This window comes from Deefgea sp. CFH1-16, assembly GCF_016881365.1.
Taxonomy (GTDB): Bacteria; Pseudomonadota; Gammaproteobacteria; order Burkholderiales; family Chitinibacteraceae; genus Deefgea.
Genome location: NZ_WLYT01000001.1, coordinates 2,277,736 through 2,335,406 on the forward strand (window position 1 = coordinate 2,277,736; position 57,671 = coordinate 2,335,406).

Consider the following 57,671-nt stretch of genomic DNA (forward strand, 5'->3'; position numbering starts at 1 on the left):
GTCAAAATTTCGAATCCTTTGGCAGTAATATTGTTGGTCGAGATCTGGAGCGAACCGCCTATATTGCGGCGAATTGGCTGCTGACTGAGCAGTCGACGTTGGGGGCTCGCTATAACTATCGTCAATTGGAAACGCTATTATCGTTAGGTGTACTTACACAAGACTCTGTATTTGACACTTTTCAACTGTCTTACGATTACAAAATACTGCGTAGCATGGTGATTATGTCGTATATACAGTATGAACAACGCAATGAAAAAATTAACCAATTTGACTATAAAGATCAACAGGTTGGTGTGTCACTAAAATATAATTTCTAACAGGAAAACACCGTTTTGCACCAAGATTTTTCCGAAAAAAAATGGTCTAAAATCGGTTGCTGATAATGATCACAACTTGCAACAACTCAGCCTATTTGGCGATCGATTTCGCGAGTTTAGTCATGCATCACCTGTGATTGGATTCTTTAAATTATTTTTAGATCCATTTATTGTGGTGGCGACATTTTATGCTTTGGCAATACCATTTGAAATCGCAATTGATGGTGTCGAATTGATTTTTGCAGTTTTAGCTTTTTTGTTAACTGCAATATTTTTGGATGGGGTTTTTTTATTTGTGCCTGGGTATTCTAGGCCTTGGCTAGGCCTAGGCCGATTTGTTCTGGAGTGGTCACTCGTATTATTTGCTTTATATTTAATTGGAGAAGTTTCAGGTTTTGATGCCTATATGTACCCTTGGTATGTTGTTACATGGGCAATTATGGCGCCGCTTGCTTTAGTATTCATTCATTTATTATTTCGGCTGTTTGTTCTACATCCAGGTCGACATAATATTAAAAAAGTAATCATTATAGGGACCAATAAGCCAGGACAGCTTCTTGCAAAAAATATCCAAAATAATAATTTTTTGAAAATGGAATTTTTGGGTTTTTTTGAAGATAGAGATGCATCAAGAATGGGTGGAGTTGATCCTGATCAGGTTATTGGAGATTTACATTCATTTCCTGAATTCGTCAGTAAAAATAATGTTCACCAAATTTATATTACATTACCGATGACTGCTCAACCACGAGTTATGGCTATATTAGATTATTTAAAAGACAGCACGATATCAATTTATTTTGTCCCAGATTTGTTTGTCTTTGATTTAATTAATGCGCGATTTGATAATATAGCTGGATTACCTATTGTCGCTATTTGTGAAAGTCCATTCTTAGGACTGAATGGTGTCGTCAAGCGCATCAGTGATATTGTATTGTCACTTATCATTTTGGCATTGATTTGGCCCGTTCTACTGGCAGTAGCGATTGCCGTCAAGCTTACTTCATACGGCCCTGTTTTTTTTATGCAAAAACGCTATGGTGAAGATGGACAAAGTGTTTTGGTGTATAAATTTCGCTCGATGACGGTGATGGAGAATGGCGATCAAATCGTTCAGGCAACAAAAAATGATAGTCGACTCACTCCGATCGGCGGTTTTATACGTAGAACATCTTTAGATGAATTACCGCAATTCATTAATGTTTTACAAGGGAAAATGAGTATTGTTGGTCCAAGGCCACATGCAAATGCACACAATGAGCAGTACAGAAAACTCATTAAAGGCTACATGATTCGACATATGGTTAAACCTGGCATTACCGGTTGGGCGCAAGTCAATGGGTTTCGTGGTGAGACCGATACATTAGAAAAAATGGAAGGTCGAATTGCCTATGATTTAGATTATTTAAGAAACTGGTCAGTATGGCTCGATTTAAAAATAATTTGGCGTACTGTGTTAAGCATGTTTAGAGATAAAAATGCATTTTAATTTTGCTTTGATCTATTTCTGGAGTCCAATAATGAAAAAAATTTCACCCACAGTACTTGCACTAACTGTCATTGTTTTTCTTGCTGGATGTAATGATAAAGATGAAAAAAAATCGCCGAGTCAAGTTCTTGCCAAAGTAAATGATGCTGAAATTACCGTACACCAATTAAATTTTGTATTAGCAAAAGCTCCCAATGCGAGCCCAGAACAAAAGCAACAGATATTAGATCAATTGATTGATCAGGAATTATTGGTAGAAAAAGCAACTGAATTAAAATTGGACCGTGAGCCGAATATAGTTCAAGCAATTGAAGCATCAAAAAGACAAATTTTAGCTCAAGCTGCCGCTGAACGAGTGATAGGAAAACCAGCCGAGCCGATAAAAACCGCAATAGATGATTTCTATGCAAAAAATCCAGATTTATTTGCAAATAGAAAGACATACGAGTTTGTCATGTTTGCCTTACCTAAAGCTAATTACAGCGATGCGATCGCAAAAAAATTAGATAATGCAACAACGGCCCTGCAAGTGAAAACAATATTAGATAATGAAAAAATTCCATATGAAATAAAAGAATCAAAACGAACCGCTGAACAATTACCAATGCAATTATTGCCTAAACTTGCAGCAATGAATCAGGGTGATATTTTGTTAATGAATGAAGGCGATAGTATAGGGCTGCTGCAATTAAAATCGAGCAATGCTATACCAGTTACACCTGCAGAAGCTGAGCCAATGATTAAACGCTATTTGGCGACAAAAGACGCGCAAGAAAATGCAAAATCTAAATTAAAAGCATTGCAAACTGCAGCAAAAATTGAATACTTACAAAAATTTGCTTCAGCGCCTGCAAGTGCCGCTAATGATGCGAGTAATGTATCCACTGCAGATGATAGTTTGAAAGCAGGATTAAAAGGATTGAAATAATGACCAAAAGATCGGCCATGCTGTTTTTTTTTAGTTTATTGAGTTTACTTGCCGCTGTTTCTTGGGCAAAAAATCAAAATGAATATGTATTGGGTGCTGGTGATGTGATAAAAATACAAGTCTATGACCATCCCGATCTTATGACAGAAGTTGAACTTAATAATAAGGGAGAATTAGCATTTCCATTAGTTGGCGAAGTAAAATTGGAAGGGTTGAATTACAGTCAAGCAGAGGCATTGATCGCGAAAAAATTAAGTGAAGGCAATTTTATCAAAAATCCAAATGTGAATGTATTAATTGTTCAATACAGGAGCCAGCGGGTGGCGGTATTGGGAGAGGTTAATAAGCCTGGACGTTATGCTTTAGATAGCGCAACCAACATTATTGATTTGCTAGCCATCGCAGGAGGAATTAATGCTTCCGGTGGAGATACGATAGTAATTTTGAGAGAAAAAGGACGTTTTGAATATCAATTAAGCAAACTAACTCAGTTATCTGATTCAGAAAAGCGTCGTATTCAGGTCGTAAATGGCGATACCCTGTATGTACCAAGAGCGCAGCAATTTTATGTTTATGGCGAAGTTAATCGCCCTGGTGTTTTTCGTTTAGAACCTAAAATGACGATGATGCAAGCTCTATCAGTTGCTGGCGGTTTTAATGCTCGTGCTTCACATAGCAATATTCAAATTCATCGTGTTGTTGCAGATGGAAAAGTTGAAAAAATTGCTGCAAAGCTAACTGACTTAATTCGAGAAAATGATACTGTTTTCGTTCAAGAAAGTTGGTTCTAAATGCATCTTAAATTGCTGAGTGAATTCGATGACTTTTGAACAGTTTTTAACTATCCTTCGCGCAAGAAAATGGATTGTAATATCCGTTTTTTTTAGTGTAATAATCACTACGCTGATTGTCACACTATTGCTACCCAAGCAATACACCGCAGAGGCAACTTTAGCGCTAGATGTTAAAGCTGCAGACCCAGTGACAGGGCAGCAAATTGCTGGATATATGGCGCCCAGCTATATGGCAACACAGGTTGAGATGATTTCTAGCCAAAATACCGCCTTGAATGTTGTTGATACGCTTGGCTTGGCGCAATTACCTGAGGCGCAAGCTCAGTTTGAAGAGGCTACCAATGGTAAAGGCGATATCCGTAATTGGTTTGCCGAAACGTTGCTAAAAAAAATTAACAGTAAAACCTAGCCGTGAAAGTAATATAATTAATTTAGAATTCACTGCCGCTGATCCAAAATTTGCCGCTGCATTGGCCAATAGTTTTGCCCAAGCCTATATAAGAACAACTATTGATATCAAAACTGCGGCGGCACAGCAGAATAATGTATTTTTTCAAGAACAATTAAAATCGCTGCAAACTAATTTAGAAAAATCTCAAAATAAACTTTCTGAATATCAGCAAGAAAATGGTATTGTTGGAGTCGATGAACGCCTTGATGTTGAAAATCAACGGCTCAATGAATTATCTAGCCAAGTAGTCGGAGTACAATCACTTACCTTTGATGCACAATCACGTGCACGGGGTGGCACGATTGCTCCTGATGTATTAAATAACCCTTTAGTTCAGCAACTCAAAGGCCAATTGGCAGTTCAAGAAGCGAAGTATAAGCAATTGGCGGAAAAAAATGGTCCTAATCACCCGCATAATCAGCAAGCGATGGTTGAGTTAAATGCCACGCGGAGTCAATTAGAGCAAATAATGGCGCAGTATGCTGGCGGACTAAATAGTGCCGCAGGCAATTCAGCATCACGACAAGCTGCGTTAAATGCTGCGCTACAGGCGCAAAAAGAAAAAGTACTCGATTTAAAATCACAGCGTGCCGCAATTGATGTCTTACTTCGAAATGTAGATAGTGCGCAACGTAGTTATGACCTAGCATTGCAGCGTTTTAGTCAAACAATGCTAGAAAGTCGTTCTGATCAAAGTAATATATCTATCATCAAATCAGCTCCAGAGCCAATTAAGCATTCCAGCCCCAAAACCCTGCTAAATTTAGTCTTATCAATTTTTGTCGGAAGCTTACTCGCAATTAGTCTTGCAATGCTGGCAGAACTGATTGATCGTCGAATTCGTTCGAAAGATGATATCGAGAATATGTTGGGAATAATGGTATTAGCTGATTTATTACCGCCAAAAAACAAGCGTCGAATTGGTCGTAAAGTAGGGGCCTCAGTATGAATGCAACAATAGGAATGCCGATATCGCCAATAATTGGGATTCCGATGGCACAAATAGGCAAAAGCAATATTGGCCAACAATTATTGGATAATGGAAAGCTGAATCCTCAACAAGCTGAAAAAGTACTTCGACTGCAAAAAGAAACAGGAATGCGTTTTGGTGAAGCGGCGATAAAGTTGGGATTTATAACGGAAGAAGATATTCAAGATGTATTGGCTCAGCAATTTGAATACGCTTACCTAGTATCGGGTCAAAGCGCAGTGAATGAAAGGCTTGTCGCCGCATACTCCCCGTTTGACTCTAGGGTGGAAGCATTACGCAGTTTGCGCAGCAAGATATTATTAAGTTGGGTTGAGAGCGGTAATAAATCAGTGGCATTAGCATCATATGATGCAGATACCACTAGCGCATTACTTGCGGCAAATCTAGCTATTGTATTTTCTCAATTGGGTGAACATACATTACTCGTCGATGCTAATTTGCGTAATTCAATGCAACATGAATTATTTGCATTAGAAAATCGTAAAGGTTTAAGTGACATATTAGCAGGGCGTAGTGGCTTGGATGCGGTACAGCGAATTTCAGAATTTAGAGACTTGTCGGTATTAACCGCGGGTACTACAGTGCCAAATCCACAAGAATTACTGTCGCGTGAATCATTGAGTAATACAGTCACTGAATTAGCTCAGGCTTATGATGTTGTTATTTATTGCACTACGGCCTTAGAAAATGCCGCCGATGCACAACTAGTCGCATCACGAGTAAAGGGTACTATTTTAGTAGCTAGTCGGAATAAAACACCGGTTAAAGGCTTAGAGTCCGCTAAATTACAATTACAATCAGCAAATGCAATTTTGCTTGGTTGTGTTTTATCGCAAGAAGAGTGATATATGACAAAGATAAATGATGAAATTAGAAACGGCCAATTTAATTTGGCCGTTTTTTTTAAACATAATTTACTAATATTGATCGGTTTTCTTGCATTAGCAATCCCATCAGTTTTTAGTTTGTCGCAAGGTCTATGGCAAAGCGATGATCAAGCACATGGGCCAATAATTTTGGCCTGTCATTTGGTTATTTTGGCTGATAAAAGACAAGTTAGCAGAAATGACAGTAAATCCACAGCCTAAAATTGGATTTGTAATTGTTGTTTTAGCTTTATTATTATATATCTTAGGACGATCACAAGGAATATTGATTTTTGAAATTGGTGCATTTATACCTTTAATGTGTGGTTTATTAATAATTAGCAAAGGCTGGCGATCTATTTCGATTGCCTGGTTTGCAATTGTATTTATGTTGTTTCTCGTTCCTATACCTGGTCCTATCGTTGATGCTTTGACTGGCGCATTAAAAGGGCAAGTCTCTCATATTGCAGAAGTATTACTATATTCCGCAGGCTACCCTGTGGCACGAAGTGGCGTTTTGATTACGGTAGGGCAATATCAATTACTTGTGGCAGATGCTTGTTCAGGTATGAATTCAATGTTTAGTTTATTAGCAGTTGGGTCTTTGTATGTATATGTCACTAACCACAGCAGTAAAATACGCAATATATTGTTAATTTTAGCAATTCTACCAATTGCTTTTGTTGCAAATATTGTTCGAGTAATGATATTAATTTTAGTTACTTACCATTTTGGTGATGCTGCTGGACAAGGATTTATTCATGATTTTGCTGGAATGATTTTATTTATGATTGCGTTGATCGGGATGTTTATTTTAGATGTTATTCTTGGCGTAGTTTTTAAAAATAGGAAAAATAACATATGATAAAAATAAAAATGATAGATGTTATTTTATTATTTTTAATGTGCGCAGCCGCGATTATGGCTGAAAAATTAATACCTACAGAAAAAATTGCATTATTTCGGAATCAAAAACTTGAAACCGTGATGCCGGATTCGTTTTCAAATTGGCGACTTGAGCAAAATCATGCGGTAGTAGAATTGCCAGCTGAAATGAAGGCAACAATTGATAAGATTTATTCGGAAACAATTAGCAAGACATACGTAAACAATAAAAATCAGCGGGTAATGTTAGTTATTGCATATGGTAAAAATCAAAGTGACCAAAATTCAGTTCACAGACCTGAAGTTTGTTATCCAGCACAAGGTTTTACTGTTGGTAACAGTGTAATAGAAACTGTCAGTATTGCAGATCGAAACATGAGTATTGTTCGTTTAGTTGCAAAATATGACATAAGAAATGAACCCATTTCTTATTGGATAACGGTAGGTGATTATCAGGTAGCAACAGGTACAAAAGGTAAAATAGCTCAATTAAAATATGGCTTGCAAGGGAAAATTCCAGATGGCATGTTGTTTCGCGTATCTACAATTGGTATTAATGAAATGGATGAATATAAATTACAAAATCAGTTTATTAAAGATTTATATTTGGCGCTAGATGCACAATCTAGAGAATGGTTATACGGTAAATTTACATTAAATTGATTGAGTGATTGTGATTAAAAATACAACACAACGTGTTAAAAGTAGTATGTTATCTTTGCTTGTTGGCAGACCAATATCAGCACTCGCAGGAATGCTGGTTTTGGTTTTGTTATCACGACTTTTGCCGAGTGAACAATATGCCGTTTATTTTACAATTTGGGCTGTTGTTGAGATTTTAATTATAGTTAGTAATTTTGGTTTGATGCTTGCAGTGTATCGTTATGTGAGTGCTAGCATTGTGGATGGTGGAAAAATAATTATACATGGTCCAGTTTTTCAATTGATTTTATTAAGAACAATAAGTTTGTTATTGGTCGGGTTTTTGTTAACTAAGGTTTCATCTGTATTAGATGGTTATATTCATTTTGATGTCGTCCCTAGGGGTTTTATTTTTTTCTTAGCGGTTATAAATTTTTTTTGAAGGATTTGCAAGGTATATCGATTCAATATTTGAATCCATGTTATGCCAAGGGCGAAGTCAATTTTCAATGATATTGAGGACTCTATTACGAGTAATAGGTATTATTTATTTTTATATAACAGCTCAAATCAATATTGAAAACATAATTTATATAGAAATTTTTGTTACTTTAGTTGGCGCTGGCGTGGTGTTAACGATGTTGCTCATCGTTTATTTTCGTCATTCATGCCATAAAGTAAGCTCAGAAAGTTTAAATTTAATGAGAGTTAGCCAATATATTCTTCCTGGATTTGCTGCTCAGTTGTTGGCGATTTGTTATGGACCCGATGCATTCAAAATTACATTAGCAGGAAATGTAACAGCATATGCACTAGCCATTTTCGGTTTTTCATACTCTCTTGCTGCTGTCATACAGCGCTATATGCCTATTAATATTTTGTCAGGTATTTTTCGGCCTGTATTTGTTGCAGCCTCAACAAAAAATGACGCGGATATAATTTTACCTCAGCTTGTTTCTTTAATTATTAAAATTAATTGGTTTTATATTATTCCATTTGTATGCGTATTGTTTTTTTCTGGAGATATGATTGCTAGTGTTATTTCAGGTGGAAAATATCCAGAGGCTGGTAATGTATTAACGGTGATCGTGCTTGGTTTACTACCACTTGCAATGTGCGGTTCAATTTCGATGTATTGTTTAGCAAAAGAAATAGCATTCGCTCCATTGGTAGCAACAGCAGTCAGCGTGATTGGTTTACCAATCGCTATGTTACTAGGAAAATATTTCAATGATCTTGGTGTCGCAATTGCTTTCGGTCTAAGCCAGTTAATCTGGTCCGTAGTTTGCTGGGCGATGGTATCTAGAAATAAAGATTTAAATGTTGAATTAGATGTTAGATCTTTTATTTATATGTTAATCATAATGGGTGTTGCTATTTATGTGTCATATATGTTCATCTTGTTATTTAATATTCCTTCATGGGTTGGATCTTTTTTTAGTCTAAGTATTTGCTGCACTTTTTTTATTTTTACTCTTTCATGTCTTCTTTAGAAAAGAAATGGTTACTTTCGGTTGTTCCAGAAAAAATGCTTCGTTTTTTTATTTAATTAATTTGTTTTGTATAATCATTTAACGTGCGTAATAGTTTGTTGATAAAAATTTTATTATTAATTAGTTATTGGTTTGTTAGTTATGATTGATTTGTATTGTTGGGATGGCTTTGCTAATTTTGGCCGTCAACTATCAGCTGGCGTAACAAATTGAGTGACTGAGTGTGGGGAAGTGGTGTACATCCAAGTAAGTATGAGTCTTACGTTTTAAAATATGAATTTTTTTAAAAAATCTGATTTGAATGCATCATTAAAAAATATTTTTCACGAATAACTGTTAAGCCTGTTTGGATAATTGAATCGACTGTTGCGAATGATGAGCTAGTCAATACCGAGGATATTTGTTAATGCAATTTTCGTGTTTTTCATGTTTTATTAATCCTATAAGATTGCATGCACCTTTGCATTTATGTGCTTGAATTATATTTTGGACAAATTGATGAAATTAAATTCTAATAGCTTTGTGCGATTGTTTAATTTAGACTTTTTTTTAAAGTTGATATTGTTTTTTTTGTTTATTGCTTTTTCATCTTTTGTAGCATTATTGGCTATGGTTAGAATTGAGTATGTGCTGTTATTTTTGCTATCTGCTTTAATGTTAGTGTTTTTTTTGATGCATAAAGAAAATGGGCGTGAGTTTTTTTTAGTTTTATATTTTATATTTTATTTGTTTTTGTTTTGCTCCAGGGTATTTCAGTTGTATATCTTTTCCCTTCGATGCAGGTTTTTCAGGTAATCGCTTTGTTGTTTAGTTTTTTAGGTTTTCCAAGGTTATGGGTATATATTAAAAATAGCAAAATATTAACTTCAGCTTTTATTTTGTATGTTATTTATGTTTTTTTTGGTGTGGTTTCATTGTTTTTTAGTCCATATGGGAAAGTGCTCGCTGGTTTAGTTCAAGTGCTAGCAAACTTCAAAATTTATTTTATGCTAGCTGCTTTCTTGTATCTGTTTAAATTTGTTTCACCGTCTAAATTGTTATCTAATATTCAATTGCCTTATATATTGATTTCAATTGTATTTTTGTTTGTTCAATGGGTTTTTCCATCGGCTTATATTTTAATTACTGGATACTATAAAGTTCCCGTTGAATTAACTGGTTATATTAAATACCCTGGAATGTCTATTTTTAATCATCCATCTGTTTTTGCTGCTGTTTCGGTATTTATGGCTTTGTATAACTATAGCCGCTGGTGTTCTGGAGAGGGGCGTAGAACATTTTTTTTATTTATATTTAATGTTTTTTTACTTATTAGTTCTAATCAACGTCAAGAAATATTTTGTTTTATTATTTCTATATACCTACTAACGCTCTATAAAACTCCAGTTAATTTAAGGGCACGCAGTGCAGTACTTGGACTGTTTTTTATTCTGTCTCTAGTGGGTGTTTTTGTGGTTCTTTTTTTTGATTCTTTTATTCGTGAATTTTACTTATGGGGCGGTGGTATGCACGCTTCAAACATACCGAGATATTTGCATTATTCAGGAGCATTAGAGTTTGCCGAACGATTTTTTCCATTAGGTACTGGGTTTGGTACTTGGGGAGGATTGGGTTCATTACAGTACAATCTTGATGCTTATTATTCGTTGGGAATGAATAAGCATTGGTGGTGGTCGACGCGAGAAGCTTATATTTTTGATGCATTTTTACCCAATATATTGGCTGAAACAGGATGGTTTGGCAGCCTAATTTTTCTTGCAAACTATTTTTTGATTATCTTTTTTTTGTCTTAAATTAGACCAGCAACAATCAAGTAAAGATGGGCTTGATGGTGGTTTGGCTGCTGCTTCACTGCTCTTTGTGTTACTTATCTCGCCAACATCTCCAGCTTTTCAAGAGGTACTGTTGATTTATTTTCCTGCAATGTTTTTTTCCGCTGCATTAATGAGTAGATGCCATGCTAAATAAATTAATTATTTATATGTTTTGTATGCTTATTGCTCGTCTATCTTTGGCTGCTGATCGTTCAGCGTGTGATGGTTTGCTAAAACCAATGTCAGAAGTTTTAATTAATTCAAGTGTTGTTTTAAGTACCCCACCGAAATCAATTTTTGGTTTTACCGTGGATTGGTATCTTTTTCAAAAAGGTCACTTTCGTAAGGGGAAGGTGAGAGACGAAACTATTTCTTATTTAAAACCATTTGAAGGTGCAATTTATAGGTATTCTGGCGGTAATGATTTCCCATGGGAAAATGCAGTCGGACCTATTGCAAAAAGAAAAAGAATTTTGACTAATTATGAAGGACTTAAATATCCAGAGTTTGGACCAAAAGAATTTATTGATTTTCTTGATTCGGTCAATGGTGATGCGACGATTTTAATCGACTTAGCTAGAAAATATAATAAGTCATTCACTAAAGATCAAATTTTAGATAGTAATTTGGATTATATTGATTTTTACAAAAAAAATGCATCAAATTGCAGCGAATTCTCAGCCGGTTGCAGAATAAAATATTTTGAATTGGGGAATGAGGTTGATTGGGAGGAGGGCTTGAAGTGGTCGCCCATTGAGTATCAATCTAGAATTGATGGTTTGATTAAAAAATCAAAATTAATTACGCCGAAGATAAATTTTTGCAATAACTGGTCAAACGGCACCATGGGGAGAGAAACCGTCAGGCCAATATTTTGATTCTTATCTTGCTGATAAAATGGCCTTTCAAATTGATGCTGTTACATTCCACCCCTATTATGATGGTCTGCCAATTAATCAAATGACAAAATGGGGGGCTGAAGTAGTTAACAAATATAAGAAAATCAATCCAAAAATCAAACTTTTAGTCACTGAACATGGTCGCTGGCCTGCTGATAGTCCAACTGGAGATTGGAAAGATAATTGGTATCAAGCTTCAGGATCGGGTGGTGCAATCTCAACTGCAGATTATGTATTGTCATTAATTAATGATAGATCCGTAGCAGGTGCGATGTGGCATTCAATCGCTGTCGAAAGCCCATGGCAGTTATTTCATTTGGATAGAGCTAAGGATTCTATATATCCAAGTGGTGTATATTTTGGTTTGCTGGTGTTACGTAATGGTTTTTTAGATACCAGCGTTTTAATTAAACCTTCTAAAATTACGACTTACGCTTATTCGCCTCAGCAAGATCTAAATATGGCTGCGATGAAGAACTCTGCAGGTTTAAATTCTATTCTTGGTGTTAATAGAGGCGCAGCACGATTAGTTAAATTTAAAGATTTAACAGGTAATATTGTCCTTAGAAATCCTGTGATCGAATATATGAGCGCAGATTCTTCTTATTCAGATAATACCGACGAGAATAAATCAAGGGTTTCAATTACTTCTTCTGCAATTAAGGCTGTGGGGCAAGAGTATGTTTGTATTCCTTCACGTAGTGTTTTTAATATAAAGTATAAATGAAACTAAATGAAAATTATAAATGAGATGCATCACTTAAAAAAGTTGCAGATGCTAAGGTTTATAGCTGCATTTATGGTGCTTATTGTGCACGTTAATTTTTATACGCATGAGCGGGTTGATCAACTAGGTTACGTATGGGCTCCTGGTTCTCAAGGCGTTCAAATTTTTTTCTTGATTAGCGGCTTTGTGATGCTACTGTCTGCTGATAAATTAAAATATGGCTTGTCTTCTTCTGTGTTTTTTTTAAAAAGAAGAATAGTTAGAATTGTTCCGATGTATTGGATTTTTACCACGGCTAAGTTAATTCTGGCTTTGGTGCTTGTTGATGTCGCAATGCATAATCGTCCTAGGCTTTTATACACACTAGGCTCGTATCTCTTATTTCCTGTTAGTAGTGCTGATGGCGGTATTGCCCCATTGCATGGTGTTGGTTGGACACTGCTTCATGAGATGTTTTTTTATTATCTAATTTCTATTTCTATTTTATTAGGCTGGTCTGCATTTCGGTTTACATCAATTGCTATTGTGGTTTTATTTTCTTGTCGTTTTTTCTTTGATTTTGATTCTGCTTTTTTTCGTGTTGTAACCAGTGAGAATAACCTTCATTTTGTTTTTGGTATGCTCTTAGCTAAAATATATCTGTCTGGTTTTCGACTTAATGCAGGTGTTTCTGTGATTTTAACGGTTTGTATCTTTATTTTTATTATGCACACCGATGGTATATTTTTGGCAGCTAAATTTTTTTGGTAAATTTAACATAATTGCGATTGTTTTTGTGTATTCTTTTGTTCTTAACTCTAATCAATACTTGCCATTTTTTAGTGATTTTTTATCTCGCCTAGGCGATAGTTCATTCTCATTATATTTATCTCACCCTCTCATTGCCCCTGCTTTTTGTATTGGATTGTCATATCTTTTTCCAAATTCCATTTTGGTGGTGAATCTACTTGCAATTATTATGTGTGTTTTAGTGTCTCATTTTATTTATTTGTATCTAGAAAAACCGATGACAAAAAAACTAAATAGTTATGTTAAATAATTCATGGTTGATTGTATGCGAATTTTATTAAGCGCTTTTGCTTGTGATCCTGACTTTGGTTCCGATGAAGAGGTGGGCTGGCAGTGGGCTAGGCAATTATCAGGTCGTGGTTTGAACGTAACCGTTATTACGCGACGCGCTCATCAGTTGGCCATTGAGGCTCGGCAGAGCAGTCATGGTGAGTGCGGCAATGTGGCATTTGAATATGTTGATTTACCCAAGATACATACTTGCTTAGCCAAATTTAATCGTCGAAATCACTTGTATTACTATTTGTGGCAGTGGGCTGCGTATAAGCACGCTTTGTTGTGTCATCGGCAGCAATCGTTTGATTTGGTTCATCACGTCACTTGGGTTAGCTTTCGCCAGCCTAGTTTCATGGGTCTATTGGGTATACCGCTGTATTTTGGACCTGTTGCGGGGGGCGATGAAATACCCCCTGGATATGCCAGAGTTTTTTCGATTAAGCAGCGCTTGGTTGAGTATTTGCGTTGCAGTTTAAATCAATTTGTTGCATTTGATCCGCTGATGCGGATGACCTTTCGATCGGCAAAGCGCGTCTATTTTACTTCTAATGGGCATTTGGCTCGCGTTCCAAAGTTTGTTGCTGATAAGGCTCAAATTGAATTGGCGATTGGCTGTGATGCTTCTGAGCTTGCTCTGCTAAAGCCATTGCCTGCGCGAACTCGGCCTGATGCGACTCGCTTGCTTTTTGTCGGTCGTTGTATTGGATTAAAAGGTATGGATTTGGGCTTGCGCAGCTTAGCTTTGATTTTGCAGCATAGGCCTGAGGTGCGTTTAACCATGATTGGCGATGGTGTTGATCGACTGCGTTGGGAGCAAACTGCGCAAAAATTAGGCATTTCGCATGCCATAGAATGGCTTGGCTGGCTTCCTAAGGATAATGTCATCGATTTGTATACACAATTTGATGCGTTGTTTTATCCAAGCTTGCGTGACTCTGGTGGTTTTGTTGTTTTAGAGGCATTGCAAGCCGGTTTACCGGTGATTTGTTATCGCTTGGGCGGTCCTGGCGTGGTGGTCAACGCGGCGTGTGGCGCTGCTGTCGTGGCCGATAATCATCAAGAGACCGCAGTTAAAAATTTTGCCGATGCGGCGTTATCGACTCTTTCTCGGTTGGAACAAGACGCTGGGTTTTCACAGCAATGTCGTGATCGCGTCAATCAATTTAGCTGGGACGCGCTGATTGATCGTATTTATGGCCCGATTATGAATGAAATTGGATAAATTGAATGAAAATTGAAGTGGTAAGTTTTACCGGTGACTCTGGCCTTGCTGATTATTCGGTTTCACTGGCTCGTGCTTTATCTGTTCACCATACAACAACGGTTGTTACTGCTAAGTCATTACCAAAACGATTTGATGCTTTAGGTTTTACGGTCGAACGCATTTTTCGCCGTTCGCGGCATTATCCTATCGATTTAATCCGCTTTATTTTTGGTGTTATTAAACGAAAACCCAATTGGATTATATTGCAAGGGCCACTTAAGTTGGCATTGATTGATGCAATTGTAATTCGGCTTATTCAAATTTTTGGTATTCATTGTGCAATTACTGTACATGACGTATTGCCGCACTATCCTAAATTATGGAGTAAGTTTACTTTTGGTTTTTATTATCGTTCTTTTTGAAAAAGTAATTTGCCATTCTTTGGCGGCAAAGCAGGGAATTTTAGCTCTTTCAGTTAAGGCGCCAATTTTAGTTGTGCCACATGGTATTTATGATATTTTTGATTTGACGAATATTTCACAAGACGATGCACGCAATAAAATAGCCGGGATAGTTAGGGATGATTTTGTTATTTTGTTTTTTGGTCATCTAGAGCCACGCAAAGGTTTGCTTGAATTTTTAGCCTGTGCCAAACAGATGGAAAATCGGCCTCATTTCAAATTTTTACTGGCGGGATCAAATAGCGTAGCAGGTCATGCTTCACGTTATGCAATGGCTTTAGAAGAATCTAGAAATGCACCTAATGTTATTTTGCATGATCGACGCATTCCTTTTGAAGAGGTAGAAAATTATATAGCAGCAAGCAATGTAATCGCTTTGCCATATTTAGAAGGCACTACCAGTGGTGTGCTGAAGATTGCTTTAGCATTTTCCAAGCCAGTCATTGCGACTCGTGTCGGCGATTTTCCTGAGCAGATCCCTGCTGGTGCCGGTGTAATTATCGAGAATGACTCATGCTTGGTTGACTCATTAATGTCTGCATTACTAGAGGTTGAAAATAATTATGCCTCTTATAAACAAGCCATGAGTGAGGCTGGACAAGATGCTCAATGGTCAATTGTTGCAGATAAAATAATCAAATTTATTGGGTTTAAATCATAATGCCTAGGTTGTTAAGTGTTAATAACTACCATTATCGTCGTGGTGGATCTGATGTCGTGTATTTTGAACATGCCGCTTTAATGGAAGAGCTGGGTTGGGAAAATGCTTTTTTTTCTATGTGTCATCCAAAAAACTTTGATTCTATTTGGTCTAAGTATTTTGTTGATGAGATTGAATTTGGGCATAGCTATTCTATTTTTGATAAATTTAAAATGGCAAGTAAAGTTATTTATTCTTTTGAAGCTAAAAATAATATAAGTAGTTTAGTTGATGACTTTAAACCCGATATCGCTCATTTACACTGTATTTACCATCATTTGTCTCCTGCAATTATACCTGCATTAAAAAAATCAGGTATTCCTGTGGTTATGACTGCGCATGACTTAAAAATTGCCTGCCCTGCTTATAAAATGCTTAACGAAACTGGGATTTGTGAAAAGTGCAATGGTGGAAGCTTGCTTAATGTGGTGAAACATAAATGTGTACGGGGTTCTTTTGCTGCTAGTGCCATTGTGGCTATTGAATCAGAACTGCATAATTATTTAGACACGTATAAGAAATATATTGATCGAGTGATCGTTCCAAGTCTTTTTTTTATGGAAAAATTTGTTGAATGGGGATGGCCTAGAGATAAATTTGTTTATATACCAAATTATGTCGATTTGAAGTATTTTGAACCTGATTTTAGTGCCGGTGATTATTTAATCTATTTTGGTCGACTGGCACCTGAAAAAGGTGTTGCTACGTTAATGAAGGCGGCGAATCTAGCCAAGACCCCTTTAAAAATTGTTGGAACTGGGCCGATTGAGGCAGAGCTCAAGGTATTGGCGAATGAATTATCGGCTGATATTGAATTTTTAGGTTATCAATCCGGTGAATCACTGCACAATTTGATTCGTGGTGCCCGCGCAGTCGCTTTACCTTCTGAGTGGTATGAGAATGCTCCGATGAGTATTTTAGAAAGTTTTGCACTAGGTAAACCTGTAATTGGGGCAGAGATAGGTGGTATTCCTGAAATGGTAATTAACAAGCAAACGGGCTACTTATTTCAAAGTGGTCATGTTACGGATTTATCTCGTGTGCTTAAAAATTTTTGGCAATTATCAGATTTGGAAGTTTCCGCAATGGGACAGTCGGCTCGAGATTTTTGTTGCCACCACATTTAGTCGAGATAAGTATGTCACTGCGATAAAAAAATTGTATTCCGAATTGGGTGTTGAATAACGAATGAAAAAAACAATCCGTATTTTGGGTATTCGTGGTGTTCCTGCTGCACATGGTGGCTTTGAAACCTTTGCCCAAGCATTGACGCCCTATTTACTGGCGCGTGGTTGGGAGGTGATTGTTTATTGTCAGGAGGAGGGCGATGGCGCAATGTATGAATCGGTTTGGCAGGGAGTGAAACGGATTCATATTCCAGTGAAAGGCAATGGTGCTAAAAGCACGGTTGTTTTTGATTGGATTTCGATTGTTCACGCCAGTAAGCATCAAGATCTCTGCCTTACCTTGGGTTATAACACAGCTATTTTTTGCGCCCTGTTGCGGCTAAAAGGGGTGCCTAATGTGATGAATATGGATGGCATTGAATGGCGCAGGGGGAAGTGGGGGCTGATTGCCAAAGCTTGGTTTTGGCTTAACGAATGGGCTGGCTCTTTACTCAGCAACCACATGATAGCCGACCATCCTGAGATTCAGCAGCATTTGGCACGTGGCGCGGCGCATTCCAAAATGACCATGATCCCGTATGGTGCCGATCGTATTGATGAAATTAATCCTGAGTTATTAGCCCGATATGATCTGAAGCCCAATCAATTTTGTGTACTTATTGCACGTGCTGAACCGGAAAACTCAGTGTTAGAAGTGGTTCAAGCATATTCAAAACGTGTTCGTGGGATGCCTTTGGTGGTTTTAGGTAATTATAAGCCTGATCAAAATCCATTTCATTTGGCCGTGATCACTGCGGCTAGTGATGAGGTGAGGTTTCTTGGGGCTATTTATGAAAAGGATGTGGTCAATGCCTTGCGTACTGGTGCTCGATATTATGTGCATGGCCACCAAGTAGGCGGAACGAATCCATCGTTGGTCGAGGCACTTGGCGCAGGTAGTGCCGTATTGGCGCACGATAATCGTTTTAATCGCTGGGTAGCTGCCGGTGCTGGTGTATTTTTTTCATCGATCGATCAATGCGACGTGATCATTGCTGAGTTAACTTCTCGTGATGACTTAATACAGCAGTTAAAAGCGGCGGCGTGTGAGCAATTTCATGCTCAATTTGAGTCCGATGACGTTCTTGAGCAGTATGAGAAATTATTACTGCAGTGGTTGCCGAGATAATTTTTGAGGTTTATTTCAATTAAGCTGAGGAACTGAGCATGGTAAATCGTCAAGAAATATTCATCTGTGCGGGTATGACGGGCACATTGATCATGACTTGGATCGTGAGTCGCCCAGTGCCAAAATGATTTAAGCCGATATTCTGATGTCAAAAACCGATTCATTGATTGAGTGATTCATCATGACGATTACCCCAGTTATTCTTTGCGGTGGCTCTGGTAGCCGCATGTGGCCTTTATCTCGCGGCGCTTACCCAAAGCAGTTTTTGAGTTTATACGGCGATGAAAGTCTTTTGCAGCAAACCGCAACGCGGTTGAAGGGTTTGCCCGATGTCGTTGCGCCGCTGCTGATTAGTAATAACGAACAGCGTTTTTTGGTAGCCGAGCAATTACGTGCCGTGGGTGTGGTCAACGCTAAAATCGTACTCGAGCCGATTGGTCGCAATACGGCACCGGCAGTGGCGGTGGCTGCGGTGATTGCCTTAGAAAACAATCCTGATGCCATATTGATGGTTTTACCTTCTGATCATGTGATTGCGCACCGAACTGTATTTCAGCAGTTGGTGGTGCAGGCTGCGAGCGTGGCCGCACAAGGCAAATTGGTGACTTTTGGTATTGCTCCAACTGAGCCCCATACTGGGTATGGCTATATACGCCGCGGCGCTAAATTGTTAAATACCACCTATGACGTTGCGGCTTTTGTCGAGAAACCCAATATCGAGCGTGCTAAAGCGTTTTTAGCAACTGGAGAATATTATTGGAATAGCGGGATGTTTATGTTTCGCGCTGACGTGTATTTGGCTGAACTAGAAAAATATCAGCCGAAGATGCTAGAGCAGGTGCGCGCCGCCGTTGCAGGATCAGTTCGTGATTTGGACTTCGTGCGACTAGAGCTCGATGCGTTTGCTGCCTGCCCTGCTGATTCAATTGATTATGCGGTGATGGAGCATACCGAGCATGCTGCGGTCATTGCTGCGGCGGATTTGGGCTGGAACGACATTGGTTCCTGGGCTGCTTTGGCTGAGGTCAGCACTGCTGATACCGAGGGGAATAATCTGGTTGGCGATGTAATGATTGAGGGGGTAAGCAATAGCTATATTCGCAGTGAAAGCCGGATGATTGCGGCCATTGGTGTGGATCATCTCGTGATTGTAGAGACCGCCGATGCGATTTTGGTTGCGCACAAAGACAAAGTACAAGATGTAAAAAACATCGTTAATCGCTTGCAAGCCGCTGGGCGTAGCGAATCGATGATGCATCGCAAAGTTTATCGCCCATGGGGCAGTTATGAAGGGCTCGATTCTGGTGCGCGCTTTCAAGTTAAACGCATTATTGTGAATCCCGGTGCTGCGCTGAGCTTGCAAATGCATTACCACCGTGCCGAGCATTGGATTGTCGTAAGTGGTACGGCGCGGGTAGTGAATGGCGATCAAACGTTGTTGCTATGCGAAAATCAATCAACCTATATTCCGATTGGTGCGACGCATCGCTTAGAAAATCCGGGCAAATTCCCATTGGAAATGATCGAAGTGCAATCGGGCAGCTATTTGGGTGAAGACGATATTGTGCGCTTTGAAGATACGTATGGCCGAGTTGAGGTGAAATAATGGCCGCTTTATCGTGTTTTAAAGCCTACGACATTCGGGGCCAGCTTGGCACCGAGCTCAACGAAGACATTGCTTACCGCATTGGCCGCGCCTATGGCGAATTTCTCCAACCCAAACGCATGGTTGTTGGGGGCGATGCTCGGTTGACTTCTGAGGCGCTCAAAATGGCACTGACCAATGGCTTGATGGACTCGGGCTGCGATGTCATTGATATCGGCATGACCGGCACTGAAGAAGTTTATTTCGCCGCGTTTCATTTGGATGTCGATGGCGGAATCGAGGTAACGGCCAGCCATAACCCGATGGATTACAACGGCATGAAGTTGGTTAAGCGCGGGTCGGTGCCAATTAGTGGCGATACCGGCTTGCGTGATATTCAGCGCCTTGCCGAAGAAAATCAGTTTCCCGCTGTTGTTCGGCGCGGCATATTCAGTCAGCAGTCGATTTTAGCGGACTACGTGCAGCATTTACTGGGTTACATCGACATTACGCAGTTAAAGCCGATGAAAATTGTGCTCAATGCGGGTAATGGCGCGGCAGGGCATGTGGTGGATGCACTCGAATCGCAATTCGCCGCAGCAAACGTACCGGTGCAATTCATCAAAGTACATCACGAGGCTGATGGCAGATTTCCGAACGGAATACCAAATCCATTACTGCCTGAAAACCGCGCCGATACTGCCAATGCCGTCAAAGCGCACGGCGCTGATTTGGGTATTGCTTGGGATGGTGATTTTGATCGCTGTTTCTTATTTGATGAAACAGGTAATTTTATCGAGGGGTATTACATTGTAGGGCTTTTAGCTAAAGCTTTTCTTGCTAATACCCCCGGTTCAAAAATCATCCATGATCCACGCTTGACGTGGAATACCATCGAGATGGTTGCACAGGCGGGGGGGATTGCGATTCAAAGTAAAACCGGTCATGCGTTTATCAAAGAGCGCATGCGCTTGGAGGATGCCGTGTATGGCGGAGAAATGAGCGCGCATCATTACTTTCGTGATTTTGCTTACTGCGACAGTGGCATGATCCCGTGGTTACTGGTGATTGATTTAATGAGCCGCAGTGGGCAAAAACTCTCTGTGATGGTCCGTGAGCGAATTGCGGCATTTCCATCCTCGGGGGAGATCAATCGCGCGGTGCCCGACGCTCAAGCCGCGATTGCTAAGGTACGTGCGGCCTATGAAGCGCAAGCGATCACAATAGATGAAACCGATGGTTTAAGTCTGGATTTTGGCGCTTGGCGCTTTAATTTACGTAGCAGTAATACTGAGCCAGTGATTCGATTAAACGTCGAAAGTAAAGCAGATATTGCGCTAATGCAAATTTCATACCGATTCGATTTTGTCGTTACTTTAATTGTTGCGGGTGTTTTTTTTAAACGCCGAAACAATCGTCTCATCACTGCTTGGTCGCTGCAATCGTGGCGGCGCATGTTTTATTGCATTTGATCGCGTTACAACTGCAGCCGGAAGGGGCGACTGCCATAGCTAGTTTGCACAGAAGGGCGCGTTACGCCTTTAGATTGCCCGCGCCGTTAGCGCTGCCACGATGAGTGAGTCTGTTTGCGGCGGCGTGTTGATAGTAAACCGAGCAAACCCAAACCCATTAAGACATAAGTTTCTGGCTCAGGCACTGGTGTGACTGTCGCTGAAAACGTTCCGCCCTTAAGGCCAGGATTGGCAAAGGTGAGTTGTGTGTTGTAAGCAAATTTGGCAGCTTGAATTGCGCTAAAGGTATAGGTACGAGCCCAAGAAGACGTACCAATCATGGCATCTTGAAATGTTGAAATGAAATGGGGTGCAGAAGTGTAATCTGGTTGTGTGCCGGTCCAATTGACTTGGTTTATAAATGACAGTGCACTGATCAGCGGCCCTGAGTTTGGCGTAGCGTCAAATTTTAAACGTCAGCAGATAGTCTCCAGTGTTTGCAATATTAAAAAAAACCATAACTTGTGATGTTGGTGGTATTTTGGCTGGTGCTAAATAGTGTCACCAGTTCTGAGCCGATGGTTTTTTCATCGGGCGTTAAATTGAGGGTGGCGGCTTGACTTAAGCTGAGGACTGAGCTGATGACGATTGCGGCTGCGATATGGATTAATTTCATATTCAAATCTCATTAAGGGTTTTAAAGTTAGTACATGTTAATATTCTAACCAATTGATTATTAACAACATTAATTTGAGATTAAATGCTAGTCGCATACTGCGTTAAAGTCAAAACAATAAAGTAAGTTTTAATTAATTAATAATAATTTATATGTAATTTAACGTAATTATTCTTGAGGAGATTTTAGTATTCGGCCGGTTGAATAATAAAACCGGCGAATTTCGCCGGTTTTTGGGGTGTCACGCTGTCATGACATCGATACTGCGTGGTTATTCGCCAAGCAGGTGTTTAGTTTTGCATGGCCAGCATCAAGCCATTTAAGCGTTTGACGAATGAAGCAGGGTCTTCGAGCTGACCGCCTTCGGCCAATAAGGCTTGGTCAAAAATCAACTGAGTCCAATCGCCAAATTGATTGCTACCCGTCTCGGCTTTGAGCTTATTGAGCAATGGATGCGTTGGGTTGACTTCCAAGATTGGCTTGCTGCCTTTTACGTCTTGCCCGGCTGATTTGAGTAAACGCTCCAAGTTCGCGCTCATGTCTTGATTTTCAACGACCAAGCAAGCTGGGCTGTCGGTCAAGCGATGCGTAACGCGGATGTCTTTGACTGAATCGCCAAGTACCGCTTTCATTTGTTCAATGACGTCTTTCAGCTCGGTGGCTGCGGCTTCTTGCTCTTGCTTTTCGGCTTCGTCGGTAAATTGCTCTAAATCCAGTTCGCCTTTGGCAACGGACTGGAGTTTTTTACCTTCAAATTCGGTTAAGCCGCTAAATGCCCATTCATCCACGCGGTCCGACAAAAGCAAGACTTCGATGCCTTTTTTGCGGAACACTTCCAGATGCGGGCTGTTTTTCGCAGCGGCATACGAATCGGCGGTGATGAAGTAGATCTGATCTTGGCCTTCTTTCATGCGGCCTAGATAGTCTTTGAGCGAGACGGTTTGTTCGGCATTGTCATTGTGGGTCGAAGCAAAGCGGCATAGCGCGGCGATGCGCTCTTTGTTGCCATGGTCTTCACCAACGCCTTCTTTGAGCACTTTGCCAAATTCAGTCCAAAATGCAGCGTATTTGGCTTGTTCTGCGCCATCGTCCGAGTTGGCCATGCTTTCTAACAGACCCAGCACTTTTTTAACGCAACCGGATTTAATCTGCTCGATGTCTTTGCTGTGTTGCAAGATTTCGCGTGATGCGTTGAGCGGCAAATCGGCCGAATCAATCACACCACGGATAAAGCGCAGGTATTGCGGTAGCAATTTTTCGCTGTCTTCCATGATAAATACGCGGCGCACGTAGAGCTTCACGCCGTGGCGACGTTCGCGGTCGTATAAATCAAATGGTGCCCGTTTTGGCACGTAGAGTAGCTCGGTGTATTCTTGGCGGCCTTCGACTTTGGCGTGACTCCAAGCGAGTGGCTCTTCGTAGTCGTGCGCAACGTGTTTATAGAATTCGGTGTATTGCTCTGGTGTGATGTCGGATTTGCTGCGCGTCCACAAAGCATTGGCTTGATTGACGGTTTCTTCGCCTTCGGCGGGTTTAATTGAGCCGTCTTCGTTGTAGCCCGCTTGCGCTGGCATCATGATCGGCAAAGTGATGTGGTCTGAATATTTGCGGATGATGCTGCGTAAACGCCAATCGTTGAGGAATTCTTCTTCGCCTTCTTTGAGGTGCAGCACGATGGTCGTGCCACGGCTGGCTTTTTCAACAGTTTCTAGTGTGAATTCGCCATCGCCTTTGGATTCCCATTGCGTGGCGGTTTCTTCGCCTGCACGGCGGGTGGTGAGAGTGACTTTATCGGCAATGATAAAGGCCGAGTAAAAACCCACGCCAAATTGACCGATTAAATGCGCATCTTTTTGTGCATCGCCAGAGAGTTGGCTAAAGAATTCTTTGGTGCCAGAGCGAGCGATGGTACCAATATTTTGGATCACTTCATCGCGGCTCATACCAATACCACTGTCGCTGATGGTGATGGTTTTGGCATCGGCATCAAAGCTCACGTGGATTTTGAGTTCGGGATCATTGCCAAACAGGCTGTCATTATTGATGGCTTCAAAGCGCAATTTGTCGCATGCATCAGAGGCATTGGACACCAATTCGCGCAAGAAAATTTCTTTGTTGGAATACAAAGAATGAATCATCAGTTGCAAGAGTTGTTTGACTTCGGCTTGAAAGCCTAATGTTTCTTTAGACATAGTCTTTATTGCTTCCTGTGGGTTGAACATAACAACATGAATGCTTAGCAAATGGGGGCAGAGGTGAGGGCTTCAAGAGATGTGGCGGGTTTATTATCAATAGCTTGCTTAATAGTCGATAATAGTTGACGCTGGTATTGTTTATTTCTTTTGTTATTTGTCATAAATGACGCAGCTTATTCCGTGCAATAAGGCATTCACCTAGCCGCATGGCGCACAGTGTTATAGTGTGATGAGGCAAACTTGGCGAGGCGTGAGCATGTTACGACGGGTGGTGTTTAATCAAAAAGGCGGCGTCGGTAAATCAACGATTACGGTGAATTTGGCCGCCGTGGCTGCGGCACAAGGCAAACGTGTTTTGATTGTTGATTTAGACCCACAGGGCAATAGCAGTCATTATGTTTTAGGTGCTGCAGCTTACGAGTGCACGCCCACATTGGCCGATTTTTTTTGACCAAGTGCTTAATTTCTCTTTGTATGCCAAAGGCGCTGCTGAGTTTATCCATCCTACGCCGTTTAAAAATCTATTTATCATGCCTTCGCATCCCAGTATTGCGGAACAGCAAGTTAAATTAGAGTCGCGCTACAAAATCTATAAATTACGCGAAACATTGGCCGAGCTCACCGGGCAATTTGATGAGGTTTATATTGATACCCCGCCAGCACTTAACTTTTTCACACTTTCGGCCTTGATTGCCGCCTCTGGCTGCTTGATTCCTTTTGATTGTGATACATTCTCGCGCGACGCCTTACTGGGTTTAATCGCCCGAGTGGAAGAAATTCGGCAAGATCATAATAGTGAGCTGAAAATTGAGGGCATTATTGTCAATCAATATCAATCTCGCGCTAGTTTGCCACAGCGTTTGGTGCAAGATTTAGAGGCGCAGGGCTTGCCGGTATTACAAGCTAGATTATCGAGCTCAGTTAAGGTGCGTGAGTCGCATGATCAGGCCATGCCTTTGATTGCATTGGACGCCAAACATAAGCTATCACAAGAATTTTGTCATTTATACGCCGAGCTGTCCGGTGATGTGCTTGTCAGCATAAGTTAAATAGTTGGGGTAAATATGGCAACGAAACCGCTCAATCGAATCCTGATTGTTGACGATGAACCATTTAATTTAGAAATACTGTCCGAGCATTTAGCCGATGCCGGCTATGAAACGGTGACTGCTGAAGATGGTGAGGCGGCTTGGGAAATCCTGCAGCACGATAAGGAAGGTTTTTCGACCATCTTGCTCGATCGAATGATGCCACGTATGGATGGCATGCAGGTTTTGGCCAAGCTCAAGCAACATCCTGATTTTTTGCATATTCCAGTCATTATGCAAACCGCAGTCGGCGCAGCAGAAAATGTGCGTGAAGGTTTGGCTGCCGGTGCTTACTATTATTTGATTAAACCGTTTCAGCGTGAAATGTTGTTGGCGATTGTGGCGGCGGCAGTAGGCTTTCACAAAGAGCGCAAGCAGCTAGAAGATCAGATTACTGAGCACGCCGAATCTTATCGTTTATTGGTGAATGGCGAATTTCATTTTCGTACTTTAGATGAAGCCAGACAATTGACATTAATGCTGTCACGCGCTTGCCCAGAGCCTCAGCGGGTGGCGATGGGTTTGTCTGAGTTGCTGGTGAATGCCATCGAGCATGGCAATTTGGGCATTAGCTACGCTGATAAATCACGGTTACTACAAGCGGGCCGTTGGCAAGATGAAGTGGAATCTCGCTTGGCCAGCCCTGATTACGCCCAAAGAAAAGTCGCCGTAAAGTACAGCATGGATGAAGATGAAATTCAGATTCATATTTTGGATGAAGGGCAGGGCTTTGATTGGCAGCCTTTTTTAGAGTTTTCACCTGAGCGTGCGTTTGATCCGCATGGCCGTGGGATTTCAATGGCCAGAATGATGTCGTTTGATAGTTTGGAATATCAAGGCAAAGGCAATGAAGTATTGGTTCGAATGCTACGTAAACCTTAGGCTAGATTAATATACCCTCAGAAATAAATAAGCCCGCTACATTCGTAACGGGCTTTTTGTCTTGTATCTTGCTATTTAAGCGAGATGGTCAACGATGTATTTTTTCAGCAAATTAGTATCTGCATCAATCGCCTCAAAGCGCTGTGGCAAGGCTTCTAGGCCGGCAAACCTTTGGGGCGGAAGGGCGCTTGTTTGAGGGCTTCGAGCATGGTGTCTTCAAACTTGGCTGGCAAGGCGGTTTCCATAATCACCATTGGCACGGCAAGATTGCGATGGGCTTTGGCGGCTTTAAAGCCGTCAGCGGTATGCGGATCAATTTGTACGCCGTATTTTTCAAACACTTCGCGAATATGGGCAATTCGATCGCTGTGATTGCTGGCCGATGATTTAAAGCCATAGCTGTCTTGCATTAGCGCCAATTCAGCGGGGGACAAATCAAAGCCGCCACCTGATTCAACTTCGGTCCACAATGCCGCCAAACGCGCGCTATCACGGCCGATCAAATCAAACACAAAGCGCTCTAAATTAGAGGCTTTGCTAATGTCCATCGACGGGCTGGTGGTTTCAAAGGTGTTGGCTACTCGCGTGGATGGTAGCCGCCGGTTTTGAAAAATTCGTCCAGCACGTCGTTTTCATTGGTCGCGACGACCAATTGGCCAATCGGCAAGCCCATTTGGCGGGCAATATGGCCGGCGCAGATATTGCCAAAATTACCCGACGGCACGCAGAAGTCGACTTTATCGCCGACTTTTTTGCCGGTGGCTAAGATGGTGGCAAAGTAGCCTTTGAAGTAATACACCACTTGGGCCACGATGCGGCCCCAGTTGATTGAATTGACCGCGCCAATTTTGTATTGAGCTTTAAATTCAGCGTCTTTATTGATGTTTTTAACGATGTCTTGGCAAGCGTCGAAAAAGCCATGCACTGATAAATTGAAAATATTTTCGTCTTGTAGACTGAACATTTGTGCGCGTTGGAACGGGCTCATTTTGCCAAATGGCGACAGCATAAATACATTCACGCCGCGTTTGCCGCGCATCGCGTATTCGGCTGCAGAGCCAGTGTCGCCTGATGTTGCGCCGACAATATTGATTTGCTCGCCTTTTTTGTCCAGCACGTATTCAAACAGATTGCCGAGTAATTGCATCGCCATATCTTTGAACGCCAGCGTTGGTCCGTTGGATAGTTCTTGGATATACAGCGAGCCATCGAGCTTAATCAGTGGCGTGATGTGATCGGCTTGATTTTTTGAGCGGCCATTGCAATACACTTCGGCGGTGTAGGTTTTGTCGATCAAGGCTTTCAGATCGTCACTAGGAATATCGTCGACAAAACGGCTAATGACCGCAAAGGCTAAATCGCGGTAATTGAGCGTTGCCATGCTTTCTAAATCGGCTTGAGACAGTTGCGGATATTGTTCTGGAATCGACAGGCCACCATCGGGCGCGAGGCCACCAAGAAGAATATCGCTGAATGCTTGGGCGTTCATACCGCCACGAGTCGAGATGTATTTCATGGGTATCTGCTTGTAGGTTAGTATTCTTAAGGTTTGGGTTGATATACGTAGTTGTTATTTCAAAGTTTGTTTTTGATTAAATCTATTTCTTTTTGGCTTGTTAAATTCAACAGCACAATCGCAGCATCAAGTCGTTTGCGCATTTGACGTATCTCGTCATAGAGATTAATGATTAAGAATGCAGCAAAAATAGCGCAGAAAAATCCTAAGAAATAGACCGTGGGTTTAATTGTAAATATGCCGCTAATTATCCAATCGCCGAGTCCTGTTAGGACGGTCATACTGAGTGCAAATCCTAGGGTGGCGAGCAAAAGGTACTGTCTTGGCTTTTTTACCGGTTCACTGAGCGTCGCTAATGCTTCGGTGTAGGCAATGCTGGCTTTGCCGATTTGGGTTGCGCTTAATTCTTCTGCGATATTCATCGTGCCCGTTTCAGTTTGCATTTCATGAACCCCGAATTTGATACAACGTGTAGGTCGGATAACGCCTACGGCTCATCCGACTTACATGATTTACATCCATCAACCGTTCAAATGCTCCAAACGCAATTTCACCACCTTGCCATGCGTGCTGGCGAGGCTTTCGATTTTGGCGATGGCGATGTTGATGTTTTTTTCAATCGCGATGTGCGTCACGATAATGATCTCAGCAGTGCCGCCGGCTGCCGCAGCAGGTTTTTGCAGCATGGCATCGACCGAAATTTGCCCTTCAGCCAAAATACCAGTGACATCGGCCAACACGCCGGGTAAATCTTTGGCGGTTAAGCGCAGGTAATAGCAAGTTTCCACTTCGTCGATTGGCAAAATCGGCAAATTGGCGATTTGCGACGGTTGGAACGCTAGATGCGGTACGCGATGTTCTGGATCAGCAGTGTGCAGGCGAGTGATGTCGACCAAATCGGCAATCACCGATGAGGCGGTTGGTTCGGCGCCAGCGCCCGGGCCGTAATACATAGTTGCGCCTACGGCGTCACCTTTGACCAGCACCGCATTCATTACGCCGTCGACATTGGCGATCAAGCGGCCAGCCGGAATCAATGTCGGTGACACGCGCAATTCAATGCCCGTTCGGGCGGCGGCGCGTCATGCCAAGCAATTTGATGCGATAGCCCAATTCGGCGGCGTATTTAATATCGGCCGCGTCGAGTTTGCTGATGCCTTCTAAATACGCTTTGTCGAACTGCACTGGAATGCCAAAAGCAATCGCGCTCATGATGGTGAGTTTGTGCGCGGCGTCGTGGCCTTCGATGTCGAAAGTCGGATCCGCTTCGGCGTAACCGAGGCGCTGCGCTTCGGCTAAGACATCAGCAAAGGCCGAGCCTTTATCGCGCATTTCAGTCAGGATAAAGTTGGATGTACCGTTGATAATGCCGGCCACCCATTCGATTTGGTTGGCAGTTAAACCTTCGCGCAGTGCTTTAATCACTGGAATACCGCCGGCGACGGCGGCTTCAAAGGCCACAATGACGCCTTTTTCTTGGGCGAGGGCAAAAATTTCATTGCCGTATTCGGCGATGAGTTTTTTATTGGCAGTGACAACGTGTTTGCCGTTGGCAATCGCGGCTAAAACCAAGTCTTTGGCAACGGTGGTGCCGCCAATGAGTTCAACGACGATGTCGATATCGGGATTGTTCACCACATCCATCGCATTGTCGGTGAGCAGTACATCGTTACCCACTAATTCGCGTGCGCGATCTAAGTCGCGATTGGCGGCCATCGTAATGACGATAGGGCGGCCAGCACGGCGGGCAATTTCATTACCGTTACGTTTTAAAACGGTGGCGGTACCGCCACCGACTGTTCCTACGCCACACAGGCCAACGTTGATTGCTTTCATTTTGCTTCCCTTGTCGCTCGGGTTAGCGAAACCCGACGGTTTATTAGCGGGTGGCAGACCCACCCTACGGTTATTTTGCAGCAAACTCACCGGTGCCATGGCGTTTACGCCATTGCGTCAAAAAGCGGGCGACGCGATTGAGCGCATCGGTGAGGTCGTCCAAATTAGGCAGAAAAACCACGCGAAAGTGATCGTGTTGTGGCCAGTTAAAGCCAGTGCCTTGGACCAGTAGTACTTTTTCATCTTGCAGCAATTCGAGCATAAATTGCTGATCGTCGCTCACCGGGTAAATCACCGGATCGAGCTTGGGGAACATATACAGCGCGGCTTGCGGCTTGACGACCGAAACGCCGGGCATGGCGCTGAGCATGTTGTAAGCCAAATCGCGTTGTTTGGCTAAACGGCCGCCTTCGCACACTAAATCATCAATGCTTTGATAGCCGCCGAGCGCGGTTTGGATGGCGTATTGCGATGGCACATTGGCACACAAACGCATCGTCGCCAGCATATTCAGGCCTTCGATATAGTCTTTGGCGCGATGTTTTTCGCCAGAAACAATCATCCAACCGGAGCGATAACCACATGCGCGGTAGTTTTTCGACAAACCATTAAACGTGACAAAAAGTACATCATCGGCCAGCGAAGCGATTGAGGTGTGGCTAACGCCGTCGTACAGCACTTTATCGTAAATTTCATCGGCATAAATAATCAGGCCAAACTCACGCGCCAGCGCAATGATGTCGAGCAGTACCGAATCTGGATACAGCGCGCCGGTTGGATTATTCGGGTTGATGACCACAATTGCCCGCGCGTTTTTGGGGTGATTTTGGCACGCATATCGCTGATCGATGGCAGCCAGCCATCGGCCTCGTCGCAGAGGTAATGCCGTGGCGTACCGCCGGCGAGGCTGACTGCGGCGGTCCAGAGTGGATAGTCTGGCATTGGTACCAAGACTTCATCACCGGTATTGAGTAAGCCTTGCATACTCATCACGATGAGCTCAGACGCGCCATTACCAATGTAAATATCGTCAACGGTCACGTCGGCAATATTTTTTTGTTGCGTGTAATGCATGATGGCTTTGCGGGCTTGGAATAAACCTTTGGAATCCACATAACCGGCGGCATTGGCCAAATTGCGAATCACATCTTGCACGACTTCTTCGGGCGCATCAAAACCAAAGTTGGCGAGGTTGCCAATATTGAGTTTGATAATGCGATGGCCTTCTTCTTCTTCCATCTGCCGCGCTCGCTCTGGAATCGGTCCACGGATTTCGTAGCAGATGTTCAATAATTTGTTGGACTTGAGGATGGCTTCCATCGTATGGCCTGCGCAAAGGTTTTTCAGGGAAACCCCGTATTCTAACGAAAGAATGAGGGAAATGGTCATCTACGTGTATTAAATGCACAGTTCGCACGTATTTTTGCGCTTTAGACGCAGGCGGCTTTGGTAGAATCGAGCAAAATCACTTAAATAGGCATTTGCGTATGAAGCTGCATCAATCCAAAGTAAAAAATGTGAATCAATTTACCGCGTATGACGCCACGGGCGTCAAAGTGAACGATGAGCGTTTTGAAGGCAGCGTATTGGTGCTGCCCAATGAGATTCATTCGTGGCGTCCGACGTCGTTTGCCGATTTAACTGCGGAAGATTTTGCTGAGTTGTGGGGGTATGCGCCTGAGCTGGTGCTGTTAGGCACGGGGAGCAAGATTCAATTCCCACATCCACAGCTGTACGCCGCGCTCTCTAGTCAACGGATTGGGGTTGATATGATGGATACAGGGGCGTTGTGCCGTACTTTTAATGTGCTTACCGCAGAAGATCGCCGTGTACTGGCCTTGGTTTTGCATAGTTAAATTAATTTCATTGTCATGAATTAGTAAAGTCTATCTGTTATTTTCAGTGCGTGGGGTGAGTGTTATCGCGGGTCGTTGCTTGGTTTTTTATTAGGTATTTGTTTGTAGTTCAATATGCGTAAGCCTTAGGTCTTCATACCCACAAAATATTTCTTGTAAGTCATCCGATTTTCACCCTGATTGGGGAAATAAAATGAAAGTGACGGTTATTGGCTCGGGTTATGTTGGCTTGGTGACGGCAACGTGTTTGGCTGAGTACGGCAATGATGTGCTGTGTTTGGACGTGGATGTCAGCAAAATTGAGTTGCTCAATCAAGGTGGCGTGCCCATTTATGAGCCAGGCTTAGAAGAAATGATCAAGCGTAATCGTGCGGCGGCAAGATTACGCTTTACAAGCAATATTGCTGAATCAGTGGCGCATGGCACGATTCAATTTATTGCGGTGGGAACGCCACCCAATGAGGATGGTTCCGCCGATTTGCAATACGTCGTAGCGGCCGCCAACCATATCGGCCGCCATATGAATACCTATAAAGTGATTGTGAATAAATCCACGGTGCCTGTTGGCACGGGTGATAAGGTTCGAGCGGTGATTGCGGCGCAGTTGGCGCTACGTGGTTTAAATGCAAGTTTTGCGGTCGTTGCCAATCCCGAGTTTTTAAAAGAAGGGGCTGCGATTGATGACTTTATGCGGCCAGATCGGATTGTGATTGGTTGTAATGATGAGACCGCAAGCGATTTATTGCATGCTTTATACGCCCCGTTTGTGCGCAATCATGATCGAATTTTATTGATGGATCTTCGCTCGGCTGAAATGACCAAGTATGCGGCCAATGCCATGTTGGCGACGCGCATCTCATTGATGAATGAATTGGCAAATTTGGCGGAAATTTTAGGTGCCGATATTGAGCTGGTGCGTAAAGGGATCGGTGCCGATCCGCGCATTGGCTACCATTTTTTATACGCCGGCGTGGGCTATGGTGGCTCGTGCTTTCCTAAAGATGTACAAGCTTTGCAGCGTACCGCTAATGAAAACGGCATTCAGTTGCGGGTGCTGGCCGCCGTTGAGCACGCTAATCTAGCGCAAAAATCCGTCATTATTCATAAAATCAAGCAGCGTTTTGCCGGCAATTTAGCTGGGATGCATTTTGCATTATGGGGATTGGCCTTTAAGCCCAATACCGATGATATGCGCGATGCACCCAGCCGCGTATTGATCGAGTACCTATTGGCGCAAGGTGCAACGATTGCGGCGTATGATCCCGTCGCGATGATCGAGGCGCAGCGGGTGATGCCTCATGCAACTGGGCTGCATTATGGCGAAGGGCCTCAGGCCGTGCTCATGCAAGCCGATGCTTTAGTGGTGATGACAGAGTGGAAGGTGTTTCGTAGTCCAGATTTTGCTGAAATGAAGGCGCTATTGTCGCAGGCGATTATTTTTGATGGGCGAAATCTGTACGAGCCGCAGTATTTGGCAAAACAAGGGTTTGAGTACTATCCGATTGGACGGGAGCAAATTTATCCGGCATTAATTGCACGCGCATTGATGGCGGAACCGTCTGAGCAGGCCTTGAATCTGGCTTGATTTAATTGCGGTTGATCATGGCGCTGGCCACGACCAACCGCTGTTGATTACATACCACCACTTTGCTGGTAGCGTTTTTCTAAGTGGCTGACTCCGGCTGCGAGTACCAAAGTCATGATTAAGTAGATAAATGAGATGGTGAGATACGGCTCCCAGTAGCGAGAATAAGCACCCGCAACGGTACGCGCGGCATAGGCCAGTTCAGCTAAACCAATCGCAGAAACTAAGGAGCTGTCTTTCACCAGCATAATGGCTTCATTGCCAAGTGGTGGCAACATACGGCGGAATGCTTGTGGAATAATGACAAAGCGCATGGTTTGGCCATACGACATACCGAGTGAGCGAGAAGCTTCAAACTGACCTTTGGCAATTGATTGAATCCCTGCGCGGAAAATCTCGGTAATATATGCGCCGGCATTTAATGTGAGGGCGACTAGACCTGACAAAAATGCACCATATTCTTGACGTAAAGTGGCCGCCATGTCACCACTGAGTAAAATACCGGTATCGGGATGAACCAATAAAGGCATCACGGCAAAGTGGGTCAATAAAATTTGTACGAATAGCGGCGTGCCACGAAAAAAAGTCACGTAAGCAGTCGCTGGCCAGCGTAATAATAGTTTGACTGGATATTTCCAGACACCATGCTTCACTTCAGCCAATCGAGCCATGCCGGCAAATAGACCAATTAAGGTTCCCACGGTCACCGCAACTAAGGTGATGCCGAGTGTCATTTTGGCGCCGTCAATAAATAGATCTCGATATTCCCAAACAATTTGTAGTTGGAAGTTCTCAAGGAGCGGTGCTGTTTGTTGGATTTGTTGCCAAATCGTAATGAAATCCATGGTCATACCTATTTGATACAGAAGAAAAAGAAGCGCGACCGTTCAGCGGTGCGCTTCTAGGGTTGATGCTTAATGCCAATTCAACGGATCAAACTTAAATTGATGCTGAGTGACTGCTGGTGATTCGCTTATTTACCAAAGTACTTGGTATAGATTTTTTCGTAGGTGCCATCGGCTTTGATTGCGGCTAAGCCTTTATTGATTTGTTCGATCAAGGCTTTGTTACCCTTTTTCACTGCAATACCATAATATTCTTTGGCAAAAGTAGCGTCGTCGATGATTTTTAAGTTCGATTTTGGGTTGTTTGAAACAAAGTTAACAACGACACCGTTATCTGCGACGACTGCATCTACACCACCATTTTCCAATTCTTTGATTGCCAATGGCGTTGATTCAAAGCGTTTGATATTTGGGCTGGTTTTACCCTGTAACTTTTGAATCACTTCATCGCCAGTGGTGCCCGTTTGTACACCGACTTTGATGGTTTTTAAATCAGTAAATTTACTTACTTTGCTCTTTTTGTTTACCGCAATCAATTGTTTAGCTTCAAAGTAAGGCTCTGAGAAGTCCATTGATTGTTTGCGTTCAGGCGTAATGGTGACTGATGAAATAACCATGTCACGATCACCATTGGGTAGTGTGGCAAAAATACCTTCCCATGGCGTATTGATGAATTTGATTTTCATGCCTGTTTTTTGGGCAATCGCCTCAAGAATGTCAACACTAAATCCAACCACTTCTTTTTTGCTGTTGAGTGACTCAAAGGGCGCATAAGCTGCATCGGTTGCAACTTGATACACTTTTGCAGCATTGGCATGTGTACTGAACATCAGACTGGCAAACAGAACGCTAGCAAGAAAACCTAGTTTTTTTGTATTCATTATTATCTCCAGGTACAACAAGAAAAAGGGCAGGACGAGAATTGTATATGAAATACACAAAATTCTCACGCTGCCCAGATGCTAGTAAGCTTTAAAGTTCAATATAATCAGGATTATCCCTAGGTCTGTAGCGATTGCACCGTCTTAGCCAATGATGTCATCCATCCCACTTGATAGTTCAGATAGTTCAGAGAGCTTAAAGAATAGCTCGTCTTTGTTGATGCCTGTCTCAACTAAAACTGAATCTGGAATTTGTTCGGCCAGATCTTCGATGCTGGTTTTTTCTGTGGTTAAAACGGTAATTAATTTGGCTAAAAACAGGACGGCAGTGAGCTTACTGATTGGTTCTTGGCTTAGTGGTGAGTTTTGACCACGAATTGCAAGTTGGATTTCGACTGGGAAGTTCCACCGTCTTGCTAGCTCTTCACCCACCATGACATAGTCAAAGCCAATATTATTGGCCTCAAGCGCAACACGATCACCGCCACTTTCAACAAATTTATCAATTTTAACTGCGAGTTCTGGCGCGATAATATGGATGAGCATTTCACCGATATTGTGAATCATGCCGCATGTAAAGGCGACCTCGGCATTAATCTTGGCCTGTTTGGCTAACCATTTGCAAATCGTGGCGACTGAGAGGCTGTTTCTCCAAAATACTTTACGATCAAAGCCAGGTGTGGCGACAAAGGCACCCGTAATACCAGAAGCGACCACCAGTGTACGCACCGTATTGAAACCTAAAACTACGACTGCTTCTTGTACCGAACCAATTTGGCGGCTAGCACCAAAGTGTGCTGAGTTGGCAAGACGAAGTACTTTAGCGGTAATAACCTGATCTTGCGCTATTTTTTTTTGCAACAGTATCTATGTCGATGTCATCTTTGCTGAAGCTGTCGATCAGCTCCTGAACGACTTTAGGGATGGTAGGTAACTTGTGAGTTTGTTCAAAGACTTCTTCTAATTTCATTGGTCTTACTCCCAGTGTATTTTTGTCAATTACGCTTAGTCATACTAGAACACCAGAAATCACTATGCCAGTTTCAAACGTAAAAAAGCCGTACTCATTGATTGAGTACGGCTTTTGGCGATTGTGGCTGAGTTACTGATTAGTCTTGATGGGTCTCAATTTGAGATAAACCATCAGCGCTAGCCGTTTTGTCCTGCGTTTCAGCGGCAACATCGCGGCGACGGCGGACTGTTTTAAGTGGTTGAGTATCAACCACTGTTGTTACGACTACAGCTGTGGCAGTTTCAACCATTTTTAGCTCAATGGCTTCATTGACGATGACTGGTTTAGCCACGGCATTGCGTCGACGCGTCGCAGTCGTATTGATCACTGCCTCAGGTTGAGGTGCTGTAGCTTGTCGCGTTGCGACTTGCGTTAAGTTGCTTGCTTCCAGAGGCGTCGTTTTGGCTTCAGCAGCTGGAGCCTCTACATTGCTTGTCGTTACACTAGCTACGACTTCTTTGTGTACGGCTGGCGTTGCAGTAACTGAATCACTTGTAGTAGCAGCTTGTTGCATCGCAGGTTCAGCGGCAACTCGTTCTTTAGCGACTTCTGGGTGTTGAGACTACTGTAGCCGGAGCAACAGCCTCTATAGGAGCAACAACAGGAGCTGGAGCAACAACAGGAGCTGGAGCAACAACAGGAGCAGGAGCAACAACAGGAGCAGGAGCAACAACAGGAGCAGGAGCAACAGGCGCTGGCGCGACAGCCTCAGCCACTTGTGGTGCGGTGGCGATTTGTGCAGGAACAGCTTGTTCCGCTGTGCTTGTTTTAATCACTGCAACTTGAGTTGTTGGTGTTTCAGTCGCAATTGCAGCGCTTTCAACAACGGTAGTTTCAACATCCGTGCGGTCGCGACGATCGCGACGACCACGGCGACGACGGCTACGCGTTTCTGCGTTGCTATCGGTGGACGCTGTCGCTGCGTTTTCTGGTGCCGTGGTGACTGCAGCCAAATCGGCCTTGAGTGTTTCACTGCGTTGCTCATTGCGCGGCGTACGTTCTGCACGAGGTTGGCGTTCCGGACGTGGCTGACGTTCAGGGCGCTCGGCGCGCTCAGGGCGTTCCGCTTTTTCGGGGCGGTTTTGATTGTCACGTTTTTGCAAGTCTTCTTCAATGCGCGGCTTATTGCTTGGGCGCGCATTACGCTCGGTACGATCACGAGTTGCATCACGCGTTTCACCGCGCTGACTATCTGGACGAGGTTCGTTGCGATTGCGGCGTTGATCGTTGCGGCCGCGTTGTGGACGCGGTGCGGGCTTAACTTCTTCAGCTTTAACGACTTCTGGCGTAGCACTAAACCATGAAACAATTTTTTGCCATAGCGATGCTTTAACTTCGGGGGCCGCTTGACGCGTTGGGCGCTCGGATGTCGCTGGTGCCGGTTGTGATGGCGTAATGCCTTTTACCGCCGCTTCTTGACGCTTGGCTTGTTCTTCCTTGGCTTTAGCTGGCTGATAGCCTTCATCCGTCGGTTGTTCAACCATGCGATAAGAAGGCAGGATGTCTTCAAGTTGGTTAACATCATCGTGGCGTAAACGCGTGATGCTGTAGTTTGGCGTTTCTAAATGCGTATTTGGGATCAAAATCACGCCGACTTTGAGGCGATCTTCAACTGCAAACAATTCCGCACGTTTTTCATTGAGCAAGAATGTGGCGACATCAACTGGCACTTGGGCGTGGATTGCGCCGGTGTTTTCTTTCATTGCTTCTTCTTGAATGATGCGCAAGATGTGCAATGCCGATGATTCAATGCCGCGAATGAAACCGGTGCCGTGGCAGCGTGGGCAGGCCATGTGGCTGGTTTCTTCTAAGCTTGGTTGCAGGCGTTGACGTGACAATTCAAGCAGACCGAAGCGGCTGATTTTGCCTGTCTGTACGCGAGCACGGTCGTGATGCAATGCTTCACGGACACGGTTTTCTACTTCGCGTTGGTTTTTCGGGTTTTCCATGTCGATAAAGTCGATCACGATCAAACCACCTACGTCGCGCAAACGCATTTGACGGGCGATTTCATCGGCCGCTTCAAGGTTGGTACGCACGGCTGTTTCTTCGATGTCACCACCGCGAGTGGCTTTAGCCGAGTTGACGTCGATTGACCATAACGCTTCGGTGCGATCGAGTACGATGGCGCCGCCGGATGGCAGGCTCACTTCACGTGAATAAGCGGTTTCAATTTGATGCTCGATTTGAAAGCGTGAAAACAGTGGCACATCGTCTTGATAGAATTTTACTTTGTGCGCGCTGCCTGGCATTACGTGCGCCATAAACTGCTGGGCTTGCTCGTAGATGTCACGTTTGTCGATGAGTAATTCACCGATATCCGGTTGGAAGTAATCGCGGATGGCGCGAATCACCAGACTAGATTCTTGATAGATCAAGAATGCGCCGGTTTGTTTGGTTGCTGCGTCTTCGATAGCGCGCCACAGTTGTAGCAAATAAGATAAATCCCACTGCAATTCTTCGGCGTTGCGGCCAATAGCGGCAGTACGTGCAATGAGGCTGGTACCGACTGGCGTATCGAGTTGATCCATGCTGCTGCGCGCAATTCATTGCGCTCTTCGCCTTCGATACGGCGAGAAACACCGCCGCCACGAGGGTTATTTGGCATCAAAACTAAATAACGACCGGCCAAGCTGATGTAGGTAGTGAGGGCTGCGCCTTTATTGCCGCGTTCGTCTTTTTCGACTTGAACGATGACTTCTTGGCCTTCAGAAAGATTGCCGGCTACGCGGCCACGACCACCTTCGCCGTCACCCATGTATGAGCGAGCAATTTCTTTAAATGGCAAAAAGCCATGACGGTCGCAACCGTAGTCAACGAAACACGCTTCAAGCGAAGGCTCGATGCGAGTGATGACGCCTTTGTAGATATTGGATTTACGTTGTTCTTTACCAACGGTTTCGATGTCGAGGTCGATCAGTTTTTGACCGTCGACAATCGCAACACGTAGCTCTTCAGCTTGTGTTGCGTTAAATAGCATGCGCTTCATGTAGGACTCCGGCGCACACTGCTCAGATTGAGTGCAAATCAACAGGGTGGTGAAGACGTCAGTTCGGCGCAATAGCAGCCATGCTATCTGGCGCAGATTAAATTAAATCTGCGGGAGGTAACAAAAAGGCTAGATGTTGCGGCTTAGGAACTGGGTATCGTTCTCCACAATAATCATTATGAGGTCTGTCTAGCTATACCCTAAGTTTCTTTGTTTTAGACAACTTAGTGTGAATCAATCCGGTCAGTGCACTAATGTAATAAATCAATTACCATCGCTGCTTGATGCTACGGTGAGCGTTATAACCGTTCTCCGACTCTGATAACCGGCGTCACCTCTCTGGCATGACGAGCCCCGCGCATCAGCTCCAAATATGGAGTTGGCAGATAAAGTATTTTTATCTACGGCGGGAAAGAATTCGTCAGCTGATAAGGCTGAGCTTGCGGTCAAAGAGCGGAATTTGTAATTAGATCGGTGGTGCGCTTTGGTAAAGCCTCACCACGGGCAATTTAGCAGTATTTTTTCATTAATACCTAAATTGCGTTGCCACCCCAGTCTTTAAGTATTTAGCTTAAAGCGGCCACAACTTGCTGCAAATTGCAGCGCGTCACAGAGTATATGTCAATATGTCCGAGACTAGCAAAGCGTCTGTCACTTTCGTGACGATCGAAGCAGAAGATGCCGGTCAACGGCTCGATAATTTTTTATTAAAAATGTTGAAAGGGGTACCTAAAAGCCATATTTACCGCATTGTTCGCTCGGGTGAAATTCGTGTAAATAAGGGGCGGGTCGATGTGACCTATCGCATTGCTGCGAATGATGTGATTCGCATTCCACCGGTACGCGTTGCTGAGAAAGCGGCGGTGCCAGCTACTGTTTCTGGTGCTGCACAGGCGGTACAAATCCCAGTTGTTTTTGAAGATGATGCCTTGATTGTTTTAAACAAACCGTCTGGGATGGCCGTGCATGGCGGTTCCGGAATTAGCTTTGGTGTGATTGAGCTTTTGCGCGCGCAAAGGCCGCAAGCCAAATTCTTAGAATTGGTACATCGCTTGGATCGAGATACATCGGGTTTATTGTTGGTGGCTAAAAAGCGCAGTGCTTTAGTTAAAATGCATGAAGTGTTGCGTGAAAACCACCGTATTGATAAGCGTTACCTCGCTTTGGTTGAGGGTGTCTGGCCAAATGAGCGTAGTCATGTGAAATTTAAGCTGCTCAAGTATGAAACACCAGAAGGTGAGCGCCGAGTTAAAGTGCATAGCGATGGTTTAACGTCTCAGACAACCGTAAACCGTAAGCAAGTGTGGGCAGATCAAGCCAGTTTGCTTGAATGTGAGCTTAAAACGGGTCGAACCCATCAAATTCGGGTCCATTTATCTGCCAGTGGGCATGCGATTTTAGGTGACGATAAATACGGCGATGCCTCCGTAAATAAAACAGTGGCTCGACATGGTTTTAAAACGGATGTTTTTACATGCTTGGCGTTTAAGTTTGGATCACCCACTAACGGGAGAGCGAATGGTGCTTGAAGCGCCTTTGCCCGTAGAGTTGCAATCTTATTTAGATACATTGAATTCTCAAGGAAAATAATGAGCCGACAATTTGATTTATTGGTGTTTGATTGGGATGGCACCTTGATGGATAGTACTGGCATGATTGCACGCTCGATTCAACGTGCATTTCGCGATGTTGGTTTAACTGAACCAAGTGATAAGGATGCACGCTTTGTCATTGGTTATGGTTTACATGAAGCGATGCAATACTTGGGCCCGCAATTAAATGCTGAGCAAATTCAGCGTATTGTCGATGCCTACCGTGGTCATTTTTTATCTCAAGACCATGAATTACAGCTTTATTCTGGTGTTGAAGAGGGCTTGTTACGTTTACAAGCCGCAGGTTTTCGCATGGCAGTGGCCACCGGAAAGTCACGCGCAGGTTTAGATCGCGTGTTGGCAGCAACGGGATTGTCGCCATTTTTTGAGGTGAGCCGCACTGCGGACGAGGCTTTTTCTAAGCCACATCCTGCGATGTTGGAATACATTCTTGAAGCATGCGATATCGAAGGCCACCGCACTTTGATGATTGGCGATACAACGCATGATCTGCAGCTGGCAATCAATGCCGGCACGGCGAGTTTGGCATTAAGTTATGGTGCGCATCCATTGCATGATTTATTACCGTTACAACCGTTGGCTCATTTTGATGATTTTAGTCGATTGACTGATTGGATTTTGGCGCATGGCTAAACGCAAAATTTGCGTTTCGACGGATGTGGTTGAGTGTGGCTTGGCGTTTCGTTTTGTTTTGATGCAGCGAGGGCGAGAACGTCAGGCCATATTGATTCGTTTTCAGGGGATGGTGTACGGCTATCTCAATGAATGTGCGCATATACCAATTGAACTCGATTACAATCTTGGTGATGTATTTGACTTAAGTGGACAGTATTTAGTGTGCTCTACCCACGGTGCTTATTACGACCCCCGCAATGGTCTATGTTTAGGTGGCCCATGTTCGGGGCAACGATTGCAATCGATTGCTGTATTTGAACAAAATGAAGCCATCTGGCTGACTAAGGAAGGAATTAGTAATGAATGAAGCGCAAGAGCGTAGTGTTTTGCAAGAGGTGCTCGGCGCCTCAATTAAAGAGCAGCGCCGTGCGCGTCGTTGGGGGATTTTCTTTAAGTTACTGACCTTTAGCTATTTATTCCTCATCTTGGCTTTGTTGATGGGCTGGTTGGGTAAAGATGGTGATAAAGCCACCATGAAAGCACATACCGCGGTGGTTGATTTACAAGGAACAATTGCCGCCGGTGGCGAGGTGACCAGTGCATTGATTACCGAAGGTTTACGCGCTGCGTTTGAAGACAAAAATACCAAAGCAGTGATTTTGCGTGCCAATAGTCCAGGCGGCAGCCCAGTTCAAGCGGGCATGATGCACGATGAAATTCAGCGCCTTAAAAAACTGCATCCGCAAATCCCTTTTTATGTGGTGATTGAAGATATCTGCGCTTCGGGTTGTTATTACGCCGCAGTAACCGGTCAACAAATTTATGCAGATAAGGCATCGATTGTCGGTTCGATTGGCGTATTGATGGATGGTTTTGGCTTTACGGGGGCCATGGAAAAAGTCGGGATTGAGCGTCGCTTACTCACTGCTGGGGCAAACAAAGGCTTTTTAGATCCATTTTCACCACAAAGTGTTGAGCAAAAAGAGCGCGCCCTTGGCATGCTCGATGAAATCCATCAGCAGTTCATTGGCGTTGTTAAAGCGGGGCGCGGAAAAAAATTGGTTGATAATCCGGACTTATTCTCAGGTCTCGTTTGGTCAGGTGAAACCGGTGTCAAACTTGGCTTAGTCGATGGATTAGGTTCAGTAGAAAGTGTGGCGCGTGATATTGTTAAAGTCGATAACATCGTCGATTTTACGCCGCAACCGACTTATGCTGATCGCCTTGCGCGTCAATTGGGAGTTGCTGCTGCAACGACATTTAGCACCCATCTTGGTTTACAAATTAAATAAGTAGGCGTTATGGCACGCAAACAACGGCATGAAGAGCACGAAAATCATGAAAGATGGCTGGTTTCTTATGCCGACTTTATCACGCTGTTGTTTGCTTTTTTTGTGGTGATGTATGCCATTTCATCGGTGAACGAAGGCAAGTACAAAGTACTGTCTAATTCCTTGGTCGATGCATTCAAACCACAGCAAAATCCTCCTGCCGTGCAGCTAGACAATCAAGCCATCAAAGGTAGTCCACAACAAATTAAACTGGCACCTCAAATCAGTCCAAGCAATCCTAAACTCGAACAACAAACTCAAAAAATGAAAGGTATGGCCAATGACTTGCGAGAATCATTGGGGAGTCTGATCGATCAGGGCAAAGTGAAGGTGACTCAGTCAAAACGTGGGATTGCCGTTGAAATCAGTGACTCTATTTTATTTGACACTGGGCGTGCTGAATTACAAACTAGCTCAGAAGACGCATTACTAACGATCGCCGAGCTGGTTAAAGCAAGTGACAATTTAATACAAGTAGAAGGTCATACCGATAATCAACCGATTCGAGCTGGACAGTTTCCAAGTAATTGGGAGCTTTCAGCTGCACGTGCCTCGAGTGTGGTGCGTTTATTTGAACAAGCAGGTGTTGCACCCCAAAGAATGGCGGCGATTGGTTTTGGTGAGTTTAGACCAATGGATACCAATGATGCAGCTCAAGGACGAGCTAAAAATCGACGTGTTACTTTGAATATTTTGGCAGATAACAAAGATGAGGTTGCCATCTTACCGAGCAATCCATAGCTTGTATTTTGCTGATGCCCCGATACCTGTTGGCGATTAGCTTCTGCCATTCCCAATCCCTTCGATTGTATGAGTGCTAGCCCTCTCATTTAGTCCTTAAGCCTCTTTTAGTTAGTCTGTACTTCCTCCTTCAATTTTGTCGTCACTGAAACTGGCATAAAGCTACGTGGTGGTGAGATTCGATCTAAATTTGTAGATCAGCTTTTTAGCGAAGCGACTTCGTCAATTCAAAAGTGCTGTTGCCAAAGTTTCAAATAGCATGTTCAAAGTAAATTCTTTCTTCAAAATTTCTATATTGTTAATTATTTGAACTGAGTTTTGACAATTCTCGCATTTTTAAAATTAAGCAACTAATCTGATTCAAGACATATAGAAATAGGCTGCGTGCTAAGGAGTGAGCTTTGCAGGATTTTTCATCGGCGAGTAATGAGCAGCTGCCGCTTTTTTTTTCAGCAGCTTGAGGAATTATTTTTATTCGATATCGAGCAAGCTTATGTGGCCAGTTGCGCCTTATTGGCGCGTTGTAAGCAAATAGAACTGTCGGCACTTCACTCAACAAAAATGCACTTGCTGCACAGCAAAATGTTATGGGGTAAAGGGCAATATCGCCCAGCTCTTTATTCAATAACACAAACATTAAAAAAAATTCAGAATCATTCATTGTTCGAATTAAAAGCGGAAGCTTATTTGTTGCGTGGACAATGTAATCTTAATTTGAAACGTCATGTTGTTGCGGTCGAAGATTTTACCTATGCCGTAGAATTAGCATTGGAGTATTCACAGATTAGTATTGCGATTGAATCTTATGTCAATATCAGCCAAATTTACTATTTTGCTGGTCAGTTTGATGCATCAAAAGAAATATTAATTATTGGATATCGCCTAGCTGTTTTACTGAATGATCATAAACAAATTACAAAAAGCGGAATATTTTTATCTAACTATTTGAATGAGTCAGGCGATCATGCTAGTGCTCTTTATATTTTGAATCAAATAGAGTCCAGCTCACTTCAGTATGGTGATATGACATGGGTAGTTGAAGCAGGAATCAATATTGCTACTGCATATGCAGGAATGAATGAAAATGAGTTAGCTGAGGTCTACTTTGAGTCAATGCTAGCCATTTCGAATTTTAATCATGCAGTATGGGCAAAATCATTAACCTTATTAAAGTATGGTGAGTTTTTGATTCAGCAAAATCGCTTTGAAGAGGCGATTAATTATTTAGAAATTTCGGCAGAGGGGATTAAGCAATTTGATTATGGTAATGTAAGGAGGCAAAGTGCTAAATTATTACTTAATGCCTATAAGCATATTGGTGACTTTAAATCTGCTTTGTCTGAGATAAAAAAATATAAGCAGTTTTCTGAGTCATTGTTGTCTGATCATTTATTACATGATTTAAAGGCAAGTGCATTAAATTTATCAAGATTGGATCGGTCGCGAAAAAAAAATAATTAAAACAAGAAAAAATTTTGAGCACATGCTTGATTTGATATCTCCGGGTGAGTCTAGAGTTCGTTATCAACAGTTTAAATTGAAATGTTTCAGTGCTTCAAATTCTGTTAAAGTAATTCATGTTCAATTACTGGGCCTATTATATGTAACTGGGTTGTATTTACAAAAAATGAATGCTTTGCTGCGTGAGTTTTGCCTTGCTGAGTCAACATGGACCAAACTACCTAATTTTGCATATTTAATTATCCCTGATCAAGCCTATGTCAATTCAGCTGCTGCGTTAAATCAACTAGAAAAAGTAATTGATGGGTTTCCATGGCGCTGGCATGGATTGAATCCTCCCGTAGTAAAAATACAATTGATTTCACTTCAAGCTGCAATTGAATTACTTTTACCTTTGGAAGATGGGGGTAAAAAAAATGAACTATTTATCTAAGAGATTAGATAATTTTACTTACCATCAGGACATTGAATCTCAATTTTACAATGTAGAGAAATCATACTGGGAGTCAGGTTCAGATAGTCGTAATTTATGCGAAGATTTAGTACATCGATGTAAGAATGAAGTGCATCCTTGGCTGGGGTATGCCTATGCCCTGCATGGGAGAATTTTATTAGCATTTGATGAGGATGCTAAAGCATTAGCTACGCTGAAAAAAGGAACTAAATTAGTTGAAAAAAATAAAGATATCGAACATTTACCTTTTTCTATGTTATGGCTTGGGGTTGCTTTAGAGCGAAATAGTCAATATATACATGCTATTGAGATTTGGGTAAAAACGATTGACTTAGCATTAGAATTAACTCAATTGGAATATGGGGTTGAGGCATATTTAAATGCATCAATGATTTATTATCAGTTAGGGCAATATGAGAACGCTGATATTTTAATGCGCAATGGTTTGAAGTTGGCCGAGTCGATTCATAGTAATAAATTGATAGCAAAAAGTGGGATTTTTTTGGTCGATGGCTTGTTATCCACAAAGCGATATGATGCGGCTTTAGCGTTACTTGCTAGAATTGAGCCCTATGCATTGGCACATGGTGATATGACATGGTTGGTACAAATTTGCAATGGATATGCAAATTCATATTGGAAAAATGGTAATGATGAGTTGGCTATTTTTTATTATGAAGTGGCTTTGGCAATCGCCAGTAATTATAAAATGAAGTGGGGATACTGTATTACCGTTGTTAATTATGGGGAGAGTCTACAGAGTATTAATAAGCTGGTTAATATTTTCCCTGTCTTGTTAAATGCAAAGAAAATATTGAAAGAAGTTAATCATAATGACTTAGATGCTAGGTTTAAATTATTTACTTTATCAAGCGTACCGTGAATGCAATGACTATCTATCGGCTTTAAATGTTCTACGTGCTTATGAAAGGCAAACAATTCGACATATTACGCATGAGATTGGAGAAAAAGGGTTTAGATTAAATTTAAATCGCTTAGATAAAGTGCGTGCTTTACTGGTTAGAACCCATGTTAAATTTGAAAAGTTGGCAGGCTGGGTTGTTCCTGGTGTTTCATTACAGCATTTAAGACAATTTCGTTTGCGATGTGAGTCTGCTGATTTTAGTGATCGAGTTATTGAGCTTACATTAGATTTTCTGATTGACTCTGTGGTTGAGCAGCGAATTTCAATATTACTTAATGATTACTGTGCTTTGAGTGACTTATGGATATTTGTACCGCCATATCGCTATATTATTTACCCAAAAGAGTCGAATTTTATTTTAATGGAGTTTGCTCAATCTCTGGCTATGGCGATTGAAAGTCTTCCATGGGAACGATATGGCAAAGATAAGATTAAGGTTAAATTTAAACTACAACTTGCAAATGAAACCATGCTTAGACAGATAGATATATTATTGAAAAAGGAGCTAGAGCATGTCTGAGCAACTTGCAAGTTTATTTGCACAGCAAAAACAATTTAGAAGACATAATTATCAGCAAGCATTGATTTTGTCAGAGAAATTGATTGAACAAGCCAAAGAGCTGGATAATGAAACCATATTAGCTCAGGCGTTATTTTTACGCGGTGAAGCATTTGAAAAAACAGGAAGTTATATTTCATCTCGGCAGATGTTAGAGTCTGCATTAAAAATTGCTGTGAAGTTAAATTTAGATTTTCTATTGCTAGATGTTTATGAGTGTCTAGGTAAAGTTTACTATATTTTAGGTGATTTAAATAATGCGTTAAGTACTTGGGGCCAATGTCTTGAGCTCGCACTCAATCAACATTCTATTGTTCATTATATAAAGGCCTACGTAGGGATTGGTGGTGTTTATTTATACTTTGATATGGCTGAAGAATCTTTGCGGCATCATAAAATTGCTTATGATTATGTGCAAGAATTAAATGATGACCAATTACTCATGATGCTGCATTTATGGCTAGGCCATGATTATCAACGATTAGCACAGCATGAATTAGCCTTGCAGCATTTAGCATCATGCCGAGCACTTTATCCACACACCAATGATGCAGGCATGATGAGTGAAGCAATTATGCATTCAGGTTTTGCACAACTCGGTTTAGGGCGATATAACGAAGCAAGACAATGCTTTTTACAAACGATTACTTTATCACAACGCCATCATTATGCTTGGTCTACGGTGATGGGGCAGCTGGGAATTGCTGAAATAGCTTTACTACAAGGCGATATGCAAGTGGCTTTAGTTGAATCGCAACATGCGCTTGATGCGGCCTATCAAGGCGGGGCACAGCATCAAGAAATGAAAGCGAGTCGAATTCAATCTGCGGTATATGAGAATATGGGGCAGTTTGAATTAGCGCTTACTTTGTATGAGCGCCATACCGAGTTAGCAATTAAATTAGCAAAAGAGCGAACTTTTACCCAAATTGAAAGTAGCACTATGCGAAAAATATCGCGTATGGAAATGCGATTGAAGTTATTAAAATCTGAACAGCAAAAAAACAAAATATTCTAAATGAAAGCATTCGGCAGCAAGCAGAGCATTTAGCAGAAAAAAATACCTTAATTGCGATCAATCAGGCGAAAAGTGATTTTCTAGCGTTAATTAGTCATGAAATTAGAACGCCATTGTCGGGTGTTATTGGTATGTTACGTTTGGCGGGGGGCAAAAAGAATTACGTCCTGCGACTCGTACTCAAGTTCGGATGGGCTTGGAGAATGCAGAATTATTGTTGGAGATAATTAATGATATTCTGGATGCTTCAAAAATTGAATCAGGGAAATTATCGATTGAATCAATTCCATTTGATTTGATTAAATTATTGCATCAAGTCGTTGATTTTTTTACGGCTCGTGCCGAAGAAAAAGGCATTACATTTATATTGAATATATCTCGGTTTAGTCCTGTTGGTTGCTTGGGAGATCCAACGCGGATAAGGCAAATATTATTTAATTTAATTGGAAACTCAATTAAGTTTACTGAGCAGGGTTCGGTAACAATTACGGCTTATCGAGATAATGAACAGGTTAAGATATTAATTAGCGATACGGGTATTGGTATGGATGAAATGACGATTGGCCGGTTGTTTCAAAAATTTGAACAGGCCGATACGTCAACAACTCGAAAATATGGTGGCACTGGTTTAGGGTTGTCAATTTGTCGTGGTTTAATTGAGTTAATGAATGGTTCTCTCGGTGTGACGAGTGCGCCCAATGAAGGTAGTCATTTTAGAGTTGAAATTCCATTGCCGATAGTCAATGTGCCTGAGGAACTATCAAAATATGAATGTCCATTATTGCCATTAAATTATATAAAATAAAAGTGATTTATGCTGAAGATGTTGAAACGAATCAATTGATTGTGCGTGCATTAGTTGAAGAAATGAATCTTTCATTGATTGTGGTGGATAATGGTGAAGAAGCATTACGTGCCTTGTCTGAAATGAGTTTTGATGTTGTTTTGATGGATTGGCGTATGCCAATTATGGATGGAATGACCGCTACGCGTTTAATTCGTGAAGGCGGTTATTTACAGTATCGTGTTAAAGATCCTGATATTTATATTGTCGCGTTAACGGCTAATGCCACGGCAAAAGAGCAAGATGAGGGGATGGCTATTGGTATGAATGATTATTTAACCAAGCCGGTTTCGTCTCGTGGTTTACATCAAGCATTAAATCAAGCAATTCATTATCAGTTGCAACGCGGAATTTCATTGCCATTAATGAATAAAACGGTAGGCCAAGACTTTAATAATTTAAAAAAATCATTATCAGCGCCAGCTTTGCAGTGGATAGAGCAACTCACTGATTTAGGTGTTGCTGTTGACGAAGCATTAGATCGTTTGAATGGAAATTTATCTCGTTATCAGAGATGGCTATTGCATTTTTTCTCTGAAAATCAGCAGTTTTTTACTGAAGTTAATCAGCTTAAGCATGTCGATCGTTTAGATGATTATATTGAAAAAATTCATGCGATGCGTGGTGTCTCCGGAACATTAGGTTTAATGGATTTTTATCGTTCGGCGAGTGAATTAGAACAAGCATTGTTTCAGCAGCAGAAGGAGACGATAAAAAAAATCCCTGATTTTTATGAATTAGAGCAAGCATGGTTACGAGCTAAAAAAAATAAAATATTACCATTGATAGAGATTGAATCAATGTCTAACTCTTTGATTCAAGCCGAAGGTCTGTTGCCGAAAAGCTGTTTAACCACAGCTCTAGGATTGCAAACAGCTTTGAAGAATAACAGTTTACGTGCTAGGAAATTACTATTGGCTTTGCAGGCCGAATTGCCTGAGTCTAAATTTAATTTGCTGGTTGATGTGACCAGCGCTTTAGAAAAGTTGGATTATCCTGCTGCATTAGTAGCATTGAATCAACGAATTCCCTTGTCAGTGGAAGAGGTGATTATTAATGGATGAGGCTTTTATTTTAGTGGTTGATGACCAAATGAATACGATAGAGACGCTGGGCGAGGTCTTGGGCGATGAGCATGATGTCCATTTTGCTTTGAGTGCAGAGCAGGCCTTATGCCATATCGAGCGTAAGCTACCAGAGCTGATTTTGCTCGATATTATGATGCCAGAGGTCGATGGTTTTAAATTTTGTGAAATTATAAAATCTAAGTTAGAAACTAGGGATATCCCAATTATTTTTATTAGTTCTTTATCATCCCCTGAACAAGAAACTCGAGGTTTAGAGGCGGGGGCTGTTGATTATATTATAAAGCCATTTAATGCCTCAATTGTTCGTGCTCGAGTGCACAATCATTTGGAATTAAAGCGGACTAAGGATTTGCTGCGGGTGTTATCACAAACCGATGTATTAACGGGGATGGCCAATCGTCGGCGATTATTTGAATTACTTGATCAAGTACAAGATCGATCATTGCGGTTGACTCAACCATTGTCGATTTTATTAATTGATGTCGATTCTTTTAAACAATATAACGATTTATATGGACATATTGCTGGGGATCTTTGCTTGCAGCGAGTTGCGGGGGTCATTCAATCTTCGCTACGCTCAGTGACCGATGTTGCGGCTCGTTATGGCGGAGAAGAGTTTTGTTGTGTGCTGGAGAATTCTGATCAGGAATTGGCGCTGCAAATCGCAGAGCGAATTCGCAGTAGTATTGAGGCTTTGCGAATTCCACATCTAAATAGTGCCGTCACAATGTGTGTGACGGTCAGTATTGGGATTGCAACTTCGAGCACTACGAGCCGCATTCAACATGCGCAATTATTGATGAATGCGGATAAGGCCTTGTATGCAGCCAAAGATCAGGGCCGCAATCAAGTTCGTCATGCGAATGTTCATTTACTTTAAAGCGATCTATTTCCTTGAGTGCCACAGCCAAGCGTGATGATACGTAATCTGATCATGTAAGATCGTGGCGTATTGGCGCACAGTGCATAAACTACGGGTAGGGTATTCATTTGTGCGCCATGGTTTATTTGTTATCTAGCAATATACCTCGTGGTTTCTCTAGTTTTTCCAAGGTGAGATATAAAACTGGGGTGATGTAGAGTGTGATGAGTTGCGAGAAAATCAGCCCACCGACAATACTCACCCCCAAGGGTTGACGTAGTTCAGCGCCAGCACCTAAGCCCAGAGCGAGGGGCAATGCCCCCATCAGTGCCGCAAGCGTGGTCATCATAATCGGTCGAAAGCGTTTGGCGCTGGCCTCAGTAATAGCATCAATCGGGCGTAGGGCGTTTTTGCGCTGCGCTTCAAGGGCAAAGTCGATCATCATGATGGCGTTCTTTTTGACAATCCCGACCAGCAGCAAAATCCCAATCATCGCAATAAACGTGAGCTCTAGTCCGGTGATTTGCAGGGCGAGTAGCGCACCAATCGCTGCCGATGGAGTCCCCGCCAAAATGGTAATCGGATGAATCCAGCTTTCGTATAACACCCCCAGCACCACATAAATGACGGCAACGGCGATCAATATCAGCCAAAGCTGGCTCGATTGCGTTTGTTGATACAGCGCGGCATCCCCGGCAAATGCACCAAAGATCGAACCGGGCAGGCCGATTTGGCTTTCGCTGGCTTTAATTTCGCGTGCAGCATCCGACAGCGACGCACCTTCGGCCAAGTTAAATGAAATCGTAATCGCAGGCAGTTGGCCTTGGTGATTGATTGCCGTGGTAACGGCGGTTCTTTCGATGGTGGCAAAGCTACTTAAAGGCACTAAAGCGCCTGATTTACTGCGCACTTTAAGTAAATTGAGTGCGTTTTCATCTTGGCGGGCGCTGTCTTTGAGTTGCATCAGCACCGAGTAGCTGTCTTGCGGCGCATAAATAGTTGCCACTTCGCGTTCGCCATACGCGCCATACAGCGTATCGCGCAAGCTTTGCATATCAATGCCTAATTCGCTGGCGCGATCACGATTGACGTTGATTTTGGCTTGCAGCGTTTTTTGTTCCGAATCGGAGGTCACGTCGCGGAATGTGGGGTTGGCGGCCAGCGTGTTTTTAAGCTGATCGGCCCATGATTCCAACTGGTCGGAGCTCACGGCTTGCAAAGTATATTGATAACTACTTTTACCGCTACGTCCACCAATCTGCAAATTTTGGGTAGGGCGATAAAACATGCTAATACCCGCAATTTTACCCGTTGATTTGCGTAAGCTATCGAGCGTTTTCGCCATGTTTTGTCGCTCTTGGCGTGGCTTGAGCGTGATAAAGAAACGCCCGCCGCTGCCGCTGCTCCCTAGGCTAGAGGCGACGGTAGCGACATTGGGGTTGTCGAGTAAAGCTTGTGCCGCTTTTTGCTGTAACGCCAACAGTGCCGGATAGCTAATATCTGGCGAGGCATCCATGCTCGCTTGCACTTGCCCGATGTCTTCTTGTGGGAAAAAGCCTTTGGGTGCTTGGATATACAGCGCGGCGGTGGCGGCAAAAGTAGCCAAGGTCAGCAACAGCATCCAGCGTTGATGGCGCAAAGCGACGGCTAAACTGCGCTGATATGCGGCCAGTAAGCGATTAAAACCGGCTTCAAAGTAACGACTCCACGCCGGCTCGATTTTTTCTTCGTCGTGTGTGATTTTAAAAAACGCGCGGCAAACAGTGGAATTAAGGTCAATGAGACTGCCATTGAAACCAACACCGCTAAAGACACGACGACGGCAAATTCGTGAAATAACAGGCCGATGGTGCCGGGCATAAAAAAGATCGGAATAAATACTGCAATCAGCGAAATCGAAATCGAGACGACGGTAAAACCAACTTCTCCTGCGCCGGTGATGGCCGCTTCCAATGGCGCCATGCCTTCTTCGATATGGCGAACGATGTTTTCCAGTACCACAATCGCATCGTCGACCACCAAGCCCAGCGCCACAGTCAGGCCCATTAATGAAATGTTATCTAGGCTATACCCCAGCCAGTACATCAATGCAAACGTTGCCAGCATTGAGATCGGGAGCGATACCGATGGGATTAACGTGGCGGCAGCTCGGCGTAAAAATAGCAACACCGACAACACCACCAAGCCCATGGTGAGTAGCAAGGTCAAACTCACGTCATGAATCGATTCGCGGATCGAGGTCGAGCGGTCATTGAGTTTTTTAACTTCAACTGAGGCGGGCATTTGCGACGTCAGTCGCGGCAACATGGCGTTAATGGCATCCACGGTGGCGACGGTATTGGCGCCGGGCTGGCGCAAAATGGCCAAAATAATCGAGCGCTGACCGTCAATCCAGCTACCTGATTTGATGTTTTCAACGCTGTCTTCCACGGTGGCTACATCCGAGAGTCGAATCGGTAAACCATTTTTGGTGGCGATAACGAGGCGGCTAAATTCAGCGGCATTTTTGAGCTGCGCATTGGCTTCCAGCATTAAGGTTTGGCGCTCGCCCTCAAGCTGGCCAACGGGTGAGTTGGCATTGGCCGTTTTGAGCGCGCTAGCTAATTCAGGCAAAGATAAGTCGCGCGCAGCCAATAAATCCGGATCAACCGCCACGCGGACTGCAAAGCGTTTTTGCCCATAAATAGTCACTTGCGCCACGCCATCAATGGTCGATAAAGCTGGGCCAATGAGGTTATCTGAATAATCATTCAGTTGCGCCAGCGATAACGATGGCGAATTAATACTCAGCATCAAAATTGGTGCATCCGATGGATTGACTTTGCGATAGCTCGGTGGGCTTTTCATATCGGTTGGCAAGCTGCGATTGGCGCGATACAGCGCAGCTTGTACGTCGACCGCCGCTGATTCAATATCTCGCGAGGGCGCAAATTCCAAGGTAATACTGGTGCTACCCAGCTTGCTGGTCGATGTCATCGTCGCCAAGCCCGGGATGGTTGAAAATTGCTTTTCGAGCGGCGTTGCCACCGCATTGGCCATGGTTTCTGGCGACGCGCCGGTTAAGCTGGCTGACACGCTAATCGTTGGTGTATCGTAAGTCGGCAGTGCGGCAATGGGTAAATGAAACCAAGCAATCGTGCCGGCCACCATGACGGCAATCCACAGCAACAGCGTGGCCACAGGGCGATGAATCGCCCACCAAGAAATTCCGTGACTCATTATTTTGACCCTTGCGCTGAAGCGGCGCTGCTGGCAGCCAAGGCCGGACGACTCGCTTCGATGACTTGAGCGCCAGGGCGCACATTTTGGCCGCCTTCTTTAATGATTTTGGTTTCGGCGGCAACGCCTTCAATCAGCGCTTGATTACCAACACTACGGATGACTTGAATCGGCTTGACCTGTGCTTGTTTGTTTTGGTCGATGACATACACAAAGCGCTGCTCAGGACCCGTTTGAATCGCTTGAATCGGCACAACTAAACCTTTTTGTTCGGCCAATTCGATGGTGACGCTGCTGCTGAGCCCGGCCACAATTGCAAATCAGCGTTGGCAAATTGCGCTTTGGCCAATAGGGTGCCGCTGGCTTTGTCGACGGTATTGTCGAGAAACACCAATTCGCCACTGCGAGTTTGGCCGTTCGGTAATTGTGTTTTTACTGGGACTTTGCCTTGGCTTTGCGCCGCAAGTAGGGCCGGTAAATCGCTTTGATTAATATTAAAACTGATTTGAATCGGGTCAGTTTGCGAAATCGTCACCAAGGCTTGGGCGGCATTCGATTGCGCTAAGCTGCCTTGTTTTAAGGCAATGGCGCCAGTTCTGCCGGTAATTGGTGCATGAATTTGGGTGTAAGACAGATCGACTGCGTTGGCGCGCTCATCGGCTTGGGCCGCCGCCACTTGGGCTTGTAAACTGCCCATTTTTGCGCGCGCGGTATCGACTGCCGATGGCGATAAAAATCCAGCTTGAGCGAGTTCTTCTGTACGTTTTAAATTGCGTTCGGCCTCGGCAAACTCGGCTTTGCTTTTTTCGGTAAGCGCTTTGCTGCGCACCATTTGGCTTTGTACGCCGCGCGAATCGAGCGTAAATAGCAATTGACCGGCTTTGACGATGTCGCCTTCTTTAAAATGAATTTGTGCGATTTGTGCATTTACTTGCGGGCGCACTTCAACGGTTTGCACCGCTTCGGCGTGGCCAATGGCGCTAATCTGATGCGGTAGTGCGCCCTGTTTGACTTGCGTACTAATAATATTGACTGGGCGCTTGGCGCCATTTTTATTGTCTTGCGCTTTCTCGCAAGCACTCAATGCTAATAAACAACAGCAACTCAATGCTGCGAGGTTGAATCTATTCATTTAACTCGCTCAATTCAATAGTTTAAAGCGCCGTTGGTGAACGACGATGGATCAATGTTTGCCGATGGTGATGCCGCATAATCGTGGCCATGGCCAGCATGACCATGAGACCAAAACTGATCAGTATCATTTGCATCGGTGGCACGCCATGCGTGGCGTATTGTACTTGCAGTAGCGCGCTACTGTTAGGTGCAAGTGGCAAGCTGAGGTATTTAATCATTAAAGCGTGCAAGCCCACCATGATTAAGATGCCCAGGTTTTCATTGAAGTTTTGTACCGCAATGGAATGCCCAGCCCCCATCAGTAGTTGGCCACGATGCTGCAAAACTGCATTTAAAGGGACAAAAAAAAAACCCGATAAAATCCCAATCAGCAGCATCAATAACGCGGCTAGGGCAATTTGGTTGACCCACAACATACAAATAAGTAATGCCCCCATCAAAAGTCCAGCCGGCATAACGCGAAAAGCATGGGGTAATGACACAAATCGTCCAGCCAATAAAGCGCCGATGGCAATACCCACAGCAACAATGGCAATTAAATGAGTGGCGGACTCTAAATCGATGCCCAACCACAGCAGTGCCCAGTTCAGCACCACCAAGCGCATGGTTGCGCCTGCGCCCCAAAATAAAGTGGTGATGGCCAGCGACACTTGACCTTGCGGATCACGCCACAGCCGTTTGAGGCAGTCGTAAAATTCTGCGATTTGATAGCGTGGGCTGAGGTGGAGTGGTTTGAGGGCGATATTTGGACGGGCAATGGCCGCATTAATCAGCGCGGCAATACTATATAAGCCGCCAATGATGACAATTGTAAACTGGCTATTGTTTAGGTATTGACCAAGGGTATTGCCCGATAACCATTGATTGATATTTGATCCAGATAAATACCCACCAATGAGGGTGCCTAAAATTATCGCAAAGACGGTTGAGCTTTCGAGCCAGCCATTGGCAGCAACCAGTTGCTCAGGCGCTAAGCTCTCGGTGATTAAGCCGTATTTGGCGGGCGAGTAGGCCGCAGCGCCCAAGCCGACCAAGGCATAAGCCAATAAAGGCGAGCCACCCAAGCCCATTAATATGCAGCCGAGTAGTTTGATGCCATTGCAAAGCATCATCACTTGATTTTTTGGTCTGGCGTCGGCCAGTGCGCCAGCATAAGGCGCAATTAATACATAAGAAACCGTAAAGCCCCACAGCAACATCGATAAATGCCACTCGGGCGCATGTTGTGATTTGAGTAAGGCCAAGGCGGCAAAAAACAGGGCGTTATCGGCTAAAGCTGAGAAAAACTGCGCTGCCAATATTTTATAAAATCCGCTTTGCATCATTTGTGCCTTGCACGGTGCTGAGATTGTGAATTTATATCAGCTAAATATGACAAAACTACCGCCTCTGACGGTGGTGTAAGATTAAAGTACGCTGTTTTGCGTGGTATGATCGCAGGCGTCACAATTAAAAAGCTTGGGCGCTGCAATGGATATTCTGCAGTTTTTAGTTACGATTTTTACCGATTACGGCTATCTCGCTGTATTTACAGTGTTATTAATCTGTGGTTTTGGTGTGCCAATCCCAGAAGACGTGTCTTTGGTCGCCGGCGGCGTGATTTCGGGGCTGGGCTATGCGCATGTGCACACGATGTTTGCCGTGGGTATGCTGGGCGTATTGATCGGTGATAGTTGTATGTTTTTAGCTGGCCGCCATTTTGGGGCGCGCTTATTACAACACCGCTATTTTGCGCGCATGATGACCCCCGAGCGATATGCTGCGGTACAAGATAAATTTGAACGTTATGGCAATCGCGTGTTGTTTGTTGCCCGCTTTTTACCGGGATTACGTACGCCGATTTATCTGACCGCAGGGATGTCGGGTCGTATTTCTTATTTCCGATTTTTACTACTTGATGGTTTTGCCGCCTTAATTAGCGTGCCGATCTGGGTGTATTTGGGGTATTACGGTGCGTCCAATCATGAATGGCTCATTAAATGGCTAGGTCGCGGCCAATCGGCGATTATGGTTTTTGTCGCGATTATTGCGGTGATTGTCGCTGTGTGGTATTTCCGCCATTGTCGTAAACCGAAGTAATTCGAAGTCGTTTAACAAAAGTTTTTTTGCCGCGTGTTCTTGTCATTCAACTTTTGTTCGATTACTTATTTCTGAATTTCTAATTTTGAAGCCAATATGTCGCGCCCGATCCAAGCTCGCTTTAATTCACTCGCCTTAGCGCACAATTATCAATTGATTCGGCAAAGCGCACCGACGTCACGCGTTTTTTGCGGTGATTAAGGCCAATGCCTATGGGCATGGTGTGCAACGAGTGGTTGAGGCATTACCTGATGCCGATGGTTTTGCGATTTTAGAAATCAATGCAGCAATTCAATTGCGAAACTCTGGGTTTACACAGCCTATTTTGTTATTGGAAGGTGTTTTTAGTGCGGCAGAATTAACGGCGTGTGCCGAGTTTGATTTGGCCATTGCGCTGCACTTGCCTATGCATATTGAATGGTTAGAGCAGGCACAACTATCGCGGCCGATTGCGGTTTTTCTCAAGCTCAATACCGGAATGAATCGCTTGGGATTTCCTGCCGAATCGGCGCCAGCTTGGGCAGAACGCTTGGCGTGCTGCCCCAATGTCGCCAGCGTGACGGTGATGACGCACTTTGCCTGCGCTGATGAGCCAAGCAAAGGCATTGATCGCCAGTGGCAGCGATTCCTTGCCGCGACTCAGTCGTTGGCATTACCGACTTCGTCGGCCAATTCGGCAGCGATATTTGCTTATCCGCAAACGCATGGCACGTGGGTGCGGCCTGGGTTGGCACTGTATGGTTCATCGCCATTTAGTGATCAATCGGCGGCGAGCTTAGGTTTACAAACGGTGATGTCGCTGTGCTCGGAAGTGATTGCCACGCAAACCGTCGCGGCAGGCGAATCGGTGGGTTATGGGGCGAGCTTTATTGCGCCTGCGCCGATGAAAATCGGTATTGTGGCTTGCGGTTATGCCGATGGTTATCCACGGCATGCGCCGACAGGTACGCCAGTGTGGGTAGCCGGGCAAAAAACGCGTCTACTCGGGCGCGTTTCTATGGATATGCTATGTATTGATTTAACGCCATGGCCCGAACTCGATGTCGGTAGTCCAGTTGAGCTCTGGGGCGAGCATTTACCGATTGATGAGGTCGCGAGTGCTGCGGGGACTTTAAGTTATGAATTAATTAATGTGCGCGATAGCTGCGCGCGTGCCAGTGCAGACGCAACGCTAAATGGAGAGTGGCATTGTGTATAGATCATGTTGGGTTTGAATTGCGGCGCGATAATAAATCGGTATAAAAAAGCCGTGTGTTTATCGGCTTGTATTCAAAAGTATTAACTCATTCCAGAAAGTTATAAAGCGC

At 43.4% G+C, this 57,671-nt stretch carries 51 protein-coding genes and 8 pseudogenes (1 of these 59 running past the window's edge); 43 read left to right on the plus strand and 16 right to left on the minus strand.

Annotated features, from left to right (window positions below):
• The 23 genes from GKO28_RS12450 to GKO28_RS12560 all read left to right on the plus strand — a co-directional run.
• Positions 1-320, plus strand: the final stretch of a protein-coding gene (locus GKO28_RS12450; protein WP_182076464.1) for an outer membrane beta-barrel protein. 334 nt of this gene lie to the left of the window's left edge; only the last 320 of its 654 coding nucleotides appear in the window; the start codon falls outside the window, past its left edge; it ends in the stop codon at positions 318-320.
• A gap of 76 nt (positions 321-396) precedes the next feature.
• Complete coding sequence (locus GKO28_RS12455; RefSeq protein WP_210768902.1) at positions 397-1,809, plus strand: undecaprenyl-phosphate glucose phosphotransferase; 1,413 nt, start codon at positions 397-399, stop codon at positions 1,807-1,809.
• Positions 1,810-1,840: 31 nt separating this feature from the next.
• A complete protein-coding gene (locus tag GKO28_RS12460; protein WP_182076465.1) occupies positions 1,841-2,737 on the plus strand; it encodes an EpsD family peptidyl-prolyl cis-trans isomerase in 897 nt (298 codons plus the stop codon).
• Between the two features lie 17 nt (positions 2,738-2,754).
• Positions 2,755-3,528 (plus strand): polysaccharide export protein EpsE, encoded by a 774-nt coding sequence (gene epsE / locus GKO28_RS12465; protein WP_247646532.1) that lies wholly within the window; start codon positions 2,755-2,757, stop codon positions 3,526-3,528.
• 28 nt (positions 3,529-3,556) lie between these two features.
• Entirely contained in the window at positions 3,557-3,940 is a 384-nt protein-coding gene (locus GKO28_RS12470; RefSeq protein ID WP_182076467.1) for a Wzz/FepE/Etk N-terminal domain-containing protein, read from the plus strand.
• Between the two features lie 61 nt (positions 3,941-4,001).
• A complete protein-coding gene (locus GKO28_RS12475; protein ID WP_182076468.1) occupies positions 4,002-4,931 on the plus strand; it encodes a GNVR domain-containing protein in 930 nt (309 codons plus the stop codon).
• Positions 4,928-5,818, plus strand: a complete 891-nt coding sequence (locus tag GKO28_RS12480; RefSeq protein WP_203564138.1) for a polysaccharide biosynthesis tyrosine autokinase — start codon at positions 4,928-4,930, stop codon at positions 5,816-5,818. Before GKO28_RS12475 ends, GKO28_RS12480 begins: the two co-directional genes overlap by 4 nt.
• Before the next feature lie 3 nt (positions 5,819-5,821).
• Complete coding sequence (locus GKO28_RS12485; RefSeq protein WP_182076469.1) at positions 5,822-6,061, plus strand: hypothetical protein; 240 nt, start codon at positions 5,822-5,824, stop codon at positions 6,059-6,061.
• Positions 6,039-6,704: an exosortase B gene (gene xrtB / locus GKO28_RS12490; protein ID WP_182077481.1), complete on the plus strand. Its 666-nt coding sequence runs from the start codon at positions 6,039-6,041 to the stop codon at positions 6,702-6,704. The genes GKO28_RS12485 and xrtB overlap by 23 nt, the downstream gene beginning before the upstream one ends.
• Positions 6,701-7,387 (plus strand): exosortase-associated protein EpsI, B-type, encoded by a 687-nt coding sequence (gene epsI, locus GKO28_RS12495; RefSeq protein WP_182076470.1) that lies wholly within the window; start codon positions 6,701-6,703, stop codon positions 7,385-7,387. The genes xrtB and epsI overlap by 4 nt, the downstream gene beginning before the upstream one ends.
• Before the next feature lie 10 nt (positions 7,388-7,397).
• The gene (locus GKO28_RS12500) at positions 7,398-7,808 is read left to right on the plus strand and encodes an oligosaccharide flippase family protein (RefSeq protein ID WP_182076471.1); all 411 of its coding nucleotides are present in this window, start codon (positions 7,398-7,400) and stop codon (positions 7,806-7,808) included.
• Positions 7,809-8,004: 196 nt separating this feature from the next.
• Positions 8,005-8,859, plus strand: a complete 855-nt coding sequence (locus GKO28_RS12505) for a hypothetical protein (RefSeq protein ID WP_203564139.1) — start codon at positions 8,005-8,007, stop codon at positions 8,857-8,859.
• Positions 8,860-9,596: 737 nt separating this feature from the next.
• Complete coding sequence (locus tag GKO28_RS12510; RefSeq protein ID WP_182076473.1) at positions 9,597-10,652, plus strand: hypothetical protein; 1,056 nt, start codon at positions 9,597-9,599, stop codon at positions 10,650-10,652.
• 164 nt (positions 10,653-10,816) lie between these two features.
• Complete coding sequence (locus GKO28_RS12515) at positions 10,817-11,551, plus strand: hypothetical protein (protein WP_182076474.1); 735 nt, start codon at positions 10,817-10,819, stop codon at positions 11,549-11,551.
• 19 nt (positions 11,552-11,570) lie between these two features.
• Positions 11,571-12,299: a hypothetical protein gene (locus tag GKO28_RS12520; RefSeq protein ID WP_182076475.1), complete on the plus strand. Its 729-nt coding sequence runs from the start codon at positions 11,571-11,573 to the stop codon at positions 12,297-12,299.
• 6 nt (positions 12,300-12,305) lie between these two features.
• Positions 12,306-13,049 carry an acyltransferase gene (locus tag GKO28_RS12525; RefSeq protein ID WP_182076476.1) on the plus strand — a complete coding sequence of 248 codons (744 nt, stop codon included), beginning with the start codon at positions 12,306-12,308 and terminating at the stop codon, positions 13,047-13,049.
• 304 nt (positions 13,050-13,353) lie between these two features.
• Entirely contained in the window at positions 13,354-14,586 is a 1,233-nt protein-coding gene (locus GKO28_RS12530; protein ID WP_182076477.1) for a glycosyltransferase family 4 protein, read from the plus strand.
• Positions 14,587-14,591: 5 nt separating this feature from the next.
• Positions 14,592-14,990, plus strand: coding sequence for a hypothetical protein (locus tag GKO28_RS12535; RefSeq protein WP_182076478.1), 399 nt, complete (start codon positions 14,592-14,594; stop codon positions 14,988-14,990).
• Positions 14,965-15,690, plus strand: coding sequence for a glycosyltransferase (locus GKO28_RS12540; RefSeq protein WP_182076479.1), 726 nt, complete (start codon positions 14,965-14,967; stop codon positions 15,688-15,690). The genes GKO28_RS12535 and GKO28_RS12540 overlap by 26 nt, the downstream gene beginning before the upstream one ends.
• Complete coding sequence (locus tag GKO28_RS12545) at positions 15,690-16,856, plus strand: glycosyltransferase family 4 protein (protein ID WP_374220728.1); 1,167 nt, start codon at positions 15,690-15,692, stop codon at positions 16,854-16,856. The genes GKO28_RS12540 and GKO28_RS12545 overlap by 1 nt, the downstream gene beginning before the upstream one ends.
• Positions 16,857-16,917: 61 nt before the next feature.
• The gene (locus GKO28_RS12550) at positions 16,918-18,024 is read left to right on the plus strand and encodes a DUF1972 domain-containing protein (protein ID WP_182076480.1); all 1,107 of its coding nucleotides are present in this window, start codon (positions 16,918-16,920) and stop codon (positions 18,022-18,024) included.
• 181 nt (positions 18,025-18,205) lie between these two features.
• Positions 18,206-19,630, plus strand: coding sequence for a mannose-1-phosphate guanylyltransferase/mannose-6-phosphate isomerase (locus GKO28_RS12555; RefSeq protein WP_182076481.1), 1,425 nt, complete (start codon positions 18,206-18,208; stop codon positions 19,628-19,630).
• Positions 19,630-21,081: a phosphomannomutase CpsG gene (locus GKO28_RS12560; protein WP_182076482.1), complete on the plus strand. Its 1,452-nt coding sequence runs from the start codon at positions 19,630-19,632 to the stop codon at positions 21,079-21,081. Before GKO28_RS12555 ends, GKO28_RS12560 begins: the two co-directional genes overlap by 1 nt.
• Positions 21,082-21,167: 86 nt before the next feature.
• Here GKO28_RS12560 and GKO28_RS22905 read toward each other — a convergent pair.
• The 3 genes and pseudogenes from GKO28_RS22905 to htpG form a co-directional block, all read right to left on the minus strand.
• Positions 21,168-21,278: pseudogene (locus GKO28_RS22905) on the minus strand (PEP-CTERM sorting domain-containing protein); the annotation flags it as partial.
• Positions 21,279-21,565: 287 nt separating this feature from the next.
• Entirely contained in the window at positions 21,566-21,736 is a 171-nt protein-coding gene (locus GKO28_RS12570; protein ID WP_182076484.1) for a hypothetical protein, read from the minus strand.
• A 290-nt stretch (positions 21,737-22,026) separates the two neighbouring features.
• Complete coding sequence (htpG, locus tag GKO28_RS12575) at positions 22,027-23,928, minus strand: molecular chaperone HtpG (protein WP_182076485.1); 1,902 nt, start codon at positions 23,926-23,928, stop codon at positions 22,027-22,029.
• Positions 23,929-24,187: 259 nt separating this feature from the next.
• Here htpG and GKO28_RS12585 point away from each other — a divergent pair.
• Together GKO28_RS12585 and GKO28_RS12590 are read left to right on the plus strand one after the other, a co-directional pair.
• Positions 24,188-24,980 (plus strand): annotated as a pseudogene (locus GKO28_RS12585) (ParA family protein).
• Positions 24,981-24,995: 15 nt separating this feature from the next.
• Positions 24,996-25,901: a response regulator gene (locus tag GKO28_RS12590; RefSeq protein ID WP_182076488.1), complete on the plus strand. Its 906-nt coding sequence runs from the start codon at positions 24,996-24,998 to the stop codon at positions 25,899-25,901.
• A 75-nt stretch (positions 25,902-25,976) separates the two neighbouring features.
• On the opposite strand, the pseudogene thrC reads toward GKO28_RS12590, so the two are convergent.
• The 4 genes and pseudogenes from thrC to GKO28_RS12610 all read right to left on the minus strand — a co-directional run bounded on the left by thrC (position 25,977) and on the right by GKO28_RS12610 (position 30,573).
• A pseudogene (gene thrC, locus GKO28_RS12595) lies at positions 25,977-27,417 on the minus strand (threonine synthase).
• 59 nt (positions 27,418-27,476) lie between these two features.
• Positions 27,477-27,860 carry a hypothetical protein gene (locus GKO28_RS12600; RefSeq protein WP_182076489.1) on the minus strand — a complete coding sequence of 128 codons (384 nt, stop codon included), beginning with the start codon at positions 27,858-27,860 and terminating at the stop codon, positions 27,477-27,479.
• Positions 27,861-27,938: 78 nt separating this feature from the next.
• Positions 27,939-29,253 (minus strand): annotated as a pseudogene (locus GKO28_RS12605) (homoserine dehydrogenase).
• Positions 29,254-29,323: 70 nt separating this feature from the next.
• Positions 29,324-30,573: pseudogene (locus GKO28_RS12610) on the minus strand (pyridoxal phosphate-dependent aminotransferase).
• 167 nt (positions 30,574-30,740) lie between these two features.
• On the opposite strand from GKO28_RS12610, the gene GKO28_RS12615 reads away from it, so the two are divergent.
• Positions 30,741-31,109 carry an Mth938-like domain-containing protein gene (locus GKO28_RS12615; RefSeq protein WP_182076490.1) on the plus strand — a complete coding sequence of 123 codons (369 nt, stop codon included), beginning with the start codon at positions 30,741-30,743 and terminating at the stop codon, positions 31,107-31,109.
• 193 nt (positions 31,110-31,302) lie between these two features.
• Entirely contained in the window at positions 31,303-32,694 is a 1,392-nt protein-coding gene (locus GKO28_RS12620; protein WP_182076491.1) for a UDP-glucose/GDP-mannose dehydrogenase family protein, read from the plus strand.
• Between the two features lie 47 nt (positions 32,695-32,741).
• Here the strand turns inward: GKO28_RS12620 and GKO28_RS12625 are convergent, their stop codons facing one another.
• The 5 genes and pseudogenes from GKO28_RS12625 to GKO28_RS12650 all read right to left on the minus strand — a co-directional run bounded on the left by GKO28_RS12625 (position 32,742) and on the right by GKO28_RS12650 (position 38,421).
• Positions 32,742-33,539: an amino acid ABC transporter permease gene (locus GKO28_RS12625; protein ID WP_182076492.1), complete on the minus strand. Its 798-nt coding sequence runs from the start codon at positions 33,537-33,539 to the stop codon at positions 32,742-32,744.
• 128 nt (positions 33,540-33,667) lie between these two features.
• Positions 33,668-34,369, minus strand: a complete 702-nt coding sequence (locus GKO28_RS12630) for a basic amino acid ABC transporter substrate-binding protein (RefSeq protein WP_247646786.1) — start codon at positions 34,367-34,369, stop codon at positions 33,668-33,670.
• 195 nt (positions 34,370-34,564) lie between these two features.
• A complete protein-coding gene (locus GKO28_RS12635; RefSeq protein ID WP_182076493.1) occupies positions 34,565-35,281 on the minus strand; it encodes an HDOD domain-containing protein in 717 nt (238 codons plus the stop codon).
• A complete protein-coding gene (locus GKO28_RS12640; protein ID WP_182076494.1) occupies positions 35,241-35,390 on the minus strand; it encodes a hypothetical protein in 150 nt (49 codons plus the stop codon). The genes GKO28_RS12635 and GKO28_RS12640 overlap by 41 nt, the downstream gene beginning before the upstream one ends.
• 139 nt (positions 35,391-35,529) lie before the next feature.
• Positions 35,530-38,421, minus strand: a pseudogene (locus tag GKO28_RS12650) (Rne/Rng family ribonuclease).
• Between the two features lie 626 nt (positions 38,422-39,047).
• Between GKO28_RS12650 and rluC the strand changes: the two are divergent.
• The 14 genes and pseudogenes from rluC to GKO28_RS12720 all read left to right on the plus strand — a co-directional run bounded on the left by rluC (position 39,048) and on the right by GKO28_RS12720 (position 49,950).
• Positions 39,048-40,011: pseudogene (rluC, locus tag GKO28_RS12655) on the plus strand (23S rRNA pseudouridine(955/2504/2580) synthase RluC).
• Positions 40,011-40,667, plus strand: a complete 657-nt coding sequence (locus GKO28_RS12660; RefSeq protein WP_182076496.1) for an HAD-IA family hydrolase — start codon at positions 40,011-40,013, stop codon at positions 40,665-40,667. The pseudogene rluC and the gene GKO28_RS12660 overlap by 1 nt, the downstream one beginning before the upstream one ends.
• Entirely contained in the window at positions 40,660-41,016 is a 357-nt protein-coding gene (locus tag GKO28_RS12665) for a Rieske 2Fe-2S domain-containing protein (RefSeq protein ID WP_182076497.1), read from the plus strand. Before GKO28_RS12660 ends, GKO28_RS12665 begins: the two co-directional genes overlap by 8 nt.
• A complete protein-coding gene (locus tag GKO28_RS12670; RefSeq protein WP_182076498.1) occupies positions 41,009-41,941 on the plus strand; it encodes a S49 family peptidase in 933 nt (310 codons plus the stop codon). The genes GKO28_RS12665 and GKO28_RS12670 overlap by 8 nt, the downstream gene beginning before the upstream one ends.
• A gap of 9 nt (positions 41,942-41,950) precedes the next feature.
• Positions 41,951-42,721, plus strand: a complete 771-nt coding sequence (gene motD, locus GKO28_RS12675) for a flagellar motor protein MotD (RefSeq protein WP_182076499.1) — start codon at positions 41,951-41,953, stop codon at positions 42,719-42,721.
• 426 nt (positions 42,722-43,147) lie between these two features.
• Entirely contained in the window at positions 43,148-44,182 is a 1,035-nt protein-coding gene (locus GKO28_RS12680) for a lipopolysaccharide assembly protein LapB (RefSeq protein ID WP_182076500.1), read from the plus strand.
• 22 nt (positions 44,183-44,204) lie between these two features.
• Positions 44,205-44,615, plus strand: a complete 411-nt coding sequence (locus GKO28_RS12685) for a hypothetical protein (protein WP_182076501.1) — start codon at positions 44,205-44,207, stop codon at positions 44,613-44,615.
• The gene (locus tag GKO28_RS12690) at positions 44,599-45,519 is read left to right on the plus strand and encodes a lipopolysaccharide assembly protein LapB (protein ID WP_182076502.1); all 921 of its coding nucleotides are present in this window, start codon (positions 44,599-44,601) and stop codon (positions 45,517-45,519) included. Before GKO28_RS12685 ends, GKO28_RS12690 begins: the two co-directional genes overlap by 17 nt.
• Positions 45,479-46,081, plus strand: a complete 603-nt coding sequence (locus GKO28_RS12695; protein WP_182076503.1) for a hypothetical protein — start codon at positions 45,479-45,481, stop codon at positions 46,079-46,081. The genes GKO28_RS12690 and GKO28_RS12695 overlap by 41 nt, the downstream gene beginning before the upstream one ends.
• Positions 46,074-47,138: a hypothetical protein gene (locus tag GKO28_RS12700; RefSeq protein ID WP_182076504.1), complete on the plus strand. Its 1,065-nt coding sequence runs from the start codon at positions 46,074-46,076 to the stop codon at positions 47,136-47,138. The genes GKO28_RS12695 and GKO28_RS12700 overlap by 8 nt, the downstream gene beginning before the upstream one ends.
• Before the next feature lie 56 nt (positions 47,139-47,194).
• Positions 47,195-47,365 carry a histidine kinase dimerization/phospho-acceptor domain-containing protein gene (locus tag GKO28_RS22910; RefSeq protein ID WP_374220769.1) on the plus strand — a complete coding sequence of 57 codons (171 nt, stop codon included), beginning with the start codon at positions 47,195-47,197 and terminating at the stop codon, positions 47,363-47,365.
• Entirely contained in the window at positions 47,335-47,943 is a 609-nt protein-coding gene (locus GKO28_RS12710) for a HAMP domain-containing sensor histidine kinase (protein WP_182076505.1), read from the plus strand. The genes GKO28_RS22910 and GKO28_RS12710 overlap by 31 nt, the downstream gene beginning before the upstream one ends.
• The gene (locus GKO28_RS12715) at positions 47,910-49,046 is read left to right on the plus strand and encodes a hybrid sensor histidine kinase/response regulator (RefSeq protein ID WP_182076506.1); all 1,137 of its coding nucleotides are present in this window, start codon (positions 47,910-47,912) and stop codon (positions 49,044-49,046) included. Before GKO28_RS12710 ends, GKO28_RS12715 begins: the two co-directional genes overlap by 34 nt.
• Complete coding sequence (locus GKO28_RS12720) at positions 49,039-49,950, plus strand: diguanylate cyclase (protein ID WP_182076507.1); 912 nt, start codon at positions 49,039-49,041, stop codon at positions 49,948-49,950. Before GKO28_RS12715 ends, GKO28_RS12720 begins: the two co-directional genes overlap by 8 nt.
• 124 nt (positions 49,951-50,074) lie before the next feature.
• Here GKO28_RS12720 and GKO28_RS22915 read toward each other — a convergent pair.
• The 4 genes and pseudogenes from GKO28_RS22915 to lplT form a co-directional block, all read right to left on the minus strand.
• Positions 50,075-53,151, minus strand: a pseudogene (locus GKO28_RS22915) (efflux RND transporter permease subunit).
• On the minus strand, positions 53,151-53,429 hold the full coding sequence (locus GKO28_RS12730; RefSeq protein ID WP_182076508.1) for a hypothetical protein: 279 nt from the start codon (positions 53,427-53,429) through the stop codon (positions 53,151-53,153). Before GKO28_RS12730 ends, GKO28_RS22915 begins: the two are co-directional and overlap by 1 nt.
• Positions 53,408-54,283 (minus strand): efflux RND transporter periplasmic adaptor subunit, encoded by an 876-nt coding sequence (locus GKO28_RS12735; RefSeq protein WP_182076509.1) that lies wholly within the window; start codon positions 54,281-54,283, stop codon positions 53,408-53,410. The genes GKO28_RS12730 and GKO28_RS12735 overlap by 22 nt, the downstream gene beginning before the upstream one ends.
• Before the next feature lie 22 nt (positions 54,284-54,305).
• Positions 54,306-55,610, minus strand: coding sequence for a lysophospholipid transporter LplT (lplT, locus tag GKO28_RS12740; protein ID WP_247646533.1), 1,305 nt, complete (start codon positions 55,608-55,610; stop codon positions 54,306-54,308).
• 145 nt (positions 55,611-55,755) lie between these two features.
• Between lplT and GKO28_RS12745 the strand changes: the two genes are divergently transcribed.
• Positions 55,756-56,364: a DedA family protein gene (locus tag GKO28_RS12745; protein WP_173533390.1), complete on the plus strand. Its 609-nt coding sequence runs from the start codon at positions 55,756-55,758 to the stop codon at positions 56,362-56,364.
• Positions 56,365-56,557: 193 nt separating this feature from the next.
• The gene (alr, locus tag GKO28_RS12750; protein WP_307839009.1) at positions 56,558-57,562 is read left to right on the plus strand and encodes an alanine racemase; all 1,005 of its coding nucleotides are present in this window, start codon (positions 56,558-56,560) and stop codon (positions 57,560-57,562) included.
• The last annotated feature ends 109 nt before the right edge of the window (positions 57,563-57,671 follow it).

Excerpts from the sequence above, each read along its gene's own strand:
- GKO28_RS12695 (WP_182076503.1), top strand. The coding sequence starts at position 45,479 with ATGCTAGGTTTAAATTATTTACTTTATCAAGCGTACCGTGAATGCAAT.
- GKO28_RS12690 (WP_182076502.1), top strand. The coding sequence starts at position 44,599 with ATGAACTATTTATCTAAGAGATTAGATAATTTTACTTACCATCAGGAC.
- GKO28_RS12715 (WP_182076506.1), top strand. The coding sequence starts at position 47,910 with ATGTCCATTATTGCCATTAAATTATATAAAATAAAAGTGATTTATGCT.
- GKO28_RS12600 (WP_182076489.1), bottom strand. The coding sequence starts at position 27,860 with ATGCAAACTGAAACGGGCACGATGAATATCGCAGAAGAATTAAGCGCA.
- GKO28_RS12615 (WP_182076490.1), top strand. The coding sequence starts at position 30,741 with ATGAAGCTGCATCAATCCAAAGTAAAAAATGTGAATCAATTTACCGCG.
- GKO28_RS12505 (WP_203564139.1), top strand. The coding sequence starts at position 8,005 with ATGTTGCTCATCGTTTATTTTCGTCATTCATGCCATAAAGTAAGCTCA.
- GKO28_RS12700 (WP_182076504.1), top strand. The coding sequence starts at position 46,074 with ATGTCTGAGCAACTTGCAAGTTTATTTGCACAGCAAAAACAATTTAGA.
- GKO28_RS12520 (WP_182076475.1), top strand. The coding sequence starts at position 11,571 with ATGGCCTTTCAAATTGATGCTGTTACATTCCACCCCTATTATGATGGT.
- GKO28_RS12535 (WP_182076478.1), top strand. The coding sequence starts at position 14,592 with ATGAAAATTGAAGTGGTAAGTTTTACCGGTGACTCTGGCCTTGCTGAT.
- GKO28_RS12480 (WP_203564138.1), top strand. The coding sequence starts at position 4,928 with ATGAATGCAACAATAGGAATGCCGATATCGCCAATAATTGGGATTCCG.
- GKO28_RS12570 (WP_182076484.1), bottom strand. The coding sequence starts at position 21,736 with ATGAAATTAATCCATATCGCAGCCGCAATCGTCATCAGCTCAGTCCTC.
- GKO28_RS12555 (WP_182076481.1), top strand. The coding sequence starts at position 18,206 with ATGACGATTACCCCAGTTATTCTTTGCGGTGGCTCTGGTAGCCGCATG.
- xrtB (WP_182077481.1), top strand. The coding sequence starts at position 6,039 with ATGACAGTAAATCCACAGCCTAAAATTGGATTTGTAATTGTTGTTTTA.
- htpG (WP_182076485.1), bottom strand. The coding sequence starts at position 23,928 with ATGTCTAAAGAAACATTAGGCTTTCAAGCCGAAGTCAAACAACTCTTG.
- GKO28_RS12590 (WP_182076488.1), top strand. The coding sequence starts at position 24,996 with ATGGCAACGAAACCGCTCAATCGAATCCTGATTGTTGACGATGAACCA.
- GKO28_RS12670 (WP_182076498.1), top strand. The coding sequence starts at position 41,009 with ATGAATGAAGCGCAAGAGCGTAGTGTTTTGCAAGAGGTGCTCGGCGCC.
- GKO28_RS12620 (WP_182076491.1), top strand. The coding sequence starts at position 31,303 with ATGAAAGTGACGGTTATTGGCTCGGGTTATGTTGGCTTGGTGACGGCA.
- epsI (WP_182076470.1), top strand. The coding sequence starts at position 6,701 with ATGATAAAAATAAAAATGATAGATGTTATTTTATTATTTTTAATGTGC.
- epsE (WP_247646532.1), top strand. The coding sequence starts at position 2,755 with ATGCTGTTTTTTTTTAGTTTATTGAGTTTACTTGCCGCTGTTTCTTGG.
- GKO28_RS12685 (WP_182076501.1), top strand. The coding sequence starts at position 44,205 with ATGCTTGATTTGATATCTCCGGGTGAGTCTAGAGTTCGTTATCAACAG.
- GKO28_RS12735 (WP_182076509.1), bottom strand. The coding sequence starts at position 54,283 with ATGAATAGATTCAACCTCGCAGCATTGAGTTGCTGTTGTTTATTAGCA.
- GKO28_RS12560 (WP_182076482.1), top strand. The coding sequence starts at position 19,630 with ATGGCCGCTTTATCGTGTTTTAAAGCCTACGACATTCGGGGCCAGCTT.
- GKO28_RS12530 (WP_182076477.1), top strand. The coding sequence starts at position 13,354 with ATGCGAATTTTATTAAGCGCTTTTGCTTGTGATCCTGACTTTGGTTCC.
- GKO28_RS12515 (WP_182076474.1), top strand. The coding sequence starts at position 10,817 with ATGCTAAATAAATTAATTATTTATATGTTTTGTATGCTTATTGCTCGT.
- lplT (WP_247646533.1), bottom strand. The coding sequence starts at position 55,610 with ATGATGCAAAGCGGATTTTATAAAATATTGGCAGCGCAGTTTTTCTCA.
- GKO28_RS12660 (WP_182076496.1), top strand. The coding sequence starts at position 40,011 with ATGAGCCGACAATTTGATTTATTGGTGTTTGATTGGGATGGCACCTTG.
- GKO28_RS12720 (WP_182076507.1), top strand. The coding sequence starts at position 49,039 with ATGGATGAGGCTTTTATTTTAGTGGTTGATGACCAAATGAATACGATA.
- GKO28_RS12630 (WP_247646786.1), bottom strand. The coding sequence starts at position 34,369 with ATGTTCAGTACACATGCCAATGCTGCAAAAGTGTATCAAGTTGCAACC.
- GKO28_RS12745 (WP_173533390.1), top strand. The coding sequence starts at position 55,756 with ATGGATATTCTGCAGTTTTTAGTTACGATTTTTACCGATTACGGCTAT.
- GKO28_RS12640 (WP_182076494.1), bottom strand. The coding sequence starts at position 35,390 with ATGAAATTAGAAGAAGTCTTTGAACAAACTCACAAGTTACCTACCATC.
- GKO28_RS12525 (WP_182076476.1), top strand. The coding sequence starts at position 12,306 with ATGAAAATTATAAATGAGATGCATCACTTAAAAAAGTTGCAGATGCTA.
- motD (WP_182076499.1), top strand. The coding sequence starts at position 41,951 with ATGGCACGCAAACAACGGCATGAAGAGCACGAAAATCATGAAAGATGG.
- GKO28_RS12485 (WP_182076469.1), top strand. The coding sequence starts at position 5,822 with ATGACAAAGATAAATGATGAAATTAGAAACGGCCAATTTAATTTGGCC.
- GKO28_RS12680 (WP_182076500.1), top strand. The coding sequence starts at position 43,148 with ATGAGCAGCTGCCGCTTTTTTTTTCAGCAGCTTGAGGAATTATTTTTA.
- GKO28_RS12545 (WP_374220728.1), top strand. The coding sequence starts at position 15,690 with ATGCCTAGGTTGTTAAGTGTTAATAACTACCATTATCGTCGTGGTGGA.
- GKO28_RS12470 (WP_182076467.1), top strand. The coding sequence starts at position 3,557 with ATGACTTTTGAACAGTTTTTAACTATCCTTCGCGCAAGAAAATGGATT.
- GKO28_RS12550 (WP_182076480.1), top strand. The coding sequence starts at position 16,918 with ATGAAAAAAACAATCCGTATTTTGGGTATTCGTGGTGTTCCTGCTGCA.
- GKO28_RS12460 (WP_182076465.1), top strand. The coding sequence starts at position 1,841 with ATGAAAAAAATTTCACCCACAGTACTTGCACTAACTGTCATTGTTTTT.
- GKO28_RS12665 (WP_182076497.1), top strand. The coding sequence starts at position 40,660 with ATGGCTAAACGCAAAATTTGCGTTTCGACGGATGTGGTTGAGTGTGGC.
- GKO28_RS12625 (WP_182076492.1), bottom strand. The coding sequence starts at position 33,539 with ATGGATTTCATTACGATTTGGCAACAAATCCAACAAACAGCACCGCTC.